Annotated in this window: 51 protein-coding genes (1 of these 51 only partly in view); 28 read left to right on the forward strand and 23 right to left on the reverse strand. The window is 65.8% G+C overall.

What is annotated here, in order from left to right; all coding sequences use genetic code 11:
- On the forward strand, window positions 1–2,484 hold the 3' portion of the coding sequence (gene glnE, locus BLS66_RS06465; RefSeq protein ID WP_074725461.1) for a bifunctional [glutamate--ammonia ligase]-adenylyl-L-tyrosine phosphorylase/[glutamate--ammonia-ligase] adenylyltransferase. 312 nt of this gene lie to the left of the window's left edge; only the last 2,484 of its 2,796 coding nucleotides appear in the window; its start codon lies off the left edge, out of view; its stop codon occupies window positions 2,482–2,484.
- A 98-nt stretch (window positions 2,485–2,582) separates the two neighbouring features.
- On the opposite strand, the gene BLS66_RS06470 is transcribed toward glnE, so the two are convergent.
- From BLS66_RS06470 to BLS66_RS06490, 5 genes are all read right to left on the reverse strand, one after another.
- Entirely contained in the window at window positions 2,583–3,143 is a 561-nt protein-coding gene (locus tag BLS66_RS06470) for a queuosine precursor transporter (protein WP_057494557.1), read from the reverse strand.
- A 75-nt stretch (window positions 3,144–3,218) separates the two neighbouring features.
- Complete coding sequence (locus BLS66_RS06475) at window positions 3,219–3,734, reverse strand: hypothetical protein (protein WP_058980941.1); 516 nt, start codon at window positions 3,732–3,734, stop codon at window positions 3,219–3,221.
- Window positions 3,735–3,765: 31 nt separating this feature from the next.
- Complete coding sequence (locus BLS66_RS06480) at window positions 3,766–4,269, reverse strand: hypothetical protein (protein ID WP_057494566.1); 504 nt, start codon at window positions 4,267–4,269, stop codon at window positions 3,766–3,768.
- A gap of 19 nt (window positions 4,270–4,288) precedes the next feature.
- A complete protein-coding gene (locus tag BLS66_RS06485) occupies window positions 4,289–5,140 on the reverse strand; it encodes a DUF2145 domain-containing protein (RefSeq protein ID WP_053462619.1) in 852 nt (283 codons plus the stop codon).
- A 247-nt stretch (window positions 5,141–5,387) separates the two neighbouring features.
- Window positions 5,388–6,347: a mitochondrial fission ELM1 family protein gene (locus BLS66_RS06490; protein ID WP_057494555.1), complete on the reverse strand. Its 960-nt coding sequence runs from the start codon at window positions 6,345–6,347 to the stop codon at window positions 5,388–5,390.
- Window positions 6,348–6,473: 126 nt separating this feature from the next.
- Between BLS66_RS06490 and BLS66_RS06495 the strand changes: the two genes are divergently transcribed.
- Together BLS66_RS06495 and BLS66_RS06500 are read left to right on the forward strand one after the other, a co-directional pair.
- Window positions 6,474–7,064 (forward strand): malonic semialdehyde reductase, encoded by a 591-nt coding sequence (locus BLS66_RS06495; protein WP_064237526.1) that lies wholly within the window; start codon window positions 6,474–6,476, stop codon window positions 7,062–7,064.
- Between the two features lie 86 nt (window positions 7,065–7,150).
- A complete protein-coding gene (locus tag BLS66_RS06500; RefSeq protein WP_005415047.1) occupies window positions 7,151–7,858 on the forward strand; it encodes a YceI family protein in 708 nt (235 codons plus the stop codon).
- 183 nt (window positions 7,859–8,041) lie between these two features.
- Here BLS66_RS06500 and BLS66_RS06505 read toward each other — a convergent pair whose 3' ends face one another.
- Entirely contained in the window at window positions 8,042–8,443 is a 402-nt protein-coding gene (locus BLS66_RS06505; RefSeq protein WP_049468657.1) for a hypothetical protein, read from the reverse strand.
- A 210-nt stretch (window positions 8,444–8,653) separates the two neighbouring features.
- Between BLS66_RS06505 and BLS66_RS06510 the strand changes: the two genes are divergently transcribed.
- Entirely contained in the window at window positions 8,654–9,475 is an 822-nt protein-coding gene (locus BLS66_RS06510) for a hypothetical protein (protein WP_057494553.1), read from the forward strand.
- Between the two features lie 73 nt (window positions 9,476–9,548).
- On the opposite strand, the gene BLS66_RS06515 is transcribed toward BLS66_RS06510, so the two are convergent.
- On the reverse strand, window positions 9,549–10,346 hold the full coding sequence (locus BLS66_RS06515; protein ID WP_057494552.1) for a siderophore-interacting protein: 798 nt from the start codon (window positions 10,344–10,346) through the stop codon (window positions 9,549–9,551).
- A gap of 59 nt (window positions 10,347–10,405) precedes the next feature.
- Window positions 10,406–10,966, reverse strand: a complete 561-nt coding sequence (locus tag BLS66_RS06520; protein WP_049468662.1) for a PadR family transcriptional regulator — start codon at window positions 10,964–10,966, stop codon at window positions 10,406–10,408.
- A gap of 488 nt (window positions 10,967–11,454) precedes the next feature.
- On the opposite strand from BLS66_RS06520, the gene aceE reads away from it, so the two are divergent.
- The 4 genes from aceE to BLS66_RS06545 all read left to right on the forward strand — a co-directional run bounded on the left by aceE (window position 11,455) and on the right by BLS66_RS06545 (window position 20,109).
- Window positions 11,455–14,142, forward strand: coding sequence for a pyruvate dehydrogenase (acetyl-transferring), homodimeric type (gene aceE, locus BLS66_RS06525; protein ID WP_012478970.1), 2,688 nt, complete (start codon window positions 11,455–11,457; stop codon window positions 14,140–14,142).
- A gap of 73 nt (window positions 14,143–14,215) precedes the next feature.
- Window positions 14,216–16,330 carry a P-loop ATPase, Sll1717 family gene (locus BLS66_RS20820; protein WP_208596513.1) on the forward strand — a complete coding sequence of 705 codons (2,115 nt, stop codon included), beginning with the start codon at window positions 14,216–14,218 and terminating at the stop codon, window positions 16,328–16,330.
- Window positions 16,331–16,859: 529 nt separating this feature from the next.
- Entirely contained in the window at window positions 16,860–18,884 is a 2,025-nt protein-coding gene (locus BLS66_RS06540; protein ID WP_074725463.1) for an MrcB family domain-containing protein, read from the forward strand.
- An 82-nt stretch (window positions 18,885–18,966) separates the two neighbouring features.
- On the forward strand, window positions 18,967–20,109 hold the full coding sequence (locus tag BLS66_RS06545; RefSeq protein WP_244152970.1) for an McrC family protein: 1,143 nt from the start codon (window positions 18,967–18,969) through the stop codon (window positions 20,107–20,109).
- Between the two features lie 618 nt (window positions 20,110–20,727).
- On the opposite strand, the gene BLS66_RS06555 is transcribed toward BLS66_RS06545, so the two are convergent.
- Window positions 20,728–21,096, reverse strand: a complete 369-nt coding sequence (locus BLS66_RS06555) for a hypothetical protein (RefSeq protein ID WP_074725466.1) — start codon at window positions 21,094–21,096, stop codon at window positions 20,728–20,730.
- 485 nt (window positions 21,097–21,581) lie between these two features.
- Window positions 21,582–21,797 (reverse strand): hypothetical protein, encoded by a 216-nt coding sequence (locus BLS66_RS06560; protein WP_208596514.1) that lies wholly within the window; start codon window positions 21,795–21,797, stop codon window positions 21,582–21,584.
- A 213-nt stretch (window positions 21,798–22,010) separates the two neighbouring features.
- Here BLS66_RS06560 and BLS66_RS06565 point away from each other — a divergent pair, with 213 nt between their 5' ends.
- The 8 genes from BLS66_RS06565 to BLS66_RS06605 all read left to right on the forward strand — a co-directional run bounded on the left by BLS66_RS06565 (window position 22,011) and on the right by BLS66_RS06605 (window position 30,310).
- Window positions 22,011–22,610 (forward strand): hypothetical protein, encoded by a 600-nt coding sequence (locus tag BLS66_RS06565; RefSeq protein WP_074725468.1) that lies wholly within the window; start codon window positions 22,011–22,013, stop codon window positions 22,608–22,610.
- Window positions 22,611–23,506: 896 nt separating this feature from the next.
- Entirely contained in the window at window positions 23,507–24,445 is a 939-nt protein-coding gene (locus tag BLS66_RS06575) for an XVIPCD domain-containing protein (protein WP_074725470.1), read from the forward strand.
- 133 nt (window positions 24,446–24,578) lie between these two features.
- On the forward strand, window positions 24,579–25,505 hold the full coding sequence (locus BLS66_RS06580; protein ID WP_074725471.1) for an XVIPCD domain-containing protein: 927 nt from the start codon (window positions 24,579–24,581) through the stop codon (window positions 25,503–25,505).
- Window positions 25,502–26,137 carry a hypothetical protein gene (locus BLS66_RS06585; protein ID WP_074725472.1) on the forward strand — a complete coding sequence of 212 codons (636 nt, stop codon included), beginning with the start codon at window positions 25,502–25,504 and terminating at the stop codon, window positions 26,135–26,137. The genes BLS66_RS06580 and BLS66_RS06585 overlap by 4 nt, the downstream gene beginning before the upstream one ends.
- Window positions 26,138–26,139: 2 nt before the next feature.
- Window positions 26,140–27,153 carry an XVIPCD domain-containing protein gene (locus BLS66_RS06590; protein WP_074725473.1) on the forward strand — a complete coding sequence of 338 codons (1,014 nt, stop codon included), beginning with the start codon at window positions 26,140–26,142 and terminating at the stop codon, window positions 27,151–27,153.
- 183 nt (window positions 27,154–27,336) lie between these two features.
- Window positions 27,337–28,482, forward strand: a complete 1,146-nt coding sequence (locus tag BLS66_RS06595) for a YncE family protein (protein ID WP_074725474.1) — start codon at window positions 27,337–27,339, stop codon at window positions 28,480–28,482.
- Between the two features lie 144 nt (window positions 28,483–28,626).
- Window positions 28,627–29,202, forward strand: a complete 576-nt coding sequence (locus BLS66_RS06600) for a hypothetical protein (protein WP_057494953.1) — start codon at window positions 28,627–28,629, stop codon at window positions 29,200–29,202.
- A 37-nt stretch (window positions 29,203–29,239) separates the two neighbouring features.
- Window positions 29,240–30,310, forward strand: coding sequence for an XVIPCD domain-containing protein (locus tag BLS66_RS06605; protein WP_074725475.1), 1,071 nt, complete (start codon window positions 29,240–29,242; stop codon window positions 30,308–30,310).
- A gap of 63 nt (window positions 30,311–30,373) precedes the next feature.
- Here the strand turns inward: BLS66_RS06605 and BLS66_RS06610 are convergent, their stop codons facing one another.
- Both BLS66_RS06610 and BLS66_RS06615 read right to left on the reverse strand, forming a co-directional pair.
- Window positions 30,374–30,796 carry an XVIPCD domain-containing protein gene (locus BLS66_RS06610; protein WP_074725476.1) on the reverse strand — a complete coding sequence of 141 codons (423 nt, stop codon included), beginning with the start codon at window positions 30,794–30,796 and terminating at the stop codon, window positions 30,374–30,376.
- Between the two features lie 75 nt (window positions 30,797–30,871).
- On the reverse strand, window positions 30,872–31,351 hold the full coding sequence (locus BLS66_RS06615; RefSeq protein ID WP_074725477.1) for a nuclear transport factor 2 family protein: 480 nt from the start codon (window positions 31,349–31,351) through the stop codon (window positions 30,872–30,874).
- A gap of 221 nt (window positions 31,352–31,572) precedes the next feature.
- On the opposite strand from BLS66_RS06615, the gene BLS66_RS06620 reads away from it, so the two are divergent.
- Complete coding sequence (locus BLS66_RS06620) at window positions 31,573–32,385, forward strand: alpha/beta fold hydrolase (protein WP_074725478.1); 813 nt, start codon at window positions 31,573–31,575, stop codon at window positions 32,383–32,385.
- A gap of 9 nt (window positions 32,386–32,394) precedes the next feature.
- Window positions 32,395–32,568, forward strand: a complete 174-nt coding sequence (locus BLS66_RS20730; RefSeq protein WP_005415066.1) for a hypothetical protein — start codon at window positions 32,395–32,397, stop codon at window positions 32,566–32,568.
- Window positions 32,569–32,676: 108 nt separating this feature from the next.
- Here BLS66_RS20730 and BLS66_RS06625 read toward each other — a convergent pair whose 3' ends face one another.
- Window positions 32,677–33,357, reverse strand: coding sequence for a hypothetical protein (locus BLS66_RS06625; RefSeq protein ID WP_074725634.1), 681 nt, complete (start codon window positions 33,355–33,357; stop codon window positions 32,677–32,679).
- A 134-nt stretch (window positions 33,358–33,491) separates the two neighbouring features.
- Between BLS66_RS06625 and BLS66_RS06630 the strand changes: the two genes are divergently transcribed.
- Both BLS66_RS06630 and BLS66_RS06635 read left to right on the forward strand, forming a co-directional pair.
- Window positions 33,492–34,136, forward strand: coding sequence for a hypothetical protein (locus BLS66_RS06630; protein ID WP_208596515.1), 645 nt, complete (start codon window positions 33,492–33,494; stop codon window positions 34,134–34,136).
- Window positions 34,137–34,207: 71 nt separating this feature from the next.
- Window positions 34,208–35,176 carry a polysaccharide deacetylase family protein gene (locus tag BLS66_RS06635; protein WP_074725480.1) on the forward strand — a complete coding sequence of 323 codons (969 nt, stop codon included), beginning with the start codon at window positions 34,208–34,210 and terminating at the stop codon, window positions 35,174–35,176.
- Window positions 35,177–35,179: 3 nt separating this feature from the next.
- Here BLS66_RS06635 and BLS66_RS06640 read toward each other — a convergent pair whose 3' ends face one another.
- The 3 genes from BLS66_RS06640 to BLS66_RS06645 all read right to left on the reverse strand — a co-directional run bounded on the left by BLS66_RS06640 (window position 35,180) and on the right by BLS66_RS06645 (window position 37,425).
- Complete coding sequence (locus BLS66_RS06640) at window positions 35,180–36,100, reverse strand: class I SAM-dependent methyltransferase (RefSeq protein ID WP_425513288.1); 921 nt, start codon at window positions 36,098–36,100, stop codon at window positions 35,180–35,182.
- Between the two features lie 106 nt (window positions 36,101–36,206).
- A complete protein-coding gene (locus tag BLS66_RS20490) occupies window positions 36,207–36,881 on the reverse strand; it encodes a hypothetical protein (RefSeq protein ID WP_143025133.1) in 675 nt (224 codons plus the stop codon).
- 127 nt (window positions 36,882–37,008) lie between these two features.
- On the reverse strand, window positions 37,009–37,425 hold the full coding sequence (locus BLS66_RS06645) for a hypothetical protein (protein WP_074725482.1): 417 nt from the start codon (window positions 37,423–37,425) through the stop codon (window positions 37,009–37,011).
- Window positions 37,426–37,515: 90 nt separating this feature from the next.
- Here BLS66_RS06645 and BLS66_RS06650 point away from each other — a divergent pair, with 90 nt between their 5' ends.
- Window positions 37,516–37,800, forward strand: coding sequence for a hypothetical protein (locus tag BLS66_RS06650; protein WP_005415073.1), 285 nt, complete (start codon window positions 37,516–37,518; stop codon window positions 37,798–37,800).
- A 37-nt stretch (window positions 37,801–37,837) separates the two neighbouring features.
- On the opposite strand, the gene dmeF is transcribed toward BLS66_RS06650, so the two are convergent.
- Window positions 37,838–38,812 (reverse strand): CDF family Co(II)/Ni(II) efflux transporter DmeF, encoded by a 975-nt coding sequence (gene dmeF / locus BLS66_RS06655; RefSeq protein ID WP_074725483.1) that lies wholly within the window; start codon window positions 38,810–38,812, stop codon window positions 37,838–37,840.
- 55 nt (window positions 38,813–38,867) lie between these two features.
- Between dmeF and BLS66_RS06660 the strand changes: the two genes are divergently transcribed.
- Complete coding sequence (locus BLS66_RS06660) at window positions 38,868–39,152, forward strand: metal/formaldehyde-sensitive transcriptional repressor (RefSeq protein WP_049466065.1); 285 nt, start codon at window positions 38,868–38,870, stop codon at window positions 39,150–39,152.
- Between the two features lie 95 nt (window positions 39,153–39,247).
- On the opposite strand, the gene BLS66_RS06665 is transcribed toward BLS66_RS06660, so the two are convergent.
- The gene (locus BLS66_RS06665; RefSeq protein ID WP_074725484.1) at window positions 39,248–39,622 is read right to left on the reverse strand and encodes a MerC domain-containing protein; all 375 of its coding nucleotides are present in this window, start codon (window positions 39,620–39,622) and stop codon (window positions 39,248–39,250) included.
- A 68-nt stretch (window positions 39,623–39,690) separates the two neighbouring features.
- Between BLS66_RS06665 and BLS66_RS06670 the strand changes: the two genes are divergently transcribed.
- Window positions 39,691–41,016: a GTP-binding protein gene (locus BLS66_RS06670; RefSeq protein ID WP_074725485.1), complete on the forward strand. Its 1,326-nt coding sequence runs from the start codon at window positions 39,691–39,693 to the stop codon at window positions 41,014–41,016.
- 89 nt (window positions 41,017–41,105) lie between these two features.
- Here the strand turns inward: BLS66_RS06670 and BLS66_RS06675 are convergent, their stop codons facing one another.
- Together BLS66_RS06675 and BLS66_RS06680 are read right to left on the reverse strand one after the other, a co-directional pair.
- A complete protein-coding gene (locus BLS66_RS06675) occupies window positions 41,106–42,713 on the reverse strand; it encodes an ATP-binding cassette domain-containing protein (protein ID WP_057494927.1) in 1,608 nt (535 codons plus the stop codon).
- A gap of 211 nt (window positions 42,714–42,924) precedes the next feature.
- On the reverse strand, window positions 42,925–43,824 hold the full coding sequence (locus BLS66_RS06680; protein ID WP_074725486.1) for a LysR family transcriptional regulator: 900 nt from the start codon (window positions 43,822–43,824) through the stop codon (window positions 42,925–42,927).
- A gap of 227 nt (window positions 43,825–44,051) precedes the next feature.
- Here BLS66_RS06680 and BLS66_RS06685 point away from each other — a divergent pair, with 227 nt between their 5' ends.
- Together BLS66_RS06685 and BLS66_RS06690 are read left to right on the forward strand one after the other, a co-directional pair.
- On the forward strand, window positions 44,052–45,230 hold the full coding sequence (locus BLS66_RS06685; protein ID WP_057494929.1) for a serine hydrolase domain-containing protein: 1,179 nt from the start codon (window positions 44,052–44,054) through the stop codon (window positions 45,228–45,230).
- The gene (locus BLS66_RS06690) at window positions 45,227–46,411 is read left to right on the forward strand and encodes an MFS transporter (RefSeq protein ID WP_074725487.1); all 1,185 of its coding nucleotides are present in this window, start codon (window positions 45,227–45,229) and stop codon (window positions 46,409–46,411) included. Before BLS66_RS06685 ends, BLS66_RS06690 begins: the two co-directional genes overlap by 4 nt.
- 54 nt (window positions 46,412–46,465) lie before the next feature.
- Here the strand turns inward: BLS66_RS06690 and BLS66_RS06695 are convergent, their stop codons facing one another.
- Window positions 46,466–48,082, reverse strand: a complete 1,617-nt coding sequence (locus BLS66_RS06695) for an EAL domain-containing protein (RefSeq protein ID WP_049466080.1) — start codon at window positions 48,080–48,082, stop codon at window positions 46,466–46,468.
- 230 nt (window positions 48,083–48,312) lie between these two features.
- Here BLS66_RS06695 and cycA point away from each other — a divergent pair, with 230 nt between their 5' ends.
- Together cycA and BLS66_RS06705 are read left to right on the forward strand one after the other, a co-directional pair.
- Window positions 48,313–49,686 (forward strand): D-serine/D-alanine/glycine transporter, encoded by a 1,374-nt coding sequence (gene cycA / locus BLS66_RS06700; RefSeq protein WP_074725488.1) that lies wholly within the window; start codon window positions 48,313–48,315, stop codon window positions 49,684–49,686.
- Between the two features lie 203 nt (window positions 49,687–49,889).
- Entirely contained in the window at window positions 49,890–50,666 is a 777-nt protein-coding gene (locus tag BLS66_RS06705; protein WP_049467499.1) for a lytic transglycosylase domain-containing protein, read from the forward strand.
- Here the strand turns inward: BLS66_RS06705 and BLS66_RS06710 are convergent.
- On the reverse strand, window positions 50,663–52,183 hold the full coding sequence (locus BLS66_RS06710) for a tetratricopeptide repeat protein (RefSeq protein WP_074725489.1): 1,521 nt from the start codon (window positions 52,181–52,183) through the stop codon (window positions 50,663–50,665). The two genes, BLS66_RS06705 and BLS66_RS06710, sit on opposite strands and share 4 nt — an antisense overlap.
- Before the next feature lie 167 nt (window positions 52,184–52,350).
- Here BLS66_RS06710 and BLS66_RS06715 point away from each other — a divergent pair, with 167 nt between their 5' ends.
- A complete protein-coding gene (locus tag BLS66_RS06715; protein ID WP_074725490.1) occupies window positions 52,351–54,432 on the forward strand; it encodes an NHL repeat-containing protein in 2,082 nt (693 codons plus the stop codon).
- On the opposite strand, the gene BLS66_RS06720 is transcribed toward BLS66_RS06715, so the two are convergent.
- The gene (locus tag BLS66_RS06720) at window positions 54,410–54,817 is read right to left on the reverse strand and encodes a YciI family protein (protein ID WP_049467505.1); all 408 of its coding nucleotides are present in this window, start codon (window positions 54,815–54,817) and stop codon (window positions 54,410–54,412) included. The two genes, BLS66_RS06715 and BLS66_RS06720, sit on opposite strands and share 23 nt — an antisense overlap.
- Window positions 54,818–55,441: the final 624 nt, after the last annotated feature.

Genomic DNA, 55,441 nt, shown 5'->3' on the forward strand with positions numbered 1-55,441 from the left:
GCCGGGCTGGACGACGTGGCGCAGACGCTGGCCGGCGCCACCACCCTGGCCGAGGATTGCCTGCGGCTGGCGCTGGATGCCCTGCAGCAGGAATTCGCACAGCGCCACGGCGTGGTCCGCGATGGCGACGGTGCCGCGCAGCAGCTGGTGGTGTTCGGCCTCGGCAAGCTGGGCGGCGGCGAGCTCAACTTCAGTTCCGATATCGATCTGGTCTATGCGTATCCGCAGGGCGGCGAATCCGACGGTCCGCGTGCGCTGGCCGCCGAAGAGTATTTCGCACGCCTCGGCCAGCGCCTGGCCAAGCTGCTGGACGAAACCACCGTCGATGGCTTCAGCCACCGCGTCGACCTGCGCCTGCGCCCGTTCGGCAGCGCCGGCCGCGTGGCGCTGTCGTTCGCGGCGATGGACCAGTACTTCCAGCGCGAAGGCCGCGACTGGGAACGCTATGCGTGGCTGAAGGCGCGCGCGGTCGCCGGCGATATCCAGGCGGGTGAGGCGTGGCTGCAGACCCTGCGCCCGTTCGTGTACCGCCGCTACCTGGATTTCACCGCACTCGACGGCCTGCGCGAAATGAAGGCGGCGATCACCGCCGAAGTCGCGCGCCGCGAGCTGCACGAAGACATCAAGCGCGGCGCCGGTGGCATCCGCGAAATCGAGTTCCTGTGCCAGGCGCTGCAGCTGATCCGCGGTGGCCGTGAGCCGGCGCTGCGCGAGCGCCGCCTGCTGGTGGCGCTGGACGCGCTGGTGGCCGGTGGGCAGATCGCGCCCGAGGATGGCAGCGCGCTGCGCGAGGCCTACCTGTTCCTGCGCCGCCTGGAAAACCGCCTGCAGATGCTGCGCGACGCACAGACCCACGTGCTGCCCAGCGACGCGCTGGACCGCACGCGCATCGCCGTCGGCCTCGGCTACCCGGACTGGGACGTGCTGCGCGCGGCATTGGCTGTGCAGCAGCAGCGGGTCAGTACTGAATTCGCCGCGTTGCTGGCCCCGCGCAAGGGCCAGGCCGCGCCCGACGCGCTGGCCAACTACTGGCGCAGCCTGCCCGAAGGCAGTAACGCACCGCTGCTGGCCGAGGCGGGTTTCCTCGACGCCAATGGTGCCGACCAGTCGCTGCGCGATTTCGCCCAGGGCACCGGCGTGAAGTCCTTGTCCGACGCCGCGCGTGCACGGCTGGATCGCGTACTGCCGGCGCTGCTGCATGCGGCCACGCGCTCGCCGCAACCCGACGCCGCGCTCAAGCGCGTGCTTGGCCTGCTGCAGGCCGTGTTGCGCCGGACCAGTTATCTGGCACTGCTGGACGAACAGCCCAGCGCGCTGGCGCGTCTGGTCGATGTGCTGGCGCGCAGCGCGCTGTTGGCCGAGCGCCTGGCCGCGTATCCGCTGCTGCTGGACGAACTGCTGGATGTGCGCGTGTCCGGTCCGATGCCCGATGCCGCCGGCATGCTGGCCGAATGCCAGCAGGTGCTGGCGGTCGAAGATCCCGAATCGGCACTGCGCTGGCTCAACGAGACGCGGCTGGCGCTCAGTTTCCGCATGGCGATGGCCACGCTGGACGGTCGCCAGGGCGCGGTGGACAGCACGCGGCAACTGGCCGAACTGGCACAGGCGGTGGTGGTCACCGTGCTGGCGATGGCCGAGGCGGACATGCGCGCCGCGCACGGCGCGATTCCCGGTGGCCGCTTCGCGATCATCGGCTACGGCAGCCTCGGTGGCCTCGAACTGGGCTTCGGTTCCGACCTGGACCTGGTGTTCCTGCATGACCACCCGGCCGGCGTGGAGGCCAGCGACGGTGCGCGTCCGCTGGAGCCGGGGCGCTGGTATGCGCGGCTCGCGCAGAAGGTGATGGCGCTGCTCGGTGCGGTCACTGCCGCCGGCCGCCTGTACGACATCGATGTGCGCCTGCGCCCTGACGGCGGCAAGGGGTCGCTGGTATCTTCGCTGGCCAGCTACACCGAGTACCAGCGCGAGCGTGCGTGGACCTGGGAACACCAGGCGCTGGTGCGTGCGCGGGGCGTGGCCGGCGATGCCAGCCTGCTGGCCCACTTCGAACAGGTGCGTGCACAGACGCTGGGGCGCGAGCGCGACATGGCCACGCTGTATGCCGACGTGCTGAAGATGCGCGGCCGCATGCGCACCGAACTGGACCGCAGCGACGCCGCGCGGCTGGACCTGAAGCAGGGTGCCGGTGGCGTGGTGGACTTGGAATTCCTGCTGCAGACCGGGGTACTCGCGCGCAGCGCGCAGGTGCCGGCGCTGCTGCAGCCGCGCGACACGCCGTCGTTGATCGATGCGCTGGCGGTCGCCGGTTTCCTGCCCGATGCCACCGCGCAGGCGCTGCATGGTGCGCACGCCACGCTGTTGGACGTGGGCCTGGCCTGCACGCTGGACCGCCGCCCGCGACTGGCCCCGACCACGCCGGCGATTGAAGAGGCGTGTGCAGCGATTACGGCGGCGTGCAGAGCGGCAGAGCTGCCGTTCGCCTGAGTGCCGGATGGCGGAGGACTACAGTTGGTAGATGCCAACCTTGGTTGGCATGAATGCAAAGCGCCAACCAAGGTTGGCACCTGCCAGAGCAATGGCGGTCAGCCAGCCGCGCGCAGCGGCGCCATCTTCCACAACAACGCACGGAACGGGGCCAGCAGGCAGACGCCGATCGCCAGCTTCACTGCCAGGTCGCCAGCGGCCCAGCTCACCCACGGCAAGGTGGAACCGGCAAACGCGATCGACCAGAAAATGGTGGTGTCCACCGTCGCGCTGCAGGTGGTGGCCACCATCGGTGCGCGCCACCAGCTGCCACGGCGCAGGCGGTCGAATACGGTGATGTCCAGCAGCTGGGCCACGATGAAGGCCGAGCACGAGGCAATGGCGATGCGCGGGGTGGCCACCCAGATCGACAGCAGCACCGCCACCGCGAAGCCGATCCACGCCACCCGGCGCGCCGGGCCCGGGCCGAAGCGACGGTTGATCAGGTTGCTGACCAGGAACGCGACCGGATAGCTGAAGGCGCCCCAGGTCAGCCAGTCGTTGATCGGGTACTGCACCAGTACGTTGGACAGCAGCACCACCGCACCCATGGCCAGTACCGCCAGCACCAGGGCGCGTGGGGTCAGCGGGGCAAACAGAGGGGCAGGACGCACGGACATGGCGAGCCAGGGGGACAAAGGGGATCGCCCATTATCCGCCCGGCCTGCGGCAAAGCCAAAACCGGTCGTTCAGCTTTACAGCGCTTCACTCATCACATCACCGGCGGCATAGGCCGTCGGCACATAGGCCAGGGTCTGGCCCTGGGCGCTCTTCACGTTCCAGCCGGCACCGGCCTCGGTGGGGTCGAAATGCACCCGTTGCCCGACCACGAAGGCCGCCGTCGGGTTCTCGCCCTGCGGCTGCACCGGCCAGCGCAGGGTGGCGGTGTGGTCGGCCTTGTCCGGTACCTGCAACTGCACTTGGCGCTCGCCCGTGGGCGTGGTCTCCACCTTCTTCACTTCCATCGGCGGCAGCGGCACCGCCTTGGTGCGGGTCGCCCTGGCGTTGCGCTCGCTGGCCTTGAACGGTGCCTTGGACAGTTCGGACAGGCCCATCGACGCCGCCAGCGGCAGCGACAGCACCACGAACGAGGTCACGATCACGCTGGCCTCGCTGCTGTTCAACTGCGGCGCGGCGCCGGCATGGACGGTGGGCACCAGCAGCGCCGAGAGCAGCAATGCAGTGGCGGGAACGCGCAGGCAACGGAGCATGGAGACCTCCTGGTCAGCGTGGGGCGGCGGCTCAGCGCCGGGTGTCAAAGATGTCGCGCGGGCCGGTGGCCTCGGGCAGGTATTCCAGCGGGCGGCCCTGGTTGTCCTTCAGCTGCCAGCCCTGGTCGTTGCCGGTTGGCTCGAAGTTCACGGTCTGGCCCACGGTGAACTGCACAGCAGGATCGCCGATGCCGCGCGGGTACTGCATCGATGCCGTGTTCTGCGGGTCGTTGGCATCACGCAGCAGCACTTCGCGGCGGCCGTCGACGGTGGTGGCGATGGCGCTCACCTCCATCTGCGGCAGCTTGATCTGCTGCGGGCGGGCCAGCGGCCGGCCGGCGTCGGCCGCATCCTGGGCTTCCTTCGCCGCGGCGGCGCGGGCCGAGGCCACCATCTGCGTGGACATTTCCAGGCTCGGTCCCTGCGGGCCCGGGTCATGGATGATCACGATGCGGCGTTCGGCGTGGGCGGCCGTGGACCAGGCCAGGCCGGTGACGATCACCGTCGACAGTACAGAGGCAAGCAGCGGACGCATGTCGTTCTCCTCAGGGAAATCAGGGGGCGGCGGCGGTGGCACCGGCCACCGGCACATGGGGGATCACCAGTTCCTGCTGCAGCTGGCTGCGCTGGTGCAGGAAGTCGAACACCGATTCCACCGTCACCACCGAATAGTTGCCGGAGATGCGTTCGCCGGCCGGATGGTCGGTGGTGGTGGCGTTGGCCACGAACAGGCGCGCACCCACGCGCTTGCCGAGGCCGATGTGCAGCACGCTGGGCTGGTATTTCTGCTGGCGCAGCCAATGCTGCGCCTGTTCGCGCTTGACGATGGCCGGCGTGCCTTCGGCCTGCGCCATCGCCGCCGCCAGCACTTCCAGCACCCACTGGTTGGAGTTCTGGTAGTCGGTGGCGAACGGGTAGGCAACCACGTTGTACTTCGTTTCGTGCAGCGCCTTGGGCTGGATCGAGGGCGACACCAGCATCGCGCGCAGGGCCGCACGCAACGGCGCCGACGGTACGCCAATGCGCAGGTCGGTATGGCCGCCACTCTCGCCGACAAAGTTGCCCAGGCCCTCGTGGTACAGCTGCGAGCTGTCGGTCTTGCAGCGGTTGAGCAGGTGCATCGCACGCCAGCGGCCGTCGTCCTCGCGCAGCAGGAAGGCCAGGTGGCTGTGGCGCAGGCCGTAGCGGCTCAGGTCCTGGCCACCGCGCGCGGCGACCACGACGTCCACGTCGGGCAGCGCGTCCAGCCGTTCGGCGGTGGTCCAGGCTACGTCCAGCATCGCCGCCTGCGAGGCCACGCTCGGGGAGCGCTCGCGGCAGGCGGTGCTGTTGGCCCAGGCTGGTGCGGCCAGCAGCAGGCTGGCGATCAGCAGCAGGGCGCCGGGCAGGCGGGAAAAACGATCCATGTCGATACCTTCAACGACGGGCAGGCCCGCGCGCCGATCATACGCTGCTCGGCGCAACGGGCGATCCACGCCCTTGCGCCGCGCAATCGGGTCGTGCCGGCCGCTGGCCGGCAACGGCAGGGTTTGGCAATGCGTGCGGCGTTGCCGGCCAGCGGCCGGCACTACCGTGATGCCAGGTGCAGCGTTGCCGGCCAGCGGCCGGCACTACCGAGATGCCAGGTACAGCGTTGCCGGCCAGCGGCCGGCACTACCCCAATGCCAGGCGCTGCTTCACTTCCGCCGCCACCCGCGCGGTTTCGCGCAGCGGTTCGATGCGGTCGTACTGCCAGTCCAGCCAATGCGGCTGCAAGCGCCCACGCGCGCGCAGCTGGTGCTGGAAGCGCGCCAGGCGGCCCTGCGCGGTACTGGCCAGCGCCACCATCACCGGCATGCGCGTGGCGCACGCCTCCGAGAGCAGGTTCACCGAATCGGGCGAGACCACCACGCGGTTGGCCCAGCCGAGCAGGCCACCATAGGGATTGGTGCCGTCGCCGCCATCGCCCCAGATCACGTGCGGCAGGTCGGCGAATTTCGCGCGCAGGACCTCGGCCAGGGCCGGCGGCGTACGACGCGAGGTCGTTGCCAGCAGGCTGCCGCCTTCGCTGCGGATCTGCTCGGCCAGCGCCTGGAACACGCCGACCATCGCGGTCTCGTCCCACGGTGCCAGCGGCGTCGGCCCACCGACCAGCAGTGCGGTGCGCGGGCCGGGCAGGGTACTGAAGCCGGCGAACGCGGCGCGGCCCCAGGCCAGCCAGTCATCGTCCACCGGGTTGAGGCTGCCGAGCAGGGTCAGCACGTTGCTGCCGCGCAGGGCATCGTGTTCGGGCACCACCACCACGTCCCAATGGCGGGCGCTGATGCGCGGGTCGAGGATCTGCACCACCTGGCTGCCGCGTGCACGCAGCACGCGCAGCGCGCCTGCGGCCTGGCGCCCGCAGCCGATGGCCAGCGCCGGCGCCTCGTTGGCTAGTGACGCAAAGGCCTCGCCGTAGCCGTTGACATCGCCGGGCAGGCGGCGCGGCGACAGCCAGCGCCAGGGCGCACGCGGTTGCAGGAGCAGCGGTCGGTGGGTGCCCTGGCGCAGTGCCGAGGCCAGCGCGACCGCCTGGCGGACATTGCCCGCGCGGCCGTCAGTGACCGTCCACGGCGCGCTCGATCGTTTCACCATTGGCATTAATTCGTTTCAGCCCTGCTGGGTGTTGCAACAGTCGCGACACTCTACACTGCGGCTCGTCGTTTCGCCCCGCGCCGCCCGCGGGCACTGACTTCCCTTCGCCGCCCTGGAGATCCACCGATGTCCCACGCGCTCGACGCCGCCGCCCTCGACCAGCTGTTCCGCACGGCCCGCACCCAGAACGCCTTCCTCGACAAGCCGGTCCCCGAGAGCCTGCTGAAGGAACTGTACGACCTGGTGAAGTGGGGCCCCACCGCGGCCAACACCACGCCGGCCCGCTTCGTCTTCGTCACCTCGAAGGAGGCCAAGGACAAGCTGGCCCCGGCGCTGTCCGAAGGCAACCTGGCCAAGACCATGGCCGCGCCGGTCACCGTCATCATCGGTTTCGACCTGGACTTCCACGAGAAGCTGCCGTACCTGTTCCCGCACACCGATGCCAAGGCCTGGTTCGACGGCCCGCAGCAAGGCCGCCACGAAGCCGCCATCCGCAACGGCAGCCTGCAGGGCGCCTACCTGATCCTGGCTGCGCGCGCGCTGGGCCTGGATGCCGGCCCGATGTCCGGCTTCGACCCGGCCAAGGTCGACGAAGCCTTCTTCGCCGGCACCTCCATCAAGTCGAATTTCCTGGTCAACCTGGGTTACGGTGACCCGGCGGGCCTGTTCCCGCGCCTGCCGCGCCTGTCGTTCGACGAAGCGGCGCGCATCGCGTAAGACGCTGTATCGGTTTCGGGCCCGCCGTCGTGCGGCGGGCTCTTGCTGCACCGTGTACCCACCCTACGATCCGGAGAGTTCCTCAGATGAGCGCCACCCGTAAACTGCTGCTGCCGCTGGCCCTGACCCTGGCCATCGCCGCCTGCTCCAAGCCGGCCGACACCGCTGCCCCGGCGGCCGATGCTGCCGCCCCGGCCACCACCGAGCAGGCCGCCACCCCGGCGGCTGATGCCGCTGCTGCCGCGCCGGCCGCCGAAGCGATCAAGATCGCCTCGGGCACCTACAAGCTGGACCCGAGCCACACCGACGTGCTGGCGCAGTGGAGCCACTTCGGCTTCTCCAACCCGAGCGCGCACTTCGGCAACGTCGAAGGCACCCTGGTGTACAACGCCGAAGACGTGACCAAGTCCACCGTGGAAGTGAAGCTGCCGCTGAGCGGCCTGAACAGCTTCACCGCCAAGTTCGACGAGCACCTGAAGAGCGCCGATTTCTTCGACGCCGCCAAGTTCGCCGATGCCACCTTCAAGAGCACCAAGGTGGAAGCGGCCGGCACCAACAAGCTGACCGTCACCGGCGACCTGACCATCAAGGGCATCACCAAGCCGGTCACCCTGGATGTCACCGTCAACGGCGGCGGCGAGCACCCGATGGCCAAGGTTCCGGCCGCCGGCTTCGATGCCACCACCACCCTGAAGCGCAGCGATTTCGGCGTCGGCGCCTACGCCCCGAACGTCAGCGATGAAGTGAAGATCCGCATCACCACCGAAGCCACCGGCGAGAAGCCGGCGGCTTGATGTACCCGACTCACTCGTCGTGAGAAGGCAGGAGGCCCGCTGAAAAGCGGGCCTTCTTTTTTGGGGTGCGGGTAGAGCCGGCCGCTGGCCGGCTGCTTGCGAGGTGCCCGATCATGAGGGGCTGCCGGCCAGCGGCCGGCACTACCCTGTCGGTGGGGGCGGCCACCTCCGAAGCAGGGTTGCTCAGCGCAATGCGCCCAACCATGCCACGCACGCTTCGCTCGGGCTCTGCTTGGCCTTCACCGCCAGCCCGCTGGCCCGTGCGAACGTCTGCGCGGCCTGCGCCACCACTTGGCGTGCGATCAGCGCCGCCTGCTTGGTGGCCGCCTGTTGCTTGCGCAGCTGCACGATGTGCACCGACGGGCGACCCACCGGCGCGTACTTCTGGTCGCGGCGCAGCACATCGGCCACCTGCGCCACTTCGAATTCGGCCTGCAGGTAGCGGTGCTGCGCCGCCACCAGCTCGCGCAGCGGCGCGCGCAGTGCAGCGGTGTCGGCGAACGCGGCCAGCGCCGCATCGCAGGCGGCGTCATCGGCAAAGCGGGTGCGCAGCGCATCCACGCCGGCCAGGGTCAGTTTGGCCATGTGGGCCTCGTTGCTGCAGGAAAGGAGCGCGATTGTCGCATTGCTTGGTGTGCTCCGGGCCGGGAGGCCTCCGCTTTGGTAGAGTCGACTGCTAGTCGACTGCTCTTGGCGCGATGCCGGAAACCCCCGCGCTGCGCACGATAGTCGACTAGCAGTCGACTCTACCTGGCTGGCATTTCAGGCGCAGCCGCACCCACGGAAGGAAGACCCATGCAGGACGCGCAGTACTGGTTGAACGAGTTCTGGTCGGGCCTGAGCGTGCTCGATCTGCTGGGCGGTAGCGTGCTCGGTACGCTGCTTGGCCTGGTGCTGGGCATCCTCGGCTGGCGCTGGCTGCACCGCCGGGGTTGGTTGCAGCGGCGCAAGCGCTGGCATCACTGGCTGCTGGCCAGCTACGTGGTGCTGCTGCCGCTGGCCACGGCCTTCTTCGGCCTGCAGCTGGGCTTCACCGCCGGTGCGCACCGCGCGCTGTTCAAGCAGCTTGATCATTTCCAGCCGCACCTGCAGACCCTGGTGGAAGGCTGGAGCGAAGGCTTCACCGACTCGCTGGACGACCCGCGCATGCGCGAGGCATTGCGCAGCCAGGGCACGGTGGGCGATGTGGCCGACACCATCGCCTCGGCCTACCTCAGCGAACATCCGCTGCCCGGCCTGGACCGTCTTGGCAACGGCCCGTTGGCGCGCGGTACCGGCTGGGTGATAGGCAAGGTGCGCGAAGGCCTGCTGCGTGGCATGGTGGAAGACACGCTGGTGGACAAGGCCGGCACCCTCGGCCTGGAACCCAAGGTGGTGCGCGAGGCGCTGACCATGCATGTGGATGAGCTGTTGCACACCCATGGCGTGCTGCGGCTGGTGAAAGCGCAGATCAACGGCATGATGCCCGGCGTGTACTTCGGGCTGCTGTTGCCGCTGCTGGCCGTCGCACTGCTGGTGGCGCTGGAGATCTGGGCCGCGCAGCGGTTCGGGTGGACGCGGCAGGGGGTAGTGCCGGCCGCTGGCCGGCAATTGCAGGTTCCCGCCGAGGGTTCATGAGGTTGCCGGCCAGCGGCCGGCACTACCCTCCGGAGGGCGTGCGGACCAACGGTCCGCACCTACCGTCCTTTGATCAATCGCCGTCGGCTTCGTCCGGATGGGCCTTCCAGTAGCCGGTCGAGCGGATCCAATCGCGCGGCACGCCCAGGTGGCCTTCGATGAACTTGCGCATCATCCGTGCGCGGCGCGATTCGGTGGCGATCCAGTAGAAGACATCACCGTCCGGGGCCTCGAAGTCGGTCAGCATGTCTTCCAGCAGCGTGCTGCTGGCCGCCGGGAAGCCGTTGCGCTCCAGCCAGTGGATGCGCACGTTCTCGTACTGCGGCAGGTCCTGGCGCTCGGCCTCGTCGCGCACTTCGATGAAGGCCTGCACTTCGGCACCGTCCGGCAGCACGTCCAGCCAGCGGGCGATGGCCGGCAGTGCGGTCTCGTCGCCGATCAGCACGTAGGCGTCGTAGGTGTCGGCCACCACGAACGAGCCGCGCGGGCCGCCGATCACCAGCGTGTCGCCCGGCTGCGCGCGCTCGGCCCACGGCCCGGCGACGCCCTGGTCGTGCAGCACGAAGTCGATGGCCAGCTCGCCGGTCTCGTGGTCCCACCAGCGCGGGGTGTAGTCGCGCGACGGCGAGGGCGACTTGCCGTCCGGGTAACTGCGGCCTTCGGCGGTCAGCACCGGCAGCACCATCTCGCCGCTGCTGTTTGGGAAGAACAGCTTGATGTGGTCGTCGGCGCCGGGCGAATCGAAGCCGGCCAGATCGTCGCCGCCCAGCACCACGCGGCGCATGTGCGGGGTGACTTCTTCGGTGCGCAGCACGGTCAGTTCACGGAAGCGCACATCCAGGCGCAGGCGCGGGTTGTTGTGTTCGGTCATGGGGATACCTGTAAAGGTGTCGCGCGGGGGCGCGCGGGATGGGGGAGACCTGGCTGGATTCAGTCTGGCTGGGTCGTTGAAAGGGGGGATGCCTCGCTACCGGCGGTACCGTTCAGCAGGGCGGACGCCCGGCTCAGCAGCGCCGCCACCTCGTCTGCCTCGCCCTCGGCCCAGCGGCCGTGGTGATGCACCAGCGCCCGCTTGAACTCGCGCAGGGCAGTGGCCAGCGGCGGCGGCAGCGACGCCTTGGTGATCTCGCGGGCACGGTCGAAGGCTCGCCGTTGCGCGAGGCGTACCTGGGTTCGCTGCACCTTCAGCTCGAACTCGCCGGCGGCGGTGATGCGGAAGATCCGCCTGCCGTCCACTTCCTCGGCCTCGATCCAGCCGGCCTGCTCGAAGCTGGCCAGCAGCGGGTACATGGTGCCGGCGCTGGGCGTATAGGCCTGCATGAACTGGTTGCTGATCAGCTGCATCAGCTCGTAGCCATGGCGTGGCTGCTCGCCGATCAGGGCCAGCACCAGCAGGCGCAGGTCGCCCCGGCTGAGCACCCGTGGCTGGCCGTTGCGGCGCGGCACATCCGGATCGGTGGAACGGGCTCTGGGAGAAGACGTACGGCTCATTTCGATATATCGGTAAACGAGTGTGCAAACGATATATCGATAGCGCGAGCCCGGCAATCATCGATCCGGCCACAAGCGCGTCTGTTTTGGGCCACGGCCCGCCCGCGCACCGCTCCAGGCGATGCGGCGGTCGCTCGCGCCAATCCAGGGGTGCGACACGTTGTCGCCGGTCAAGCGCCCGCGCCCGCGGTCGATACCGCAGGGTGCGCGGGCGCCGCACAACCGTCATCGGCCGCAGTAACACTGCGTCCTGCACATGGTGGCTCCGGGCCCAGCGCGACAGCCGGGCACCGGCTCCAAGGTGCCGCAGTACCCGGAAACAAGGGCCTGTCCTGCCGCCGGACAGGCCGGGACAGGCCTTGCGGACACTGGCCGCATGCGTCCATACGCCAGCGTAGCCAAGTGACGAAAGCCCTTGGTGCGCTACACTTTGCGGTCTAGAAATCTATACAACAGTCGCGCGCGTGCGTGCGGTAATGGGAGCGCTAATGAACTGGTTGAACGAGGTGCTGAACAACGACCCGAATCCTGTGGAAACCCAGGAGTGGATCGAGTCGTTGAAGGCCGTTATTGATGTCGAGGGCTCCGAGCGCGCGCATCAGCTGCTGGAAGGCATGGTGGAACTGACCCGTCGTTCGGGCGCCTACCTGCCGTTCTCTCCCACCACCGAATACGTCAACACCATCGAACCGCAGTTCGAGGCCAAGAGCCCGGGCAACGCCGAGCTGGAATGGCGCATCCGTTCGATCATCCGCTGGAACGCGATGGCCACCGTGGTGCGCGCCAACCGCAAGCCGGGTGACCTGGGCGGCCACATCGCCTCGTTCGCCTCCGGCGCCACCCTGTACGACGTGGGCTTCAACCACTTCTGGCGCGCCCCGAGCGAAAACCACCCGGGCGACCTGCTGTTCATCCAGGGCCACAGCGCCCCGGGCATCTACGCGCGTTCCTTCCTGGAAGGCCGCATCAGCGAAGAGCAGCTGGACAAGTTCCGCATGGAAGTGGACGGCGGTGGCCTGTCCTCGTACCCGCACCCGTGGCTGATGCCGGACTACTGGCAGACCCCGACCGTGTCGATGGGCCTGGGCCCGCTGGCCGCCATCTACCAGGCGCAGTTCATGCGCTACCTGGAAAACCGTGGCCTGATCGAGAAGTCCGACCGCAAGGTGTGGTGCTTCATCGGCGACGGCGAGAGCGACGAGCCGGAAACCCTGGGTGCCATCGCCCTGGCCGGCCGGGAAGGCCTGGACAACCTGATCTTCGTGGTGAACTGCAACCTGCAGCGCCTGGACGGCCCGGTGCGCGGCAACGGCAAGATCATCCAGGAACTGGAAGGCGTGTTCCGTGGCGGCGGCTGGAACGTGATCAAGCTGCTGTGGGGCGGTTACTGGGATGCCCTGCTGGCTAAGGACACCAACGGCGTCCTGAAGAAGCTGATGATGGAAACCGTCGACGGCGAATACCAGAACTGCAAGGCCTTCGGCGGCGCGTATACCCGCGAGCATTTCTTCGGCAAATACCCGGAAACCGCCGCGATGGTGGCCGGCCTGAGCGACGACGACATCTGGCGCCTGAACCGTGGTGGCCACGACCCGCACAAGGTGTACGCCGCCTACCACCAGGCCGTGAACACCAAGGGCATGCCGACCGTCATCCTGGCCAAGACCGTGAAGGGTTACGGCATGGGCAGCGCCGGTGAGGCGCTGAACCCGACCCACCAGACCAAGAAGCTGGACGACGAAGCGGTGCGCCACTTCCGCGACCGCTTCAACATTCCGGTGACCGACGCGCAGCTGGCCGACGGCCAGGTGCCGTTCTACCACCCGGGCCCGGATTCGCCGGAAGTGCAGTACCTGCAGGAACGCCGTGCCGCGCTGGGCGGTTACCTGCCGCAGCGCCGCCGCAAGGCCGACAAGACCTTCGTGGCACCGAAGCTGGAAGCCTACGAGCGCCTGCTGAAGAGCAGCGGCGAGCGCAGCTACTCCACCACCATGGCCTTCGTGCAGAGCCTGAACATCACCCTGCGCGACAAGGAACTGGGCCCGCACATCGTGCCGATCGTGGCCGACGAAGCCCGCACCTTCGGCATGGAAGGCCTGTTCCGCCAGATTGGCATCTACGCGCCGTTCGGCCAGAAGTACAAGCCGGTCGACGCCGACCAGCTGATGTTCTACCGCGAAGACCAGAGCGGCCAGGTGCTGCAGCAGGGCATCAGCGAGCCGGGTGCGATCAGCTCGTGGATGGCCGCCGGTACCAGCTACTCGGTCAGCAACGTGCCGATGCTGCCGTTCTACATCTACTACTCGATGTTCGGCTTCCAGCGCGTGGGCGACATCGCTTGGCAGGCAGCGGACATGCGTACCCGCGGCTTCCTGCTGGGTGGCACCGCCGGCCGCACCACGCTGAACGGTGAAGGCCTGCAGCATGAAGATGGCTTCAGCCATCTGGTGGCCGGTGGCATCCCGAACGTGCGCAGCTACGACCCGACCTTCGGCTTCGAAGTGACGGTGATCCTGCAGCACGGCACCAAGCGCATGATGGAAGACCAGGTGGACGAGTATTACTACGTCACCCTGATGAACGAAAACTACACCCACCCGGAAATGCCGGAAGGTGCGGCCGAAGGCATCGTCAAGGGCATGTACCTGCTGACCGACGCCGGCAAGCCGAAGAAGGGCGAGCTGCGCGTGCAGCTGCTAGGTTCGGGCACCATCCTGCGCGAAGCCATTGCCGCCGCCGAGCTGCTGGACAAGGACTTCGGCGTGACCGCCGATATCTGGAGCTGCCCGAGCTTCAACGAACTGCGTCGCGATGGTTTTGACGTGGAGCGTGCCAACCGCCTGCATCCGGAAGGTGAGCAGCGCAAGGCCTACGTGACCGAGCTGCTGGAAGGCCGCCAGGGCCCGGCGATTGCCGCCACCGACTACGTGCGTGCGTATGCGGATCAGATCCGTGCGTTCGTGCCGATGTCGTACACCGTGCTGGGTACCGATGGGTTTGGCCGTTCGGATACGCGTGCGAACCTGCGCCGGTTCTTTGAAGTGGATCGCTACTACATCGCGCATGCCGCGATTGCGGCGCTGGCGAAGGAAGGGAAGATGACCGCGAAGGATGTGGCCCGGGCGATCAAGCAGTACAAGATTGATCCGGAGAAGGCTAATCCTGTTGGGGTTTGATAATTAAGAAGGGGCAGCGAAAGCTGCCCCTTTTTTTGAATGGATTCGATGAGCCTGGGGAGGGAACATGCAAATGGCGGCAAAGCCCAATGCGTTCGGGGATGTACGTGGAGAGAATGACCACAAAGCGCTCGATGAGTCATTCTATGAATGGCAAGACTATCGGACTCTATTTGAGAGCGTCGACCGGTTCATTGTAGTGGGGCGCCGTGGCACGGGGAAAAGTGCCATCACCTACCGCCTCAGCAAAGTATGGTCTGATCGAAAAACACCAGTGATAAAAATTGCTCCTGTTGAGGAGCAAATGATCGGGCTTCGGCCACTAGCAAAGATGTTCGGCGCCAATCTGTCAAAAATGAGGGCTGGCATCAAGATCGCATGGAAGTACGCGATCCTAATGGAAATCGCCTCAGCGCTATTTTCCGACTATAAGCTCAAAAAATACATTGAAGCGAATAGAGACCTCGCAGAGAAAGTCGCAAACTGGCGCCGCCGCGGGACATCACCAGTTGAGCGGCTTCGATCTATCTTGAAAGATTTTAAGGCTGAGGTTGAAGGTGAGGATGAGCGCATCGCTGAGCTCCCTGCTTTTCTCTCAGTGGAGAGGCTGACAAACGAAATATCAGGAATCGTCTCTGAGTCAGGGCAAGAATACGTATTGCTCGTGGATCGCCTTGATGAGGGCTACGAGCCAGATATTACCGGAACAAGCATCATTGATGGAATTCTGTACGGGACGGACGAAATTAGGTCATCTCTCGCAGGACATTTTAGGGCGATCGTATTTATTCGCGACAACATGCTTCGCGCGATTGAGGCCGAAGATAAAGACTTTACAAGAAATCTTGAGTCCCAAGTTCTTAGGCTTCACTGGGATCCTCAGGAACTCTTCTACATGGTGGCAAAGAGAATTAGGTATGTCTTTGGGATATCCAAAGAGAGCGATGTAAAGGTATGGAACGCCATCACGGCGAACGAACTCCATGGCCGCGAGGGCTTTAGGAGATGTCTGAGACTCACTCTCTACCGTCCTCGGGATGTCATTGCGCTCTTAAATACAGCCTTCTATCAGGCGCAGCGGCAGGGACGGACCACGTTAATTGAGACGGATTTTGACGAGTCCGCTAAAAGCATATCTGTGACTCGCTTCAATGATCTTGGAAAAGAGTATGAGGCTGTGTTTCCTGGGCTAAGAGCATTGGTTTCTTCATTCTCTAGTGGAGACGCAAAGCTCAGGCTTACAGAGGTTCAAGAGAAGATATCTAACGTCATGGCCAGCCCCGGCCTAACTGCTGTCGAGTCTCAGCATTTTGCGATACTAGGGAGCGCGCAAGAGGTTCTCAAAGCGCTATATGGAATCGGCTTTATCGGTGTTTTTGACAAACAAATTGCAAGTTTTGTCTATTCTCACGACGGTAAGAGATTTGATAAATTGCTTGTGGATGAGGATATTCTAATGATTCATCCTTGTTACTGGCCGGCACTCAATATAAGCGGTTTTGAGCTGACTCAGGGTGAGGCGGAAGAAATATATGACGAATATGAGATTGCGATCGAATCTCAGAGTGGTGAGCAGAGAAAGCGTATTCTTGGGCAGCTGATGTCTGAGCTCAACAGCATTCCCGAGGGCGTTGCTGGAGCATCTCAATTTGAAGTCTGGTGTAAGAAGGCAGTCGAGATCGCATTTTCAAAGCAGCTCTCCAATATTCAGCTTAGGCCCAATGCCACTGCCTCCCAACGGCGCGACATTGTGGCGACCAATCAAGGTGGCGGTGTTTGGAAGAGAGTGCTTAATGATTATAGAACCCGGCAAGTGATATTCGAGGTTAAAAACTATGCAAAGATCGGGGTTGATGAGTTTAGGCAAGTTTATGGTTACCTTGGGCGTGAGTATGGGGAGCTTGCGTTTATAATTTGCCGGGATGCTGAGTTCGGTCTTCGCAGGGGAGCGGAGCTGGAGGCGTTTAGGGAGTTCTATAATAAAGGGAAGATAATTATAAAGTTCCCCGCCCAGCAACTCGTGACCATTCTTTCGAAACTGAGAAGTCCGGAGAAGGTGGATGCTGGTGACCTGGCAGTCGAAAGGCTCCTCGATACCTATGTTCGAATGTACGCATCTGGTCAAACTGATGTGCCTAATTCGAAAGGCACGCGGAGAAAGAAGAGGAAGGGTCGGGCAGAGGTGTAAGGGAATGTCGCAGGCTCTGCTGGGTCGAGAATGTCAACCCCCGTCGCTATCTAGTAGAGACGCCAGCTCTCTCCGAGCGCGAATCTCCAACATGTCCTCGGCGCGAGCCTCCTGCGGGTCATTGAACCGCCGCTCATACTGCTGCACATCCTAAAGTCTGGCCCACAAGCGTTTTCGGTGCTGCGCTTGCCATCCTCAGCCCGCCGTTCGGCCTGTGCTGCGATTAGATCGAACCGACAGCTGGGTAGCACCCGCTGTCGACCTGCTCTTGATGTGCCCAAGGGCCCGCGCGCACTTTCTCCGAATGGTCCGCCGCTCGAACTCTGATTCCATCATTCCGCTCATCGGTGTCTCCTTCTAGGAAATCAACACCTGGGTAGGTAACCATTGGGTTATTGCATGGCCTCGGAGGTCTATTGCGTAGACTCAGGACCCAAAAGATCATTGATGAAGGCTATGGCCTTCCGATACTGTTGTCGCAATTGGCCCGTTCTCCAAATGGCCACCAGACAGCGGCTAGGAACTTCATATGACAGATCAATTGCCCGGCCAAGAAGCCCAGGACCTACGGGGTATGCTTGGCAGGATCCTCCGTACATACCAGCAGGCGCGGTCTGAAGTCAGCTTTGGCGGAGAGAATGAAGTCGCAGAAGTCTTTCGGGAGCTAAAGGAGGCAGTCGAGCGCCTTCCGACCGTTGCCGGCAACGAGCATCTAAAAGTGGTCGCGAGCTACGGCAAGGGCAACTGGGCAACAATCCCCTGGCTATCAATCCTTGATCGACGGGAAACCACCACCACTCAGCGTGGGGTCTACGTGGTCTATCTCTTCAGCGAGGCAGGAGACGGGGTCTACCTCACTCTCGCCCAAGGGATCACTGAGCTCGAGTCATTTCATCGGAAGGAGGCCGTTCGAAAGCTCAATGACCGTGCAGAAGGGGTAAGGGCTCTCATCCCCAGCCTCGCCGAAGCGGGCTTCGACTTTTCCGCAGGCATAGATCTCCGCTCCAAAGGCAGCAAGGCGCGCATGTATGAAGCATCCACGATCGCGTCCAAGTACTACGGTGTGGACGAACTCCCGTCCGACGAATCGCTGATCGCCGATCTCGAAACAGCCCTGCAGGCTTACGGCGCAGTCGTCGATGCTCACAAAGATCGGGTGGCGCCACGATTTGATCGCCGCATTGCCCTCGTGGGGACATGGCAGACAATCTCTCGGGACTATGGCTCTGTGCGAGAAGGCATAGATAGCAATGGAGGATGGGCTAGCGGCTGGACATTCAGGCTCCGAGAAGGTGTCCGTGACGAGCTGTCAAGCGGCTTCACGCTCTACATAAATGGCGGCAGGCGGCAGATCGTCGCGAAGGCTCGCGTGGAGGCGCTCCGCTGCGCGCCGTCTGCGGACGGGATGGTCAATCCATGGCCCTCGCTATCAGGGACCTACGATGAAGGAAACCGACTCAACGATAGCGCCAATGGCGCCTATAAAACGTGGTTCAAGCTCGAGGCCATCGAGTTTATTGACCCATTCCCGGTAGCAGAGTTGGAATTGGTAGACGGGCTCTCCACCTCTAAAAGCGTGGTGAATCAGAACGCATTTGGTTACGTGTACGAGCGCCTCAAAGACTCATGGCTCAGGGACAGTGAAAGCCAGGATGCTGCTGGCGTGGAAGGGTCAAGCAGTTCAACCGAGCTCGAGGTCGATCTAGACATGTCTTGGTTGGTGGCTGAGACGCTCCTCGCCGAAGAAGCGCTTGGCAGCATGATCGATTGTCTGCGCGGGAGCCAGCCGCAGCTGATTCTGGCCGGTCCACCCGGCACCAGTAAAACCTGGGTAGCCCAGAAGCTAGCAACCTACCTAACCAGCGGTCGTAAGGGGGCGGTGCGACTGGTCCAGTTCCATCCTAGCTACACGTATGAAGCCTTCATCGAAGGTTTGCGCCCAGTGGCAGGTCCTTCGGGCGTTTCGTTTGACGTGACGGCCGGCGTAGTGCTGCAAGTAGTGCGTGATATGCGCAAGGCCGGGCATCTCAACGATCCAGACCACCCCTACGTCATCATCATGGATGAGGCAAATCGGGCGAATCTCCCAAGGGTTATGGGGGAGCTTTTGTATCTTCTTGAGTATCGGGACCAGGCAATCAGTCTGCAGCTCTCCAAGGAGTTCAAGCTGCCTTCCAACCTGATGTTCATCGCCACGATGAACACCGCCGATCGCAGCATTCGTTCCATAGACGCGGCGATGCGGCGCCGCTTCGAAATTTTCGAGCTTGCACCCGATACTGATGTGTTGGAGCGCTACTTCAATTCCATAGCTCTTCCGTCAGAAGTCGTCATTGAAGGTCTGTCCAGGCTCAATGAACATCTCACTAGGGACCTGGACCGACACCACACCATCGGCCATTCCTTCTTCATGCGCAATGACATGTCGCCAAAAGTTCTTCGGGAAGTCTGGACGCGAAAGTTGTTGCCCCTCATTGAGGAGTATTACTACGATCAGCCGGACGGCATGGGCGCCCTGAGCGTTAACCAGCTATGGCCTGATTATGCTGACTGAAGTTACTCTCGAAGAAAATCGAGAATCGTTCGTTCGCTTATCAGATCAGCAAGTTCAGGCGTTAGAGGGAATTGGTCGTCGGATGGCAGGGCGCCTAAACTGGTGGAGCTCAAAGTCAAAAACGAATACCAACGGTAGCGGTAGCCGGGATGAACAAGCATCAGTGGTTAGCGTCGGGTATCGGCCGAACGGCACCCACCTACTGAAATTTAGAAACGTGGTGGGTGTGGTTCGCCTGGGCGACCTACAGCTCCAGGTTGTGCCGAAGATTCCGCTGAGCCACTTCTGCCACCTCATGGGGAGGTCTGAGGTGGCGCCGAGAGTGGATGATTCCCCAACTCGCGTTGGCAGCTCGCGAGATTTGCGTGAGCTGGTCTGTGGATGGCTGCTGGCGGAAGCTGAGCGAGTGGTGCGGCTTGGGCTGCATAGGGACTACAGCGAGTACGAGGAGGAGCTATCTGAGGTGAGAGGCTCCGTACAGCCAGTCCCCACGGTTCTAGCGAACCTCTCTGGTCGAGTCGCGGTTCATTGCAGCTATTCAGAGCTGGACGAAGATGCGGCGATCAATCGGCTAATGAAGGCGAGCTGTACTGCGCTTGCTTCGGACTCGACTATCGACGCGAACCAGAGGCGGCGCGCACGCCGTCTCGTTTTGGCGATGGGACCTGTGGGTGTACTGCGTGAATCCGATTGGCGATTCCAAGCCACACGTCTACATGCGCGCTATTCAAGGGTACTGCCGCTTGCCAAGCTGGTTCTGGCGTCGCGAGGAGCCTCCATGGAAGCGGGCAATGTCGTGGGAACCTGCTTTCTGGTCCCGACGCCAGGCATAGTGGAGAGCGCTTTACGCAATATCCTCGCAAATGCGCTTTCGCCGATTGACGTGAGGAAGCGTGGGCTCCGCCTAACGGAGGGTGGAATCACGCTCAATCCCGACCTCGTCGTGGATGGAGGTCGCATCGTGGGAGACGTCAAGTACAAATACTTCGGGGATGACTGGGACCGTGCAAGCTTCAATCAGATCGTGGCATTCGCATCTGGCTTTGAAGCAGAGAGAGGATTCATCGTGGGCTTCAGGCACAGGGAGGATGGCTTGGTACCCTTGCCGGCTGCAATCGGAAAAATTCGGGTCAGGAAGTTTGCGTGGGTGGCGTCACCTGGGATAGATCCTTTGCTGAGCGAAAGCGCGATCGCTGAAGAGATCCGAACTTGGATCGGCATGTAAGCCTATGAGTTGAACCGCGCCAAGTTTTTATGTCTGGCGCCACAGGGACCGGAATGGGGCCATCCGATTCAAGTCGTAGTCCTAATCAGAAACCAGGACCAGACCTAATTGGTTGATTCCGGCCGAAGTAGCGGTTGACGCTGCGCCGGGCAGCACTTTCTTCCGCTTGCACCGACGCACTGGTCTGGCACGAGGCGGCCGCTCCAGCGGAGGAGAAGGGTCTGAGCGCAAAGTGTCTCGTGGGCCCGACTTCTGAGGCCAATAATGAGCAACTGCGACGAGGAGTTATCCACCAATAGAGTGGGCTCCCTACGACAGTTGAGCTCGAAGTAGCTGTTCCCAGAAAGTCCCACATCCAACTCCGCACTTCCTGCGGCTAGACGCAAAACGTCCTCGCGCATCACTGCGAACTCAGTGGCAGAGACCTTGGGGTAGGTCCTCAGCTCCAGCTCGCCTTTGGGCAGATAGCGGTGGGTCAGCGCAGTACCCAAAAGCACTGCCACGTAGACAACGGCGTACGTCAGAGACTTCATCGGAAGTCCTGCAGATCGAAGGCGAACAGAGAATGGGCCGCGACGGCAGCCCGCGGACTAGTACATGGGGCTCAAGCCCTCGGCTCTACTCCCGAACCTGCAACCGCTCAATAGCCTGCGCAGTCAACGCCACACACGCCATCTTCAACCCTTCCATAACTCGATCCCCGAGGTATTCCTCGGGCGCACCGTTCTGCCGAGTCCGCTCCGCAGCCAGCATCAGCTCCGCCACCACGCGCAGTCCGGCCAGCGCGCAATCCGCATCCGCCAACTGAAGGCACCGCCCAGCTAGTTGATGCCGCTCCGGCCAGGGTTGGCCATCCGCAGCCGCACCGGTTCCGATGCGGTGCAGCGTGGCGACGAAGGCGTTGGGATCGACGGACGGTTCGCGCTCGGGTTCGGCGTTGTCCGGATCGTACTGCGCGTGCAGGGAACGGAAGTCCGATGTGTTCATGGCAATGCTCCGTACAGGACAGATAGCAGCGCCACCGATAAAGGTGGCGGACGGTGCGGGCTCGAAAACCGGTGTGTACCAGACCGGCGGATCCGAAGATCCCCACGCACCGCCCGCCATGGAAACGCGAACGGATTGCCAGCCGGCGCCACACAAACGGTGGCGCCGGCTGGCACGCGCATACATCTGGTACATAGACGGGTTTTCGAGTCCCGCGCCACCCTTTTCCGGTGGCATGCCAAGGTGTACTCGCATGGTTACGAGATGCCAAGAAACCGTAGGCCGCAGAGGCCGCAAATGCTGACGCTTACGGCATTGTTGCATGGAGCACGCGTGGCAGGACCCTTGCGGTGCAGTGGTTTCGGCCGGTGTTAAGTTACCGCCCGAATGCGCATTGAAAAGCACGGTTTGCAGCTGTTCGTGATCCCAAAAGCGACACGTAGCTCACCGGGCCTATTCGCGCGGCGTGCCAATTGCGACACAGCTTAACTTTGCAGCGCCATGCCGGGCCGCGGCCACAGCGCATCGTCGCGCTCCAGGTCGTAGTCGCTGCCGAAGGCGAGCGCCGCCTCGCGCGGCGTGAGGTCTGTGTAGCAGCCCAGCAGGTGCTCATCCATGCCGGCGTCGCTATGGTCGATGGCGAACAGGTGGAGGAGCTCCTTGTCGAAGGCTTTCAGCCATACGGGGTCGAGCGTGGTCATGGTCATCCTCCCGAGTGCAGGAATAGTGCCTGCACCATCGCATGCCTGCTAACTCCAGAACTGGCCCGTGCAATGTTCATCGGCGGGAATCCCCGTCCCACCCCAAGGTTATGTGAAGCCAGTTCAGGTCCTGCCGGCCTGTGCGGTGTATAAACTGCCGACAAGTGAGTGCTCGAATGTGAGGAACGGATGCGACACCTACTGAGGCCATGGATGGTACTGCTGCCCCTGCTTATGGGCGGCTGTGGTACGCAGGCACCCCAGATGTATGGCGATGGTTTCCCCGTCGCCAAGCCGATGGACCTGGTCCATGCGGGTGCGACGGTAGAGGCGCGTTTTGAATTGCCGCCGCCTTGGGAGAAAGATCCCAAACCTCGCACGTTCCTGATCGGATTCCGTACCGGTGGGCCTGCCAAGCGCCCGGACATGAAACCGGGCGATGTCGACTTCCTTGAAGACGCCCGGATTCCCCTGAAGGTGCAGCTGTGGAAGCTGGAGGGCGATACCGACACGCCCATAGCGCTACAGGTATTGAATCGCGATCTGCCTAGTGTCTGGCAGGGCAGCCGATATCAACCGGCCAAGGGCGACGTGTATGAGTACAGGAGCGCCGTCGGCGCGGATTCGAACAGTCTGGTCAATGCAGGAAAGTACGACATGTCCCTGGCCTACAGGGAGTACGAGGTGGCCCGTGCTGATTCCGGGGATCTGACGGCCGGGAATTACCGGCTAAAGGTGACCAACCTTCAGGGCAATCCGGACGTTGCACATCTCAACATCGAGCTTCTCGTCGCCAACTACAACGTGAAATAGGACTATGGACAGTCAACAGCCTCAACGATTGGCCGTTCCATAGGCTGCGCTAGGACAAGCCCGCATTGGGTCGTCAATGCTCCCTGCTCTGCAGCCCCCGGGCGACTGATCAGCAGCTGTCCCATTCGCTGTGGGCCCAGTTCTCTCGTTCTGTGGCGGCAGCCGTCATAGATTGCTTCCAGGCCTGCGTGTATAAGAAGGTCCGGCGAGAAAACACCTATCAATCAAAGCTGAAGCGAGGACGGACGATGCGGCGACTGGGACGACGGATACTGGGAGCAGGCGCATGCTTGGCTTTAATTCTGCTGAGCGCTTGCCAGGCACAGACCGCTCCGCCGCGTCCTGAGCCTTCTTCCAGTGCTGCGCAGAACAACGTGCCGCTTGTCAGGCCGCTTACGTTGGCGTCAATGGCCGAGCCCATGGTAGTAGAGTTCGATCTTGAGCCGCCCGGTAGAAGCGCCACGCCAACACTCCTGGTTGCCGTTCGCGTAAGTGGGGGGGATGGCGCAGCAGCGCTCGAGCGGGCCTTGACGATTCAACGCGCTGGTCTGCCTGCACGCGTGCTCCTCACTCGGCTCGGGGAAATGGGTGAGGCAAATGCTCCACTCGTGCGTGTTGAGCAGCAGCCAGGAACGACCGCGACTCTTGTGCCAATCAACACTGATGGGCACGTTTCAACAGTGTGGCTTGATGACGTGGACGACACTTCACTTGAGGCAGCGGGGCTGTCCAGTCCGCAAGGGCACTACAAGCAGTTGGCAATGGCATGGGGCCAGAACCTCTCTCCAGGTCGATATCGCCTGAGTGTGGAGTTACTTGACCCCTCGGTGCGCCTTGCGCCAATCCCGGCAGAATTGCTGGTCGCCTACAAGCATAGATCAAAATAGGAGCACTTCATGGACGAGCGATATCGCGTGACAGTCTACGTTGCGGCACCAGGAACCCCACTATTGGAGGGTGGAACATCTGCTGCGGGTCACGTCTACTACACGGTGGACGATGGCCGTGAGAGCATCAGCTATGGCTTTGCGCCGAAGGAGCATGGGGCAACGACCGGTCCCGGCAAGGTTTATGACTCTGACGCGCGGGAGTACCAGAACCCCTTCTATCAGCGGACGCTCGAAATCTCGAAAGATCAGTACGAAAAGCTCAAGGCATTTGGTGCTGCGCCGGATAAGCACGGGTTCAATACGGAGTATCACGGGCTCAACAACAGTTGCATTGATTTCACTTGGGGCGCCCTGAATCACGCGGGGCTTCATCGCACCAATGCGCTGTTCATGCAAGACAAGAGTTTCGAAGGTGGACTGAAGCCACTAAGCAATGTGGAACACATCCGCAGCATTCGCGCGCCCTTTCCAGATAGCGCGTTGAATACCGAGCACTACAACAAAATGCCGGAGAGAACGCTGTTCCAGCGAATCATCAGCGATGAGCAACTGCCGCGGGACGATCGGGATATGCTCGATTCCATCCGCAAGGGAGTTGCGGGCATCGATGAGGCGCACGGCCGTTCCTATGACGGGACCAGCGAGCGGATTTCCTTGGGGTTGTTGGCCACTGCCAAGGAGAACGGGCTGGAGCATGTCGATCATGTGGTGTTGGGTAACGCTCCAAGCAATGGTTCGGCGCAGCGACTGTTCGTGGTGCAGGGGGAGCTCAACGATCCTGCCCATGTGCGGGCGTCGATGACGGCGGAGGAGGCTGCGCGAACACCGGTGGAGCAGTCATTCGCCAAGGTCGAGCAGATTTCGCAGGCCCAGCAGGAGCGCGCCTCCTTGGCGCCGCAGGAGCCAGCCCTGGAGCAATCCCGGGCGCCGCTGCAGATGGGCTGACTTCCAGCGACTGCACGGAAGATCACAGTTTCGAGCGCCTCGGCCTCGAAACTGCTTCCATCTCCACCTGCCCCCCATCCCACCTATGCCATCATCCGCCCAGGACCGCAGCACCCATCAAGGCTGAACAGGCATGGAGCAGGCAACACGCTACACCTTAACCCTTTATCTGGCCGCCCCTGGCACCCCGCTGAAAAGTGGAGGCGTCTCGCCGCGCGGCCACATGTACCTGCATGTCGCTGCGGGCGACGAGGTCCACAGCTACGGCTTCGCGCCACCGCGCCACGCGCCGGGCGAAACCCGTACCGGCGTGCAGTACGCGCAGGTGCGCCACGACGATGCCGACGAGCATCTGGACCCGTACTACAGCCGCACCCTGGAAATCACCGAAGAGCACTACGGCTGCCTGCGTGATTTCGCCGAGGAACCGGCCGAGTTCGAATTCGATGTGGATCGCCCGGCCACCGTCAACCGTTGCAGCGATTTCGTCTGGGCGGCGCTGCACTATGCCGGCCTGCATCCGCTGCCGGCGCCGCTGGACGGCGGCAGCAACCTGGGCGAGTTCGCGGTGCTGTTCAACCTGCCGGAGATCCAGTGCATCGCCGCGCCGTTCCCGGGCAGCGATCTGAATGCCGAGACCCATCATGCGATGCCCGAGCGTGAGGCCGAGCATCATCGCCAGGGCGACCGCGCCAGCAATGAGCCGCCGCCGACGCCGATTGAAGTGGCCGGCACGCTGCTGGACCCTTCGCACCCAGACCATCGCCTGTTCTCGCAGCTGATCCAGAAGGTAGCGGAGCTGGACGCTGCGCATGGTCGCCCGTTCGATGCCGCCAGCCAGCGCATCAGTGCCAGTCTGCTGGTGCTGGCCAAGCAGAACAATCTCTCGCACGTGGACCACGTGCTGCTGAGCCGGCCGACCCAGAACAGCCATGCCGCCGAGAGCATCTTCATCGTGCAGGGCGACCGCAACGACCCGGGGCATCGCCGCGCCAGCATCGCCACCGAGGTGGCGGCCAAGACCGATGTAGCCGATTCGCTGCGGTTGAAGGAGCAATGACGCGACCACTGCGGCGGGCGCTGGTGGTACTGGCGGTGCTGGGCGCGCTGGCGGCATGCCGTGCGTCACCAGCGCCTGAGGTTGCGCCGCCCCTGCTGACGCGCGCACAGGCCGAGGCCCGCACGGTTGTGCCGTTCACGCGGGCCGTGCAGTTGCAGAAGGCCGGTCGGATTGCCGAGGTCACGTTTGATTTGCCGGCACCCCAGAAGCCGGCCATTCCGATCCTGAACATTGGGTTGCGGCTGCAGGATACCGACGCGCGACGGCTGCTGGATGCTTCGGAGAAGATCACTCTCGGACGTTTGCCAACGCGGCTGCGCCTGGAACGGATTGATGGCAGCGCGCCTCGTCATGTACAGCTCTGGCAGCGTACCCGCGATGGACGCGACTCGCAGAAGATCGGGGATGATGGCGTGGTCACAGACCTGACGACGGCGAGCGTGGACATCAACAGCTTGGCCGAGGCCGGGTTGTACTCTGAAGACCTGCTCTATCGCACGCTGCAGCTGGCGCAGGTCGGAGGCGTTGCACCCGGGCGCTACGTTCTGCGGGTCGACCTTGTGGAGGATCGACCCCAGCTGGATGGCCTGAACGCAGAACTGATCGTTGGCTACCAATCACTAGGAAAGTAGACATGCACAAGGACGATGCCGAGCGCTACAGCGTGACCATCCATCTGGCGGCCCCCGGCACGCCGCGCTACGGCCGTGATGCCGAGGGAAACAGGTTTCTGCTGGAGCCTTCGTTCGCGGGGCACATGTTCCTGTCGCTGCGCCGTTCGGGTGAACCCTTGCCGGAGAGCATTGGTTTCACCCACGCAGGCACCAAGGACGAGCCGAACAGGGGCAAAGTCGATGACATGGATGTGTCGGTCTACGACAAACCCCGCTTCGAGCGCACGATCGAGATCAGCAAGGAGCAGTACGACCGCATCCTCGAGTTCTCCGCAGACCCGAAGAAGCACGGCTTCGACATGAACTACGACTTCTTCTCCAACGCCTGCACCGATTTTGCATGGGGTGCCCTGAACCACGCAGGCCTGCGCCCGGTTGGGTTGGCCGGGGAGATCAACAACTACGAGGGCGCCACCAAGGTCCTGGACAACATTCGCGCCGTCAATGCCATTCCGCAGCAGGTGAAGGGCAGCGAGCTGGACAGGGTGCAGTGGAACCCGATGCCGAAGCAGACATTCCGCGAGTGGATGTTCACCGAGAACGGCGAGCAGTGGCGCGGCAACAGCACCCTCGCGGCAAGCGGCACGCCCGCAGACCCGGCGCACGACGATCATGCCCGCCTCAACCAGATCCACCTGCAGGTGGCCGACCTCGGCGCTTTCGGTGCACACAACGGCAATGTCAGTGCCAGCCTGCTCGCGCTGTCGAAGGAGCAGCAGTTCTCGCGTGTGGACGAAGTGGTGCTGGGCGAGCCGCGCGGTGATACCGCGCCGAAGCTGTTCATCGTGCAGGGGGACCGCAGTGACCCGGCACACCAGCGCGCCAGCATGCCGGCGGAGCTGGCAGCGCAGGCACCGGTAGAGGCCTCGTTCGAACGGGTGGCGCAGTTGCCGCAGAACCTGCCGCAGCGCGATGTGCAGCGCCTGCAGGAAGAGCAGCAGCTGCAACAGAGCCACGGCCCACGGATGGCATAGCCGGAGGGCAGCGCCAAGGTCGAGCGTGTGCCATGCCTGCACCGGCGCACGCCACGCCCCCCACCTGCTACCATTCCCCGGCAACCCCAGCCAGCCCACCCGCGCAGACAGATGCAGGTCGGGCCGTCGCAGTACGGCCCAGCGAGCCAGGACACCTTCCCGTGCCCATTCAAGGACGCTCGCATGTTCCGTACTCCTCTCTTCCGTTCGGCCGCCCTGGCCCTTGCTGTATCGCTCAGCCTCGGCACGCCTTCTGCATTCGCCGACAACGCACCCGCCGCCAGCGCCACCGCGGCCGTGCAGCGCCAGGGCGTGGCCAAGGGCCTGTATGAGCTGGCCTACAGCCCGAAACAGAACGCCGTGTTCGTGGCCTCCTCCGGCGGTTTCGGCGATGACGCCGGCCCGGCCCAGGTGCTGCGCCTGAACCCGGCCACGCTGGCCGTGGAAACCCGCATCCCGCTGGAGCGCAAGGCGTTCGGCGTGGTGCTGGATGACGCCCACAACCGCCTGTACGTGGGCAACACCGTGGACCTGTCGGTGACCGTGGTCGACACCGCGCAGAACAAGGCCGTCGGCACCATCCAGCTGATGGAGAAGAAGACCGGCAAGGACGGCAAGGCCGCCTACACCCATGACCTGCGCGAGCTGGTGGTCGACAGCGCGGCCAACCGCCTGTACGTGACCGGCCACAGCAGCCAGCCGGACGTGAGCAGCGTGCTGTTCGTGATCGATACGAACACACTGAAGGTGATCAACACCATCGACGGCCTGGGCAATGCCAAGGCACCGGGCCTGGCGCTGGATGCCGCCAACAAGCGCGTCTACACCAGCAACCTGCTGGCCGAGCTGGTGGTGGTGGGCACCGATTCGAACAAGGTCGTGGCGCAGCACAAGATTGCCGCCGAGCAGCCGATGAACATCGCGCTGGACCCGGCCGGCAAGCGCCTGTTCGTCACCGACCAGGGCTCGGAGATGCTGCGTGGCTACCAGGCCAAGAGCAGTGGCCTGGTCAGCAAGCATCCGGGCCAGCGCGTGCTGGTGCTCGACCGCAGCACCGGCAAGGAACTGGCCAGCATCCCGACCGATGCCGGCCCGCTGGGCATCCTGCTGGATGCACCGCGCAAGCGCCTGTACGTGACCAACCGCGAAGCCGGTACGGTGACGGCGTACAACAGTGACAGCTACCAGAAGGTGGCGACCTACAAGGTGCCGACCCACCCGAACAGCCTGGCACTGGATGCGAAGAACAACGTGCTGTTCGTGAGTATCAAGAACGGCGAGAAGGACGACAAGGGCGCTGATGAGAGCGTAGCGCGCATCCAGCTGTAATGCGCTGACGCAAGGCCCCGCGCCGTCGCGCGTCGCATGAAGAAGGCAGGGCGCAGGCCTTGCCTTTTTCTTTGCTCGGTTGCAGTACCCAGCGCCAACCCGCTAGGGTTGAACCCCATGGCAGGGAGCCAAAGGATCTGAATCATGCTGGGTATCCACCGCTGGCTGCGCGTCGGCCTGTTGATCATGTTGAGCACAGGGCTGGGCGCCTGTTCCGGGCGTGATCCTGTCCCACCCGAGCCGCTGGATCTGGCGCAGCCGATCGCTGTGGATCAGCCGGGCCAAGGGGTGAAGTTCGAGTTCGAGATGAACGCGCGAAATTACATTCCACATCGCACCTACGCCGTGGAGTTGGAGTTACGGCGCCAGGGGACGCGAAGGCCCGATGAGCCAGACGTGGGCGCATTGAGGGTCCCGTTCGAGGTGACCCTGCAGCAACGGGTCGCCGATGCCTGGAAGGATGTTCCCACCTACGACAGCTACCAGGCCGGGGTACTTAATGCAGGTGAGCCGCTTCCAGAATGGCATGCATCCAGCGAATGGCGGTACACGTCACCGCACATGGGCAGTGACGGCCAGTACACGCTGAGCCTGGTTGCTCTGCCAGTGGAGCCTGACACCCGCTATCGCGTTCAGGTTCGCACGGTAAAGGCCACGCCGGAACTGCAGCATTACTCGGCTCAGTTGCGGGTACATGCCGCCCGACTGCCAGGCAAGTAAACGACCTCACCACCGGAAGGAACGAAGGAATTAACTTATGGACAAGCCACGCTATACCGTAGAGATCGTTATCGCTGCTCCTGGCACGCCGCTGATCGACCCCAGGACGCGCAAGCAGGCCGTCGACGCGGAGGGCATTCCGCAGACGTCCGCCCCCGGCCACATGTTCTACGTCCTGCATGCACCCGGCGTGCCTGCGAAGAGCTATGGATTTGCTCCCAAGGAGCACGGAAGCGTGAATGGTCCTGGCACCATCATGGAGGACGACGCAACGGTCTATAAGGACCCGCGCTATACCCGCACGCTCGAGATCAGCGAAGACCAGTACAGGAAGCTCCAGCAGTTCGGATCGGACCCGGAGAAGTTCGGCTTCAGCAAGCACTATCAGGACGTGCGCAACAACTGCGTGGACTTCACCTGGGAAGCCTTGAACCACGCAGGCATCGAGCGGAAAAGAAGTATCGACGTGAACGCGCTGGGAGGTCCTGCTGGGCAGCTTCTTCCGGATGTCCGCATTCCCCTGGACATCAAGGGGGCAGGCAAGGATGGATTCCGACCGCTGCGCAACATCCATGGCGTGGACAGCATTGATCCGCCGTTTCCGGACAGCGAGCTCAATCAGAGGAAAACCAATCCCATGCCGGAGCGTAGTTTCAAGCAACACATGCTGAGTGACGCTGAGGGCATGGGCGAACGAAGCGGTGATCGTCTGGCCCGGCACGGTAACGATCCGCTGCTCTCGCAGATCCACCGGGGCGTGGCGCTGCTGGATGCAGAGCGGGGCCGCGACTTCGACGCCACCAGCGAGAACATCAGCGCCAGCCTGTACGTCCTTGCCAAGGCGAACGGCCTGACCCAGGTCGACCATGTGTTGCTGAGCGATCGCACCGCGCAGGCCGACGCTGCGCAGAACATCTTCATCGTGCAGGGCGAGCGCAACGATCCGGCACAGCTGCGCGCCAGCATGCCAGCAGCGGCGGCTGCGCAGACACCGGCAGAAACTTCGTTCGAGCGTGCCGAGCAGCTGTCGCAGTCTGCACAGGTGCGCACGCAGGATGAGCTGCAGCAGCGCCAAGTGCAGGAGCAGTCCGGTCCGCGCATGGCCTAGCGCAGCAAGCGCCACGGCGAGCCGCCGTACTCGCGCTGGGCCGCCAGTAACACTGCAGGCGGATCAGCCCAGACGGTGTACCGGGTTCTGCTGCTGCTCCTGTTCCTGCTCACGGGCCTGCTGTTCGGGCACTAACCCCACGGCCGGCTGCTGCGGGGCCAACCCCAATTTCTGCATCGACTGCTCCACCGGCGTCTGCGCCGCCACGGCCGTCGGCATCATCGCGCGCAGGTGCGCCGGGTTGGCCGGGTCGCCCTGCACCACGAAGATGTTGTGCCCGGCCGGGTGCTGGGCCGTGGCGTTGCTGACCAGCACGTGGTCGACCTGCTGCAGGCCCTGCTCGCGGGCGAGTACGGTCAGGCTGGCGGTCAGGCGCTCACTGGTCTGGTCGAACGCACGGCCATGCTGGGCATCCAGAGCGGACACGCCCTGGCGGACCTGCTGATGGAGGCCATAGTCGGGGTGGTTGGGGGTGAGTTCTGCCATGGCGATCGAACGGTAGCGGTGGGTCGGGGTGAACCCCGCCAGTATAGATCCGGCCGGTGAAGGGCGCCGGAAAGGTCAGTCCGCCGGCCGGTGGTCATAGCTGATCACCCGTTCGGCCAGCCAGTGCCCATCCACGCGGCGCCAGACCTGGATGAAACGGGCCTGGCCGACCCAGCGTTCCACCCCGTCCTTGCCGCGCTCGTAAAAGCGGTGGTCGCCGATTTCCAGGGCTCGCTCATCATGCAGCGGGAACACCTGCAGCGAGGGCTCGACCCGCTCGCGGCGAAGGCGCCAGCCGCCCTTGCGCGTGCTGTCACACAGGCTGGCCACGCTGCGGCGGAAGTCCTCGCGGTTGCTGGCCGATTTGCCATCCTTGTCATGGAAGAACTCCATGTCTTCGGTGGTCATCGCGGCGGCCTTGTCGGCGTCGCAGGCCTCGAAGGCCATGGCGAATAGTTGGGTATCGGCCTGGCGGATCTGCTCGCCCAGGTCATCGGGCGGCGCGGGCGCGGCAACCAGGCCGGCGGCCAGCAGGGGCAGGGTGAGCAGCAGCATGGCGAAACTCCAGGGGACGGTGCGCGAAGGCTGACATGCCGGTGACCGCGGCGGTACGGCCCTGCGACGAAACCGCCTGGGCGCGGTGCGAAGGCCGGCCAGGCCGGTGCGGCTTCGCGTGGCGGCATGTGCAGGCGATGTCATGAGGGGGCGTGATTCCCTCACGGCTGCCACAGGGCGCGGCCGCTAGCCTGCAATCCTCCCCTTCCACAGGAGCGCCCATGCCTGCTTCCCGCATCCGCCTGCATGTTGAAGATACCGGTGGCGACGGCCGCCCGGTGATCCTGATCCACGGCTGGCCGCTGTCCGCCGATGCCTGGAAGACTCAGGTGGCGATCCTGCGCGATGCACAGCACCGCGTGATCAGCTACGACCGGCGCGGCTTTGGCCGCTCTGACAAGCCGGCCGACGGCTATGACTACGACACCCTGGCGGCAGACCTGGCGGGGTTGATCGAGGAACGTGACCTGCGCGATGCCACCTTGGTCGGATTCTCGATGGGCGGTGGCGAGGTGGCGCGCTACGTGGCCAACCACGGCCAGGGTCGCCTGCACAGTGTGGTGTTCGCTGCGGCGGTGCCGCCGTTCCTGCTGCGTAGTGACGACAATGCGGAAGGTCCGCTGACCCAGGACAAGGCTGATGAAATGCGCAACGGATTGGAGAAGGACCGCGAGGCGTTCTTCGACGGCTTCACCCGCGACTTCTTCAGCGCCAATGGCCAGCTGATGGTGACCGAAGAGACGCGCCAGGCGGCGATCGCGCTGTGCCATCAATCCGACCAGACGGCGGCGCTGGGCTGCATGCACGCGTTTGCCACCACTGATTTCCGGGATGACCTGAGGCAGATCACGGTGCCGACCCTGATCCTGCACGGTGACAGCGATGCCATCGTGCCGTTCGAGGGCTCCGGCCAGCGTACCCACAAGGCCATCAAAGGCAGCGAAGTGGTGATCCTGGAAGGCGCGCCGCATGGCTGCAACACCAGCCACGCCGACCGCTTCAATCTGGCCCTGCTGAACTTCCTGAAGCGCTAAGCTGCGGCCATGCGCCAGACCAGAACCCCCCCGTGGAAGAAGCCCAACCCCAAGGGCCAGACGTCGCAACCGCTGTCGGATGCGCAGAAGGCGGCGGCACGGCAACGTGCCGAGGAGAACGGGCGACGCTATCCCAACCTAGTCGACAACATGTGGGCGGCGAAGCTGCCGCGTGGGTCGTGATTCATAGGCTGGGTGTGGCCCTGGTGTAGGGCCGGGCCGATGCTCGGCTGGGGCGCGAAGCGCGTGCCTACCGGGATGGGGCAAAGGCCGCCGAGCATGGGCTCGGCGCTACGGGCCGGGCAGCGGCTGCCAGCCCGACTCCCTCCAAGGCGCAACGTCGCGTTGCTGCACGTTGATCGCCTCGATCGGCAAACCGGCCAGCCGTGCCAGTTCCGCACGCAGCATTTCGGTGTCCACCGGCAGGGCGATGGCCACCTGCAGCCGGTCGGGCTGCTGGCGGACCTGCACGGGCACGACCGCATGGGCTTCATGCTCGCCACCGGTGCGGGCGATCGGGTAGCGCATCACTGTGGGCCGCCCCAGCTGGGCGAGTGCGGGCCGCCACGCCTGCAGCACCACCGGCTGTGCGGCCACGGGAGCCCGCACCTCGATGAGGGCACTCGGATAGCCGATCAGGTTCCCCATCATCACCTGGAAGCGCGCGCCGTCGGGGATGGCCAGCACGGTGGCGATCAGCACCAGCAGCGAGAGGATGGCCGCAGCGACGTGCCAGCTGCGGGGTGCGGTGGCGGCGCGGGTAGCCGTACGCAGGCCCGGCCTGCGCCGCAGCGTGCGCGCGTAGATGCGCCGATCCTTCCTGCGCGGGCTGCTGCTGTGCGCCGGCAGATTCAACGGGACACGTGGCAGCCGGGCGGCGCGCGCATTGATCAGGCGTGCCAGCCACCACCACGCGAGCACGAACGCCAGCAGTGGCAGCAGCGTTCGTACGACCAGGTACAGCATCACCATCGGGAACACCTTGGGACTTGCGGACTCGGACAGCCCCGCCATCGTAGCGGTGCCATGCGCCGCATGTCGCATCCGCCAGCCGACACGTGCGAAGCGCTTGGTTAGGATGGTTGTTTGCTGTCATGGATGAACCGATGAGCCCTGCCACGTCCCGAATCCGCCGCATCTGTGGGCAGGGGCCGATCCTGCTGATGCTGCAGCTGGTCGCACTGTTGTCCATGGCACTGGCGTCCGGGTTCTTCCATTGTCGCGTCGATCTGCTGCTGGAACCGATCACCGAGGCCTGTGGTGGCCCGGATGCGCACGCGCGGCTGCAGATGGCCGAACAGGTGATGGCACGCGCCGGTGCGTTGGACGACTGGCAGCCGCTGAGCTGGATCCCGGTCGCGGGCATTGCATTGGCGCTGCTGGGTGCGATGGCAGTGTGTGCCAGCCGCGCGCTGTGGCTGCGCGATCGGCTCCGCACGGCGAACGTGGCGCTGATGGTGCTGCATGGCGCAGCGCTGGGCCTGGCCGGATGGACGCTGTACCTGTACGAGACTGCATGGAACAGCGTGGCACGGCTGTCACCCACGGCGTGCCTGATGGACCTGGTGGCGGAGGGCGATACCCCGTTGGCGCAGGCGCAACACGTGGTGTTCCATATCCTGGCGCGCGAGAACGCGACGTTGATGCGCAATCCGGATGACCTGGCGCTGGTGCTGGCGATGTTGCTGCTGGCGACGATGATGGGGGGCATCGGCCTGTGGCGGGCGATCGCGCGGGCCCGGGCGGGCTGATCCGAGCGCACGCTCGGCGGCGCACGCCAATCGCGCTACAGTCGACGCCTCGCCACTCCAGGGAAGACCCGATGCGCTTGTTGCTGCGTGCGTTGCCGTTGTTGCTGCTGTCGCTGGCGGTGCACGCCGCCGAGGTGGACCGCCGCATCGCGGTGACCATCGATGATCTGCCATGGGCACGGTTGGACCAGATCGTGCCGCCGGACCTGCAGGCGCGGCATGAGGCGTTGATGGCCCAGCTGCGTCAGGCAGGCGTGCCGGTGGTCGGCTTCGTCAACGAGAACAAGCTTGAGGTGGATGGACAGGTGCAGCCGGCGCGGGTGCAGATGCTGCGCGACTGGCGCGATGCCGGCTATGTGCTGGGCAATCACACCTATTCGCACATGGATCTGAATGCGAAGGGCGTGGCGGCGTTCCAGCAGGATTTCCTGCGCGGCGAGACGGTGCTGCGGCCGTTGCTGGCCGAGAAGGGGCAGGCGCCACAGTGGATGCGCCACCCCTACCTGCGCGCTGGCCGTACTGCGGATGAGCGCATGCAGATGGATGGGTTCTTCAAGCAGCATGGCTACCGCGTGGCGCCGGTGACGGTGGACAACGGTGAGTGGGTGTGGGCGTTCGCCTATGCCAACGTGATGAACGAGCAGGCTGACTCGCCCGCGCGCGCAGCGACGCTGGCGCAGCTGCGCAAGGGCTACGTGCCGTACATGCTGAACAAGCTGGACTATTACGAGAAACAGTCGCAGGCGCTGCTGGGGTACGCGCTGCCGCAGGTGTGGCTGATGCACGCCAATGAGCTCAACGCGGCGACGTTTGCCGAACTGGTGGCGGCCACGAAGCGCCGCGGCTATCGCTTCATTTCACTGGACGAGGCGATGCGTGACCCGGCCTACGCGCGGGGTGCCGAGGGCTACAACGGCCGCTATGGCCCGAGCTGGCTGCACCGCTGGGCGATGGCGGAGAACAAGCCCAAGGACTTCTACGCCGGCGAACTCGAGGTGCCGGCGTGGGTGATGAAGCTGGCCAAGGTCGATTCGGAGTGACGCTCAGCGCTTGACGGCCAGCACGCCGTCCAGCGCCAGTTCGGCCTTGAAACCCGCCTTTTCCAGGCGCTTGGCCACTTCACGCGGCACGTCGCGGCCGCTGGTCAGCTTGTTCGGCGCGCCGGTGTAATGGAACAGGCGGCCGCCCTTGCGGATGACGCGGGCGAGGTGGTCGTAGAATACCTGTGAGTACAGCTCGCCGGCGATGCCGAAGCGCGGTGGGTCGTGCAGGATCGCGTCGACACTGTTGCTGGCCACCTGTTCGATCTGCTGCGAGACGTCACCGTGGCTGAACTGCAGGCGGCCACCGGCGGCAGCCGAGTCCGGATCCGGCGACCACGGGTTGAGCGTGCGCAGCCACATCACATCGGCGTTCTTCTCGAACGAGCGGATCTGGCCGACACCGGCTTCCAGCGCACAGGCGGCGAAGTAGCCGAGACCACCGCAGGTATCGAGGATGACCTTGCCGGCCGGGGCGACCAGCTCCACCTTGCGGCGCGCATCCTCGAATGGCGACAGCTTCGAGGTCGGCAGCATCTTGATGCCGTCGATCTCGAAGGTCGGTGCGCCCCATTCGGTCGGCACCAGCTTGATCAGCGAGCCGCTGTAGCGCGAGATCGGCGCGAATTCCTCGCCATCCCAGTAGTACAGCGTGCGGTCCTTCAGCTTGCCCGGCCAGGGGTAAGGCTGGCCCCGGAAGTGGAAGCCATCCGCGTCCAGCGCCACGCTGTCCTGGCTGCGGCCGAGATCGAGCGAGCCCTGCCAGTCGGCGGCGCCCCTGTCACGGGCACGGCGCAGGGTGTCGGCGCTGTCGCGGGTCAGCAGGGGGCCGGTGTAATGGGGCACGGCGGGTACCGGGGCGGTTCGGGGGAGGGCATGGTACCGCAGCCCCCATGATGTGTTGAAAGAGTGGTTTCTGACCATGGTCGTTGAGAACAACGGTCTGTGAGGCGTGTGCAATCAATCAGTATGACGGGATGCCGCGGCACGGCCTTCAGTGAAAGGCTGAAGGCCGCCTAAGATCAGTTGCCTACTGGGCGAACTGAGTTCCGCGATTGGATGCGCATTGCTTTGGTATGCACACGTCCAGGGAGGTGCTCACGAATCGTGACTCCATTACGGTGCAGACGACGCCAATTCCCTCGCTGAGATAGAAGGGGGATGAGTAATGACGTGTATCGCTAAGGTAGCATCTGCCGTTGTCAACACCAATCTTGGCTGTTCGGGCTCCGGCGACGGAGCTCTCTGCGTTCATCTGGCCTGTTGAGTAATAGGAAACACCCACAGGCACACGTCCATTCGGCGCAGTTGCCGTAACCCAGTCAATACTCTTCGAATTCAATTTTGAGGTTGGATTACCAGGTGTGTTTTCACGAGTGCACACCCAGCCTGCTGCCGGCCCTTCAATCGTCCCTTCGCCTTGAGATGGTTCCATATCCATGGAAGCGCAGAAAGCTTGATGATAGAGCTTGGTCGCCTCCGGCTGGTCGCTGTATCGATAGATCAGGCGTCCAAATCCATCCGGCTTGAGATGCTGATCAACTGGAAGCTGCCCGCCGTCGAAGTCCGGCCAAGTTGTACGGCGAACAATGATGATCTCCCCCTTGGTGCCGAGCTCCGTTCTGTCGATACTCAATGGTGCTTCTGCGAATGCAGGCGAGGCCGTGGCGATTGCCAGACACAGGATCAGCGTGCGATTGCTCATCTGCGAGTCTCCGTTCTACGGTTGCGGAGACATCAGGCTCAAACATATTCATGTTTCAGATTGTGACCTGCGCTGTGCTTGACCACATTTCAAACTTTTCTCACTAGTTTGAATGTTGATCCATTGCCTAATCGCACTTCACCGCATACACCGGCCCGGCCCCGATCAGCATCAGCGCCATGTAGTCGCTGTCGCTGGCTTTTCCTTTCAGCGTCGCGCCCTTATTGAAGTGGAAGATGCCGAAGCCGCCGGACATGCGGATCAGGGCACTGTCGATCTGGTCGGCGTCGTCGCGGAAGTAACGGCTGATCTCGCTGGACGTGGCCTTGTGCAGGGCGTTCGGTTCGCGCTGCCACTGCTCGCCACGGCTGAAGGAAACGAAGTACTGGCCGCCTTCCTTGTCGATGCGGAAGTCGGCGGGCTTGCGCGCGGCGGTGGCGAAGCAGCCCTGCAATGGGTCGGCGGAGAAGGGAAGCCGCGCATCGTCGCCGCAGGCCGTGAGCAGCAGGAGGGCACCGGGCAGCAGCAGGCGGCGCGCGCGCATGGGATGTCCCTACAGGGCAGGTGCGGCTAGTGTAGGCAGCACGCGGGCGTGGCCCGTACAGAAATTCGGCAAGGACACAGGGGTTTTCGGATGGCGCAGGGCAAGGCACCGTGGTGCGGCGTGGCCAGTTGGCTGGGGATTGCTGTGGGCTGGGGCGCGGGCACCGTGGCGGCGCAGGCGGCAGTCGCTGCCGGTGGCAATGGCATGGCCGCTGGGCTGGGGGTGGGCGTGCTGGGCGCGGCCTTGGTGGGCGGCGGCCTGGCAGTGGCCTCGCGCGTGCGTGGCGAGCGCTGGCCATGGATCGGCATCGGCGGTGCGGTGCTGAGTGCGCTGCCGCTGCTGATGTACCTGCTGCGGATGATGCTGAAGCTCTAGCGAGGGTGCCGGCCAGCGGCCGGCACTACCTGGCGGCTCACTCGCTGCGGTGGATCTCCACCGTCACATGCACCAGCTCTTCATGGATCGCCAGCGCGTTGCGCACGGTATCGGCATCCAGCGTGGCGTCACTGGTGACCACGCTGGCGCTGACCGCGTACTTGCCGCGACCGACCTGCCAGACGTGCAGGTCGGCCAGGCGTGCCGGCCACGGGCCCTGTTCGATCACTTCGCGCACTTCGGCCACCACCGGCGCGTCCATCTGCGCGTCGAGCAGGATGCGGCCGCTGTCGCGCAGCAGGCCGACCGCCCACACCGTGACCAGCACGGCGCCGACCAGGCCCATCACCGGGTCCAGCCAGGTCAGGCCGAGCAGCTTGCCGCCGAGCAGGGCGACGATGGCCAGCACCGAGGTGGCGGCGTCGGCCAGCACATGGACGTAGGCCGAGCGCAGATTGAGATCGTGACCGTGCGCATGGCCGTGGTCGTGGTGGTGGTGGCCATGCCCGTGGTCATGGTGATGGGCATGACTGTGGTGATGATGCGCGTGGCCCGGGCTGTCGTGCAGCCACCAGGCGCACAGCAGGTTCACGCCCAGCCCGACGGCCGCAATGGCGATGGCTTCGTTGTAGTGGATCGGCGCCGGTACCCACAGCCGCTCCAGCGATTGCACGGCCATCAGCGCGGCCACGCCGAGCAGGGCGATGGCGCTGGTATAGCCGGCCAGGATCTCGATCTTCCAGGTGCCGAAGGCGAAGCGCGGGTCGTGCGCGTAGCGGCGTGCGCAGCGGTACGCAAACACTGAAAGCCCGAGCGCCAGCGCATGCGAACTCATGTGCCAGCCATCGGCGAGCACGGCCATGGAGTTGAACCACCAGCCGCCGACGATCTCCACGACCATCATGCTGACGGTGAGCCACAGGGCGCGGCGGGTATTGCGTTCGGCCAGCGGATTGCCGTCGTCGAAGCGGTGTTCGTGGCGACGGGCGGCGGCGAGGGCGTCCAGGTGCATGGAGGGTGACCAACGGAGGTGGAGTGGATACCCCCATAGGGTATATGATCCAGCCATGGCCCATGTACACAGGAATCGAAAGCAGCTGCTGACCCGGGTGCGCCGCATCGCCGGCCAGGTCGCGGCACTGGAGCAGGCACTGGACACGCCCGAGGGCGAGGCCGGCGACTGTGCGGACGTGCTGGTGCAGGTTGCCGCCGTGCGCGGCGCCGCCCACAGCCTGCTGATGGAGCTGCTGCACGAGCACCTGCAGGAACACGTGGTGGGCGCCGAAGACCCGCAGCAGCGGGCGGCCGAGGCCGAGGTGCTGGTCGAGCTGCTGCGGCGCTACGGCAAATAGGCCGAGGGCGGGTAGAGTCGACTGTTAGTCGACTGCTCTTCGCTCAGGCGTCATGAGATCCCGCGCTTCGCGCGATAGTCGACTAACAGTCGACTCTACCCCCCGTGGCGGTGCCGCGCGTTCCAGATATGCGTGGCGGCCAGCAGCAGGCTGCCGGTGACCGTCATCGGTGTTTCCCAGTCGTGCGAGGGCAGCGCCAGTGCACCGGCCAGCAGCAGGCCGAGCCCGGTGCCGGCCGTGGCCCAGGCCAGCACCGGCAGCGGGTGACGGCGTTCAGCGCGCCACAGCGCGTAGCCGGTCAGCGGCAAGGCGATGGCCACGAACAGCAGGTGGACCCATTCCGCTTCGGCCCAGGTGCCGAACAGGGGCAGCGCGGCGGCAAGCAGGGGCAACGCCAGGCAGTGCAGCAGGCACAGGCTGGACAGGGCGACCGCGCCGGCATCGAGCAGGGCGGCAGACGGTGACTTCATCGGGGGGGCTCCTTGCGCAACAAGTGTTATACAGTAACATTTCCGTTCCGCAGCCAACCCGCTCCGACATGAACACTGCTTCCCGCGCCGACCGTCGCCTTCCGGTCACCGTGCTGTCCGGCTTCCTGGGGGCCGGCAAGACCACCCTGCTCAACCAGATCCTGCGCAACCGTGAGGGCCTGCGCGTGGCGGTCATCGTCAACGACATGAGCGAGGTCAACATCGATGCGCAGCTGCTGCGCGAGGGCGGCGCCGAACTGCGCCGCACCGAAGAGACGCTGGTGGAATTCAGCAATGGCTGCATCTGCTGCACGCTGCGCGACGACCTGCTGCAGGAAGTGCGGCGGCTGGCCGATGCCGGGCGCTATGACTATCTGCTGATCGAGTCGACCGGGATCGGCGAGCCGATGCCGGTGGCGGCCACCTTCGCGGTACGCGACGAGCAGGGCTTCAGCCTGAGTGACATCGCGCGCCTGGACACGATGGTGACGGTGGTGGATGGCAGCGCGTTCCTCGCCGACTTCGGCTCGACGCTGCGCCTGGCCGAGCGTGGCCAGCAGGCCGGACCGGACGATGATCGCGGCGTGGTCGACCTGTTGTGTGAGCAGGTCGAGTTTGCCGACGTGATCGTGGTCAGCAAGGTCGACCAGACCGATGACGAAGTGCTGCAGGACACGCTGGCCGTGCTGCGCGGCCTGAACCGCGACGCCAAGCTGCTGCTGTCCCGCTTCGGTGACGTGCCGCTGGCCGAGCTGCTGGACACCGGTCGCTTCGACTTCGAGCGTGCACAACGTGCGCCGGGCTGGGTGAAGGAACTGCGTGGCGAGCACACGCCGGAAACCGAGGAGTACGGCATCGGCAGTTTCGTCTACCGCTCGCGGCGACCGTTCCATCCCATCCGCTTCGCCCGCGCGCTGCAGTCGGGCATGCCTGGCGTGATCCGCAGCAAGGGCTGGTTCTGGCTGGCCAACCGCATGGACTGGGTGGGTGAGCTGAGCAGCGTCGGCGCCGCGACACGCACGCAGGCCGCAGGGTTCTGGTATGCCGCGCGCGATCGCGTACGCGCAGGGCTGGAGGACACGCCGCCGTTGCTGCCGCCCACGCCGCTGCCGTACAGCGACCTCGGCTGGGCGCGGCAGCAGGCCGATTGCTGGAGCGCACCGTTGCCGGGGCCGGAGCACTTCCCGGATGCGGCCGCGCATCTGGCGATGCAGCGCCTGTGGCACCCGTTGTGGGGGGATCGCCGCCAGGAACTGGTGGTGATCGGCGTGCACATGGATGAGCGTGCGGTCCGTGCGGAACTGGATGCCTGCCTGCTCAACGACCAGGAACTGCGTGCCGGACCGCTGCTGTGGCAGCAGATGCCGCAGGCATTCCCGGTGTGGAAGCGGTGACGGTGCACTGAGGATCGATGGGTTGCCGGCCAGCGGCCGGCACTACCCTTGGTCGATGCGCCGTGCGTCGATGGATGCATGGCTCGACTCTACAGAGTGTCACGCCACTGCCAACCCTCGGCGCTCACCTGCAACACCTGCGTCGGCCGCAACGCCTGCAGCAGGTGCCGGTCGTGGCTGACCATCACCAACGCGCCCGGCCAGGCTGCCAGCAGTGCTTCCAGCGCCTGCAGGGCACCCAGATCCAGCGCATTGCCGGGTTCGTCGAGCAGCAGCAGTTGCGGTGCCGGATCGGCATACAGCACGCTGGCCAGAGCGCCTTTCACCCGCTCGCCGTCGCTGAGGTGGTGGGCGGCACGCTGGATGCGCTGGGCGTCCAGCCCGAGCAGGGCCAGCCGTGTGCGCAGTTCACCGGTATCGGCCGCCGGGTTGGCAGCCTGCACGGTGTCGAGAATGCTGCGTTCGCCGGAGAGTCCCAGCAGCTGCTGGTCGAGCAGCGCCAGCGGCGCATGCCGTTGCACGGTGCCACTGCGCGCAGGCAGCTGGCCGGCCAACACGCGCAACAGCGTGGACTTGCCACTGCCGTTGTCACCGACCACGGCGATGCGCTGGCTGCGGCGGATCTCCAGCTGCAACGGCGCGCGGCAGCCATGCGGCAGCACCAGCGACTCGGCCTGCAGCAGTCGTGCGCTGCCTCGCTCGCCGTCACTGGCAAACAGTGCCAGCTCCGGTGTGGCGTGAACCGCCGAGGCCGCTGCGCGCAGCTGCTCTGCGCTGGCCTGCAGGCGCTCGGCCTGTACCTGCTGCGCGCGGCCATGGCTGGCCTCGGCACGCTGCTTCTGCCGGCCGAGCAGGATCGGTGCCTGGTTGGCCTGCTTCGCATCACGATTGCCGCGCGCCTGGCGTTGCTGTTGCCGTTCGTGCTGTTCGCGCGCACTGCGCTGCTGCTGCCGGTGCTGGGCGCGGGCGTGGTCGAGCTGCGCAGCGGCCGCTTCGCGCTCGGCGGCCCGCGCGTCGGCGTAGTGTTGCCACGGCCCGCCATAGCGATGCAGTCCGCGCGCGTCGAGCTCGACGATCTGCTGCATGTGCGCCAGCAGTTGGCGATCATGGCTGATCACCAGCAGTCCGCCGCGCCACTGTTGCAACCGTTCGTACAACTGCTGGCGATGACGGGCATCGAGGTGGTTGCTGGGTTCGTCCAGGATCAGCCACTCGGCACCGCTGGCCCAGGCGCCGGACAGCGCCACCTGCATGGCCTGCCCGCCACTGAGGCGCGCAGCGGGTTGGGCGGGATCGAGATCGCCGGGCAGCCCGAGCACCTGCCATTGCTGCCGCAGGCGCTCGCGCAGATCCCAGCGCTCGCCGACGCAGGCGAAATCGGCTTCGTCCACGCCGCCGGCTTCGATGCGTTGCAGCGCGGCCAGTGCCTCGCCGACGCCGGCCAGTTCGCCGACCGTGCCGGCGGGTGGATAGCCGGGTGTCGGCAACAGGAACATGCGGCCGCTGCCGCGGATCTGCCCGCTGTCGGGCAGCAGCCGGCCGGCGAGCAGGCGTGCGAGCACGCTCTTGCCGGTGCCATTGGCACCGACCAGACCGGTGGCGACGGGTTCGAAGGAAAACGTCAGATCGGCGAACAGCGGGCGGCCGTCTGCCAATCGATACGACACGCGATCGAGCGTGAGGGAATGCGGGGTCATGCGACCTCCATGGATGCCAGGTTCTCCCCTGCGCGCAGGGGCGGGAAGAGTCAGGCCGTCTAATGGGAAGACGGCGGCATCAATGGCGCATCGGTCGCGAGCCTCTTGGAGGAATGAGAGCCCAGTATAGCGGGGCTGGCTGAATGGCTGCGTGCAGCGGCAGAGCCAAGCCATGCTCGGCTGACCTTGAGCATCCACGCATGGCGTGGATCTACGGCACGGTACCCAGCCGGGCGCCGACGAAGTCGATGAACACCCGCAGCTTCGGCAGCACGTGGCGGCCAGAGGGCCACAACAGGTGGAAGGTGCCGCAGGAGTGCACATGATCTTCCAGCACGGTGACCAGGCGGCCGTCGGCCAGCGCCTCGCGCACCGAGTGCACCGGCACGAAGGCCAGGCCGGTATCGCGTAGCGCCAGCGCCACCCGTGCTTCGATGGTGTTGGCCACCATGTGCACCGGAAGTTCCTGTGGCGCTTGATCGTCGGGCCAGTGGATCGGCCACGGCTCCAGCTTGCCGGTGGTGGGGAAGCGATAGTGCAGCAGCGTGTGCTGCATCAGTTCCGCCGGCGTGTGCGGAACCCCGCGGCGCTGCAGGTAGCCCGGCGAGGCGATGACACGGCGCGGGAACACCCCCAGCCGGCGTGCGTTCATCCGCGAGTCGCTGGGTTCACCCACGCGCAGCACCGCATCGAAGCCTTCCTCGATGACATCGACCAGGCGATCGCTGAAGTCGAGATCCAGGCGGATATCCGGGTACGCCGCCATGAACTCGGCCATCAACGGCAGGGTGAGGTCGCCGACCAGCGGCAGGCTGATGCGCAGCGTGCCGCTGGGCGTGGCGTGCGGTTGTGCCAGCTCGGTGCGGGCCGCATCGCGTTCGTCGAGGATGCGCCGGCAGCGCGCCAGGAACAGCTGGCCTTCGGCGGTGAGGGTGATGCTGCGCGTGCTGCGGTGGAACAGGCGCACGCCGAGCGCATGCTCCAGCCGCGCAACGCACTTGCCGGCAGCGGAAGCAGAGATGCCCTGCAGGCGCCCGGTCTCGACGAAGCTGCGGGTGTCGGCGGCGTGGACGAAGGTCTGCAGGTTGGCGAGGTTGTCCAGGACTGACATCGGCGTAGGGGCAATGAAAGCGGCAGGGTAGGGCGGGTGATCGCGGCGGGCGGCGGCGCCACCGCAACACTGTGGTGCGGGACGGGCGGTGGCCCTTGCGGCCTTGGAGTTCCGGCCATCATGCCGATTGCGGACTGCACGGTCCATGATGCCCGGAGCCGCAACCGGCTTTTTGCGCCGCGCCGTGCTGCCTAACGTGGCGGGCCTCTCCCCCACGGATCACCGCAATGAATGCCGCTCTTTCCCTTGAACGCGCACCGACGCTGCCTTCGGTGCAGCGCGTGCTGCAGCAGGTCCACCCGACGCGCCTGGTCGGTGCGGTGGTGCTGGTGCGCGAACATGGCGTGTTGCGCCACGCCAGCGCGACCGGGCTGGCCGAGCGGGAGTCGGGCATGCCGATGCAGCGCGACCAGCTGTTCCGGCTGGCCTCGGTCAGCAAGCCACTGCTGAGCACGGTGATCCTGCGCCTGGTGGCCGAAGGCGTGCTCGACCTCGATACGCCGGTGCAGCGCTGGCTGCCGGACTTCCGGCCGGCGCTGGCCGATGGCCGCAGGCCGCCGATCAGCTTGCGCCAGCTGCTCAGCCACAGCAGCGGGCTGGGCTACCGCTTCTTGGAAGCCGATGCGCACGGACCGTACGCCCGGGCCGGCGTCAGCGATGGCATGGACGCCAGCCCGGTGTCCCTGGCCGAGAACGTGCGCCGTATCGCACAGGCGCCGCTGCTGTTCGAACCGGGCAGCCAGTGGCTGTACTCGCTGGGCGTGGACGTGGCCGGTGCGGTGGCCGAAGCGGCGACCGGTGAAACGTTGCAGGCGCTGTTCGAGCGTCTGCTGGCTGCCCCGTTGGGCCTGCGCGATACGGCGTTCGCCACGCGCGCTGCCGAGCGCCTGGCAACGCCCTACGTGAGCGACACGCCGCAGCCGCATCGCCTGCAGGAAGGCGAGATGGTCGCCCCGTTCGAGGGCACGGTCGGCATCGAGTACAGCCTTGCGCGCGCCACCGATGCCAGCCGCTTCGCCTCGGCCGGTGCGGGCCTGGTCGGCACCGCCGACGAGGTGATGGCGGTGCTGGAGGCGCTGCGTGACGTGCGCACGTCCGACCTGCTGCCGCGTGCGCTGGCGGCAGAGATGGCCAGCCCGCAGGTGGGCGAGCAGGGGCCGCCGGAGCCTGCCGGCTGGGGCTTCGGGCTGGGCTTTGCGGTGCTGCGTGATGCCGCCGCCAGTGGTACCCCGCAGGGCTTGGGCAGCTGGCGCTGGGGCGGCGCGTACGGGCACAGCTGGTTCGTCGATCCGGCGCGCGGGCTGAGCGTGGTGGCGCTGACCAACACGCTGTACGAAGGCATGGATGGCGCCTTTGTCGATGAACTGCGCGACGCGGTCTATGCCGACCTGGAGACCACGCGATGAGCGGCCATGCCATCGATGCCGCCAGTCCGGCGGGCGAGGCCACGCGCCTGCCGTGGACGGGCCTGCTGGCGCTGGCCGGCGGCGGCTTCATCACCCTGCTGACCGAGACCCTGCCGGCCGGCGTGCTGCGGCCGATGGGCGAGAGCCTGGGCGTGAGTGATGCCGCCGTGGGCCAGCTGGTCAGTGTGTATGCGCTGGGCTCGGTGATGGCGGCACTGCCGATGACCGCGTTGACCCAGCGCCTGCCACGACGCCCGCTGCTGCTGGCGGCCATCGCCGGCTTCGTGGTGGTCAACACGCTGACCGCGTTGAGCAGCAGCTATGCACTGATCCTCGCCGCGCGTTTCCTGGCCGGGGTGAGTGGTGGCCTGCTGTGGTCGCTGGTGGCTGGCTACGCCGCGCGCATGGTGGTGCCGTCGCTGCAGGGACGGGCCATCGCGGTCGCGATGGTCGGTTCGCCGCTGGCGCTGTCGCTGGGGGTGCCGGCGGGGACACTGCTGGGCCAGCAGATCGGCTGGCGCTGGGCGTTCGCGCTGATGAGCGTGCTGGGCCTGCTGCTGCTGGCCTACGCGCGCTGGGCGTTGCCTGCGCTGCCGGCCGCCGGGGCCGGGCAACGCACTTCGCTGGCGACCGTGTGGCGCCTGCCCGGTGTACGCAGTGCGCTGCTGGTGATGGCGCTGTACGTGCTGGCGCACAACGTGCTCTACACCTACATCGAGCCGCTGGCGGTCGATGCGGGCGCCGGTGCATGGCTGGACCGGCTGCTGCTCGCCTTCGGCGTGGCAGCCATCGCTGGCATCGGCATTGCCGGCTGGGGCGTGGATCGCCACCTGCACGCACTGGTGTGGGCAGCGGTGATCGGCTTCATCGTGCCGGTGCTGGCGTTGCTGGTGTGGCCCGGCGTGGCAGCGGTACTGCTGCTGGCGACGATCCTGTGGGGGGGGGCATTCGGCGCGGTGCCGACCCTGTTCCAGACCGCATTGGCCCGGCGTGCCGGGTCTGCGGCCGATCTGGCGCAGTCGATGCTGGTGACCGGCTGGAACCTGGCCATCGCCGGCGGGGGCGTAGCGGGCGGCGTGCTGCTGCAGGCCAGCGGCCCCCGTCAGCTGGGATGGCTGCCGTTGCTGTTGCTGGCGGTGACCGCCGCGTGGCTGCTGGCACGCCCGAAGGCGTGGGCGTAGGCGGCGATCACGGGTCAGGTGGTGCCGGCCAGCGGCCGGCACTGCCGGGTTGCCTCACTCCAGTGGCACCTGTTCGATCGGCACGCTGCGCGGGTTCTGCATGTGCTCGCGTGCAGGACCGTACTGCTGCTGCCGCTTGTGATGGAAGGCAATGAACTCATCGCGTGGCAGTGGCCGCGAGAACAGCCAGCCCTGGCCGAATTCCACATGCCGGCTGTGCAGGTAGGCCAGCTGCGCTTCGGTTTCCACGCCCTCGGCCACCACCCACAGGCCCAGCTCCTTGGCCATGTCGATGATGTGCGGGGTGACCGGGCTGGTCGCGCTTTCGGTGCCGATCGCATCGATGAACGACTTGTCGATCTTCAGCGCATCCAGTGGCAGCTGTTCCAGGTACTGCAGGCTGGAGAAGCCGACGCCGAAATCGTCGATGGCCACGCTGTGGCCGGCACGGCGGGCGGCGGCGAGCATGGTGCGCGCGCGGTCCAGGTCGAGGAAGCCGCGTTCGGTGGCCTCCATCCAGATCTGCTGCGGCAGGATGCCGCTGCCGGCCATGTGCCGGGAGATCATCTTCAGGGCGCGGCCGCTGCTGATGTCTTCGGCGGCGAGGTTGATCGCGATGTGGGCGCTGCGATCGGCCACCAGCAGCTCGCGCATGTCGCGCACCACGTTCTCGATCACCAGGTCGGTGACGTCGGCGATCATGCCCGCCTCTTCGGCCAGCGGAATGAACAGGTCCGGGCGCACCTGGGTGCCATCCGGGCGCTGCCAGCGGACCAGGGCCTCGGCGCCGACGCAGATGCCGGTGTCCAGTTCGATGATCGGCTGGTAATGCAGGTACAGCTCGCGGCGGCGGATGGCGGTGGCCAGTTCACCGCGCAGCGACAGGCGGCGGCGCGAGAGCCAGATCACCAGCCCGGCGCCGGCGGCGGCCAGCAGCAGGCCCACCGGCACGTACAGCCACGCCTGCTGGCGGAACGCGGCGGCCAGCGCGGTGCGCGGGGTGGTGGCGATCGCCAGCCACTCCTCGTTGCGCGCGGTGGCGAACAAGGTGGTGTGGTCCAGGCCTTCGCCGGGGTCGCGCAGCAGCGTCTGCAGCAGCTCCGGATCCAGGCCCGACTGCTTGGCCAGCAGGCGTCCATCGGGGCTGGCCAGTGCCAGCCGCACGTTCGGGTCGGCGATGACATCGACGAAGCGGCGCGGGTCCACCAGGGCGTCGTAGGACCCATACAGGACCGCCAGCACCTGGCGACGCCCGCTGACCTCCGGGCGCACGTCCACCACGATGCCGGCGCCGTCGCTGGTGACGTGGTCCGGCGTGGGTTGGTCGACGTCGGACAGGAAAGGCCCCCAGGACGTGCAGCGCAGCTTGCCGCCTTCGAAGTAGCCCATCTGGTCGATCGACGGGGTGGTCATCACCAGGGTCTGCATGCGCCGGATGTGCTCCGGACCGCAGGGCACGTAGGCACCGGCCTCGGCCGATTTCAGCGCGGCCAGCGCCTCCTGGTAGGACAGGTCGGAGCGGCGCAGGGTGCGGTCGGCGATGTCGCGCAGGCGCTGCTGTTCGACGCTGACCGCGCGGTCCCAGGTGGCGTAGGCCATGACCGCGATCGGTACCGCAGCGGCCAGCAGTGCCAGCGCGGTGGCGCCGATGATGACGCGCAGGCGGCTCATGGCCGGGGCTCCGGCGGGGCGGGCGGGGCAGGGCGCATGGTCGGGCCGGTCCTTGGGCAGGTGCGGCTATCTGAGCATGGCGCCGGGCCCGGCGGAATGGGATCAATACGGTATTCGGTCACATTGTGGTGAAAGCGGCCAGCTTTGACGTAATGGGCCGGTCTGGTGCTGGCGCTCGGCGCCGTGGAGGACTACCGTCGAACGCTTCGCCCACCCCTGTGCCCGCGCCCATGACCGAGCCCGCAACGCCCCCCGAGCACCTGCGCCGCAGCCTGTCCAACCGCCACCTGCAACTGATCGCCATCGGCGGTGCCATCGGCACCGGCCTGTTCATGGGCTCGGGCAAGACGATCAGCCTGGCCGGCCCCTCCATCATCTTCGTCTACCTGATCATCGGCGCGATGCTGTTCTTCGTGATGCGCGCGATGGGCGAACTGCTGCTGTCCAACCTGCAGTACAAGTCCTTCATCGACTTCTCCACCGACCTGCTCGGCCCGTGGGCCGGGTTTTTCTGTGGATGGACGTACTGGTTCTGCTGGATCGTCACTGCGATCGCGGACGTGATCGCGATCGCTGCCTACGCACAGTTCTGGTTCCCCGGGCTTGACGCCTGGATACCGGCGCTGGCCTGCGTGCTGCTGTTGCTGGCGCTGAACCTGGTGACGGTGAAGCTGTTCGGCGAAATGGAATTCTGGTTCGCGCTGATCAAGATCGTGGCGATCTGCGCGCTGATCATCACCGGTGCCGGGCTGGTGGCCTGGGGTTTCACCTCGCCGAGTGGCCACACCGCGTCGCTGTCGAACCTGTGGAATGACGGCGGATTGTTCCCGATGGGGCTGGTCGGCTTCTTCGCCGGCTTCCAGATTGCCGTGTTCGCCTTCGTCGGCATCGAGCTGGTCGGCACCACCGCCGCCGAGACTGCCGACCCCGAGCGCAACCTGCCCAAGGCGATCAACTCGATCCCGGTACGCATCATCATCTTCTACGTACTGGCGCTGGTCGCGATCATGGCCGTCACCCCGTGGCGCCAGGTGGTGCCGGACAAGAGCCCGTTCGTGCAGCTGTTCGTGCTGGCCGGCATTCCAGCCGCTGCCAGCCTGATCAACTTCGTGGTGCTGACCTCGGCCACGTCCTCGGCCAACAGCGGCATCTTCTCCACCAGCCGCATGCTGTACGGCCTGGCCGAAGAGGGCCATGCCCCGCGCGGGCTGTCGAAGCTGTCGCGCGCGGCGGTGCCGGCCCGCGGCCTGTTGTTCTCCTGCCTGTGCCTGCTGGGCGGCACCCTGCTGATCTACCTGATCCCGAACCTGGTGACCGCCTTCACCCTGGTGACGACGCTGGCCACCGTGCTCTTCATCTTCGTCTGGTCGCTGATCCTGGTGGCCTACATGGTCTACCGCCGCCGCTACCCGGAGCGCCACGCCGCCTCGATCTTCAAGATGCCCGGCGGCATCGCCATGTGCTGGGCCTGCCTGGTGTTCTTCGCCGGCGTGCTGGTGCTGCTGAGCCTGCAGGGCGACACCCGCCAGGCACTGATCGCCAGCCCGGTGTGGTTCGTGCTGCTGGGCGTGGGGTACTGGCTGCGGCGGAGGACCGCGAAGTGATCCGAAGTGGGGTCAGATCCCGTTGCTCGGCAACGGGATCTGACCCCGGCAGGTCGCGGGACCGACCCCGCCTCCTCGCAGGAAATCGGCTGTTGCCGTTGAGGTTGCCGGCCAGCGGCCGGCACTACCGCAGGTGCAGGGCGCAGCCCTGCAGGCCCCCATTCACCCAACATTAGCGGGCACGGCCGGATCATCCGGCCGCCATGTCCCGTCGCCCGCTCTTGCTCGCGCTGTTGCTGCTGCCCAGCCTGTGGCCCGGGCCAGCCGCCGCGCGCACCGTCTACCGCTGCGTGCAGGGCAACACGGTCAGCCTGGCCACCGCGCCGGAGCCGGGATCGCGGTGCACGCCGAAGGAGATCGACGACAACGCCGTCCAGACCCCCAACCTGTGGGGCAACATGGGCGTGTTCAGCGGCGTGCTGTACGAGCGCGAACAGGACGGGGCGCTGGTCTATTCCACGCGCAACCTGCCCGGCTCGCGGGTGTTCCTGAAGTTTACCGTGGCCACGCCGCCGGGCGAGCCTGCGCATGAAGGGCTGGGCAAGGTCGGCAAGCCGCAGCTGGCGCAGCATGCGCGGCAGTTCAAGGCGGCGGCCAAGGCGACCGGCGTCGATGACGCCTGGCTGCGCGCGATCGCCCATGCCGAAAGCAATTTCGATCCGCTGGCGGTTTCCAGCAAGGGCGCACAGGGGGTGATGCAGCTGATGCCCGATACCGCGCAGGAGTACGGGGTGCGCGATCCGTTCTCGCCACAGCAGTCGATCGAGGGCGGCGCGCGCTACATGCGCGCGCTGCTGCGCCGCTACAACGGCGACCGTCCGTTGGCGGCGGCCGCCTACAACGCCGGCATCGGTGCAGTCACCCGCTACAAGGGCGTGCCGCCCTACGCCGAAACCCTGGCCTACGTGGACAAGGTGATGGCGCTGTACGCACGCTACCGCGAAGCCATGGGCATCCGCAGCGAGGTGCCGGCGCGCTAGCGCGAGGTGGAGGTGCTGACCAGATCGTAGCGCTCGATGCGGCCGACGCGTGCCACCTCGGCCTGCACGTCGGCACGCTGCTTGAGTGCACGCCATGCGGCATCGATGCGCACGTCGCCCGGCCATGATGCATAGGTGCGCATGTCCTGCAGGCTGGCCAGGGTTTCACTGCGTTCAACCGGCGAACGCAGCTGTTCGATCAGCACGGCAGCGGCCCCGTCCAGGTCGCCTTCCTCCAGCAGCATTTCACGATGGAACAGGCGCGCGTCATTGCGCTGGGCCAGGATCACCGCGCGGGCCGCGTCGCGCGCCGCGGCGTCGCCGCGCTCGCGGGCGGCGGCGAACTGCAGCAGCGCCTGCGCGGCCTTGCCGTAGCCGGCGAGGCCTGGCATGTCATTCACTGCCTGCGCAGCATCCTGCATGCGTCCCATCGAACTGAGCACGAAGCCGACATTCATCTGGTGCTCGATGCCATCGGGGCCGAGCGCGCCGATGCGGGCGGCCTGCCTGGCCGTGGCCAACGCCTCGTCCGTGCGGCCCAACCGGCGCAGCGCGGTGAGCCGGCTGTTGAGCAACCAGGCCACCCATTCCGCTTCCGCCGCCGCCGGCGATTCACCGTCGTTCGCGGCGCGGGCCATGCCCTCGGTCAACGACAGCACTTCCTCATTGCGGTCCAGCATCAGCAGGGTGGTGCCGAACTCGGCCATGCGCGCGTCCAGTGCGCGGTCGAGCAGGCCGGAGACACGCAGTTCATCAAGGTGCCGCTGCGCCGCCTGCACCGGATCGAAACGCGCATCGCCGCGATCGACGTAGCGGTCGAAGCGCTTGTCGCTGCGCAGGCGGATGATCTCGGCCGGGCTGTCGATGCGTGCCAGCGTGGCTGCAACACTGTCGCCGCGGCCGTGGTCGGCCTGCAGCGTGGCCAGCGCCAGCCACAGCCCGGTCGGCTCCAGGCCGCCGCTCTTCCAGCCGTTGTCGAACAGTGCCTGCAGCAGGTCCATGCGCTGCTGTGGCTGATCACGCAGGCGGTATTGCAGGTAGTTGATGGCGTGGTGATCGACCGGCAGCGGTGCCTCGGCATGCTTCAGCGCCGTCACCAGGAACCTCGTCGCTGCAGCCGGCTGGTTGTCCGACAGCTCCACCGACACCTGGGTGAGCAGGACCTGCGCATCTTCCGGCAACGCCTCCTGCGCCCGCTGCAGGTAACGGCGGGCCAGCGCCGGCTTCTTCTGCATCAGTGCGGTCCAGCCGGCGACCTGCGCGGCGCGGCCGCGATGCTCGGCATCGAAGTCGTCCAGCAGCGGATCCTCCATCAGCCGTTCCATGCTGATCAGCGCGCCGAGCGTATTGCCACTGCGTGCCTGCTGGATCGCTTCATCCCAGCGTGTGGCGTACGCCGCGTGTACGGCATCGGCGGTGGCCGATGGCTTCTGCGGGACCACCGTGATCGAGGCGGCGGCGGGCGCGCTGGCCAATGCGGCCAGCAGCAGGGCGGTGAGCGGGAGAAGGCGGGGCATGGAGGATCTCCATCCGTGGGAACCGCATTGAACCTGCTGCCGCCAGCGAGGACAAGCGCGGGAAAGCGAATTCTGGCGTTCAGGCGCAGGATCGTTCGTGGCGGAACGCCTGCGCAGCGTCTATTGTCGGTGCCTCTTCAAACAGCAGGCAGAGGCGGCGCAACGCGATGGCACGGTGGCAATGGATGGCGGCAGGGGTGGCATTGGCAACAGCGGTGGGCTTGGCTGCAACGTGGTGGGATACACCGCTGAATACGCTGGCCGGCCCCACGGGCCCGGCGCCCACGCCGTTGGCCTGGACCGCGCAGATCGAGCCGCTGGCCGGCGATGGCCACCCGGGTGACCGCGATGGTGCGTCTGCACAGGCCCGCTTCGCCGACCCGTATGCACTGCTGCGCACCGCCGATGGCAGCGTCTACTTCACCGATGCCGGGGACAACAACCGGATCCGCCGCCGCCTGCCCGATGGCCGTGTTGAAACGGTGGCCGGGCAGGGCGAGGGCCGCGTTGATGGCCCGGCGCTGCAGGCCAGCTTCAATACGCCCTCGGGCATCGCCGCTGATGCGCAGGGCAACCTGTACGTGGCCGACACGGGCAACCATGCGATCCGCCGCATCGGTGCCGATGGCCAGGTGACCACCCTGGCCGGTGGCGAGCAGGGCGTTGCCGATGGCCCTGCGGCGCAGGCCCGCTTCGATGCGCCGATGGGCATCGCGGTGGACGCACAGGGGCAGGTCTACGTGGCCGATACGTTCAACGATCGCATCCGGGTGATCGGTACCGATGGCAGCGTGCGCACCCTGGCCGGGGGTGACCGGCCGGGCTTTGCCGATGGCGCGGGCGCCGCCGCGCGCTTCGACACGCCGGTGGCGCTGGCCTTCGACGCGCAGGGCGCGTTGCTGGTGGCCGACCTGTTCAACAATGCGGTGCGCCGCGTAGGCGCCGACGGCACGGTCAGCACCGTGGTCGCCGCCGGCGGCGTGATCAATGGGCCGCTGTCGCTGGCCACCACGCACGACGGCGTGCTGTACGTGGGTGACCTCGATGGCCGCATCGTGCAGGTGACGCCGCAGGGCCATCAGATCGCCCTGGTCGGCAATGGCCCCTTGCCGCGGCTGGCCCGCCCCAGCGGGCTGGCCATGGATGCCGATGGCAGCGTGCTGGTGGCCGACGCCGCCAGCTATCGCCTGCATCGCCTTCGCCCGCTGCCGGTCGGCGACCTGCCGGCGCCGGCACTGGTCGGCCCGGCTGCCGATGCCGCGCTGCCGGAGACCGGGGGCCGTTGGCCGCTGGCACCGCAGGACGGCTGGCACGAAGTGGTCGGCACGCTGGGCGAGGTGCGTGGCAACTTCACCGGTGAGAGCCGCCACCATCTGCATGGCGGCTTCGATGTGCGGGGCGATGTCGGCCAGACCGTGCTGGCGATCGCCGATGGCAAGATCAGCAGTCCGGTGGCGGCCTGGAACCTGGGCGAGCAGGCCGAGGGCCTGGCCGTGGATCGCCTCAAGTACATCCACATGCGGGTCGGCCGCACTCCGCGCGATGAACCCTATGACGCGCGCTGGCAGGCGCTGTACGACGAGCAGGGCAAACTGGAGCGGATGCGCGTGCGCCGCGGCATGCGCATCCACGTCGGTGATCGCCTGGGCAGCATCAACAACCAGGCGCACGTGCACCTGGCGGTGGGTACCGGTGGCTTCGAGACCAACGCGGTGGCGCTGGGCTTCCAGGGCTACGCCGACCACTTCGCACCGCGCATCACCGATGTGGCCCTGCTGGACGACAACGACCAGCCGATGGCCGCCGGCAGCGATGGCGTGGTGATGGTGGCGCGCCAGGGCCGCGGCGTGCAGATCGTGGTCGAGGCCTGGGACCAGGTCGACAACAACCTGCCGCGCCGCCGCCTGGGCATGTACCAGGTGGGCTACCAGATCCTAGACGCCGGTGGCCGGGCGCTGCAGGGCTATGAACAGCCACGCTGGAACATCGTGTTCAACCGCATGCCGCCGCAGAAGGAAGCGGTACGGGTGGCCTACGCCCCCGACAGTGGCATCACCGTGCACGGCAGCGCGGTGACCCGGTTCCGCTACCTGGCCACCAACACCGTGCGCGACGGCCTGATGGAAACCGGGCGCTGGCAGCCGGCGGCGCTGCCGCCGGGCGAGTACATCGTGCGCGCCAGCGTGCGCGACTACAGCGGCAACGAAGGCATCGGCCCGCGCGAGATCAGGGTGCGGCTGCTGCCATAGCCGCAGCCGGGGCGCCGCAGCGTTCGCGCTCGGCGTCCATGTCTTCCAGCGGCCGCACCTCGATGCTGCCGAAGCGTGCCCACGGGAAGTCGCGGGCGATGCGCATGGCTTCGTCGCGGTCGCGCGCGACGATCAGGTTGAAGCCGGCCAGCAGCTCGCGGGTTTCGGCGAACGGGCCATCGAGCACGCGGCTGTGTCCATCGCGCACGCGCAGGGTCTGTGCGGTATCGACCGGCTGCAGCTTCTGGGCGGCCAGCAGCGTGCCTTCGGCCTGCAGCTGGTCGGCGTGCGCCAGGCAGTCGCGCATCAGCGCGTTGAATTCTTCGGTGGGCAGCGCCTGCAGCAGGGCAGGCTCGATATAGATCAGAAGCAGGTACTGCTGCATGGCACGGTCCTGGCGGGGCGGGTGTCCATGATCGCGCAGGATTGCGCATGGGCATGTTGCAGCGCAGAAGCGCGCCTTCGGCGGAGATCGGCGAACGGCAGAGCCCCTCCGTGGTGGGTTTGGGTGGGTCGCTGAAAGCGGGTTTCCTGAGGGTGGGCCGGGCGGGTGGGATTGGCGGGGACGCCGTGAATCCGTCCCTGGAGGCTTAGCCGCGCCATCCATGGCGCGGATACCCCGCCAACCCCACCCGCCCGGCCCCAGACAGATTCCGGCGGCCGATCCACCACGGGAAATCAACAAGCAAGAGCAAAAGCGGGTCGCTTCGCTCGCAAAGCCGAGCCCGCCAGCCAACCGCCTTTGCTTTTGCTTTTGCTGTTGCCTTTTCTCTTGATCTTCCCGTGGTGGGTACCGGAGGCAGGAAACTGTCCAGGGCCGGGTGGGTAGGCGGGGCGGGGGTGTCCGCGGCATGGATGCCGCGGCCAAGCCCCCATGGATGGGTTTACGGCGTCCCCCGACCCGCCTACCCACCCGGGCAAATCCATGAACCCGCGCTTTCAGCGACCCACCCAAACCCACCACGGAGGGGCTCCGCCGTTCGCTGACCTCCGCCGAAGGCGCGCTTTC

This window comes from Stenotrophomonas pavanii, from assembly GCF_900101175.1.
GTDB lineage: Bacteria > Pseudomonadota > Gammaproteobacteria > Xanthomonadales > Xanthomonadaceae > Stenotrophomonas > Stenotrophomonas pavanii.

Bases quoted from the DNA above. Each gene is read 5' to 3' on its own strand.
- BLS66_RS06470 (WP_057494557.1), bottom strand. From the start codon at position 3,143: ATGTCCGTGCGTCCTGCCCCTCTGTTTGCCCCGCTGACCCCACGCGCC.
- BLS66_RS06475 (WP_058980941.1), bottom strand. From the start codon at position 3,734: ATGCTCCGTTGCCTGCGCGTTCCCGCCACTGCATTGCTGCTCTCGGCG.
- BLS66_RS06480 (WP_057494566.1), bottom strand. From the start codon at position 4,269: ATGCGTCCGCTGCTTGCCTCTGTACTGTCGACGGTGATCGTCACCGGC.
- BLS66_RS06485 (WP_053462619.1), bottom strand. From the start codon at position 5,140: ATGGATCGTTTTTCCCGCCTGCCCGGCGCCCTGCTGCTGATCGCCAGC.
- BLS66_RS06490 (WP_057494555.1), bottom strand. From the start codon at position 6,347: ATGGTGAAACGATCGAGCGCGCCGTGGACGGTCACTGACGGCCGCGCG.
- BLS66_RS06495 (WP_064237526.1), top strand. From the start codon at position 6,474: ATGTCCCACGCGCTCGACGCCGCCGCCCTCGACCAGCTGTTCCGCACG.
- BLS66_RS06500 (WP_005415047.1), top strand. From the start codon at position 7,151: ATGAGCGCCACCCGTAAACTGCTGCTGCCGCTGGCCCTGACCCTGGCC.
- BLS66_RS06505 (WP_049468657.1), bottom strand. From the start codon at position 8,443: ATGGCCAAACTGACCCTGGCCGGCGTGGATGCGCTGCGCACCCGCTTT.
- BLS66_RS06510 (WP_057494553.1), top strand. From the start codon at position 8,654: ATGCAGGACGCGCAGTACTGGTTGAACGAGTTCTGGTCGGGCCTGAGC.
- BLS66_RS06515 (WP_057494552.1), bottom strand. From the start codon at position 10,346: ATGACCGAACACAACAACCCGCGCCTGCGCCTGGATGTGCGCTTCCGT.
- BLS66_RS06520 (WP_049468662.1), bottom strand. From the start codon at position 10,966: ATGAGCCGTACGTCTTCTCCCAGAGCCCGTTCCACCGATCCGGATGTG.
- aceE (WP_012478970.1), top strand. From the start codon at position 11,455: ATGAACTGGTTGAACGAGGTGCTGAACAACGACCCGAATCCTGTGGAA.
- BLS66_RS20820 (WP_208596513.1), top strand. From the start codon at position 14,216: ATGGCGGCAAAGCCCAATGCGTTCGGGGATGTACGTGGAGAGAATGAC.
- BLS66_RS06540 (WP_074725463.1), top strand. From the start codon at position 16,860: ATGACAGATCAATTGCCCGGCCAAGAAGCCCAGGACCTACGGGGTATG.
- BLS66_RS06545 (WP_244152970.1), top strand. From the start codon at position 18,967: ATGGCAGGGCGCCTAAACTGGTGGAGCTCAAAGTCAAAAACGAATACC.
- BLS66_RS06555 (WP_074725466.1), bottom strand. From the start codon at position 21,096: ATGAACACATCGGACTTCCGTTCCCTGCACGCGCAGTACGATCCGGAC.
- BLS66_RS06560 (WP_208596514.1), bottom strand. From the start codon at position 21,797: ATGACCACGCTCGACCCCGTATGGCTGAAAGCCTTCGACAAGGAGCTC.
- BLS66_RS06565 (WP_074725468.1), top strand. From the start codon at position 22,011: ATGGTACTGCTGCCCCTGCTTATGGGCGGCTGTGGTACGCAGGCACCC.
- BLS66_RS06575 (WP_074725470.1), top strand. From the start codon at position 23,507: ATGGACGAGCGATATCGCGTGACAGTCTACGTTGCGGCACCAGGAACC.
- BLS66_RS06580 (WP_074725471.1), top strand. From the start codon at position 24,579: ATGGAGCAGGCAACACGCTACACCTTAACCCTTTATCTGGCCGCCCCT.
- BLS66_RS06585 (WP_074725472.1), top strand. From the start codon at position 25,502: ATGACGCGACCACTGCGGCGGGCGCTGGTGGTACTGGCGGTGCTGGGC.
- BLS66_RS06590 (WP_074725473.1), top strand. From the start codon at position 26,140: ATGCACAAGGACGATGCCGAGCGCTACAGCGTGACCATCCATCTGGCG.
- BLS66_RS06595 (WP_074725474.1), top strand. From the start codon at position 27,337: ATGTTCCGTACTCCTCTCTTCCGTTCGGCCGCCCTGGCCCTTGCTGTA.
- BLS66_RS06600 (WP_057494953.1), top strand. From the start codon at position 28,627: ATGCTGGGTATCCACCGCTGGCTGCGCGTCGGCCTGTTGATCATGTTG.
- BLS66_RS06605 (WP_074725475.1), top strand. From the start codon at position 29,240: ATGGACAAGCCACGCTATACCGTAGAGATCGTTATCGCTGCTCCTGGC.
- BLS66_RS06610 (WP_074725476.1), bottom strand. From the start codon at position 30,796: ATGGCAGAACTCACCCCCAACCACCCCGACTATGGCCTCCATCAGCAG.
- BLS66_RS06615 (WP_074725477.1), bottom strand. From the start codon at position 31,351: ATGCTGCTGCTCACCCTGCCCCTGCTGGCCGCCGGCCTGGTTGCCGCG.
- BLS66_RS06620 (WP_074725478.1), top strand. From the start codon at position 31,573: ATGCCTGCTTCCCGCATCCGCCTGCATGTTGAAGATACCGGTGGCGAC.
- BLS66_RS20730 (WP_005415066.1), top strand. From the start codon at position 32,395: ATGCGCCAGACCAGAACCCCCCCGTGGAAGAAGCCCAACCCCAAGGGC.
- BLS66_RS06625 (WP_074725634.1), bottom strand. From the start codon at position 33,357: ATGGTGATGCTGTACCTGGTCGTACGAACGCTGCTGCCACTGCTGGCG.
- BLS66_RS06630 (WP_208596515.1), top strand. From the start codon at position 33,492: ATGAGCCCTGCCACGTCCCGAATCCGCCGCATCTGTGGGCAGGGGCCG.
- BLS66_RS06635 (WP_074725480.1), top strand. From the start codon at position 34,208: ATGCGCTTGTTGCTGCGTGCGTTGCCGTTGTTGCTGCTGTCGCTGGCG.
- BLS66_RS06640 (WP_425513288.1), bottom strand. From the start codon at position 36,100: ATGGTCAGAAACCACTCTTTCAACACATCATGGGGGCTGCGGTACCAT.
- BLS66_RS20490 (WP_143025133.1), bottom strand. From the start codon at position 36,881: ATGAGCAATCGCACGCTGATCCTGTGTCTGGCAATCGCCACGGCCTCG.
- BLS66_RS06645 (WP_074725482.1), bottom strand. From the start codon at position 37,425: ATGCGCGCGCGCCGCCTGCTGCTGCCCGGTGCCCTCCTGCTGCTCACG.
- BLS66_RS06650 (WP_005415073.1), top strand. From the start codon at position 37,516: ATGGCGCAGGGCAAGGCACCGTGGTGCGGCGTGGCCAGTTGGCTGGGG.
- dmeF (WP_074725483.1), bottom strand. From the start codon at position 38,812: ATGCACCTGGACGCCCTCGCCGCCGCCCGTCGCCACGAACACCGCTTC.
- BLS66_RS06660 (WP_049466065.1), top strand. From the start codon at position 38,868: ATGGCCCATGTACACAGGAATCGAAAGCAGCTGCTGACCCGGGTGCGC.
- BLS66_RS06665 (WP_074725484.1), bottom strand. From the start codon at position 39,622: ATGAAGTCACCGTCTGCCGCCCTGCTCGATGCCGGCGCGGTCGCCCTG.
- BLS66_RS06670 (WP_074725485.1), top strand. From the start codon at position 39,691: ATGAACACTGCTTCCCGCGCCGACCGTCGCCTTCCGGTCACCGTGCTG.
- BLS66_RS06675 (WP_057494927.1), bottom strand. From the start codon at position 42,713: ATGACCCCGCATTCCCTCACGCTCGATCGCGTGTCGTATCGATTGGCA.
- BLS66_RS06680 (WP_074725486.1), bottom strand. From the start codon at position 43,824: ATGTCAGTCCTGGACAACCTCGCCAACCTGCAGACCTTCGTCCACGCC.
- BLS66_RS06685 (WP_057494929.1), top strand. From the start codon at position 44,052: ATGAATGCCGCTCTTTCCCTTGAACGCGCACCGACGCTGCCTTCGGTG.
- BLS66_RS06690 (WP_074725487.1), top strand. From the start codon at position 45,227: ATGAGCGGCCATGCCATCGATGCCGCCAGTCCGGCGGGCGAGGCCACG.
- BLS66_RS06695 (WP_049466080.1), bottom strand. From the start codon at position 48,082: ATGAGCCGCCTGCGCGTCATCATCGGCGCCACCGCGCTGGCACTGCTG.
- cycA (WP_074725488.1), top strand. From the start codon at position 48,313: ATGACCGAGCCCGCAACGCCCCCCGAGCACCTGCGCCGCAGCCTGTCC.
- BLS66_RS06705 (WP_049467499.1), top strand. From the start codon at position 49,890: ATGTCCCGTCGCCCGCTCTTGCTCGCGCTGTTGCTGCTGCCCAGCCTG.
- BLS66_RS06710 (WP_074725489.1), bottom strand. From the start codon at position 52,183: ATGCCCCGCCTTCTCCCGCTCACCGCCCTGCTGCTGGCCGCATTGGCC.
- BLS66_RS06715 (WP_074725490.1), top strand. From the start codon at position 52,351: ATGGCACGGTGGCAATGGATGGCGGCAGGGGTGGCATTGGCAACAGCG.
- BLS66_RS06720 (WP_049467505.1), bottom strand. From the start codon at position 54,817: ATGCAGCAGTACCTGCTTCTGATCTATATCGAGCCTGCCCTGCTGCAG.